Annotated in this window: 45 protein-coding genes and 1 pseudogene (1 of these 46 only partly in view); 20 read left to right on the top strand and 26 right to left on the bottom strand. The window is 72.8% G+C overall.

What is annotated here, in order from left to right; genetic code table 11:
* Window positions 1-146, bottom strand: the beginning of a protein-coding gene (locus ACH35V_RS31830; protein WP_395978071.1) for a TetR/AcrR family transcriptional regulator. The gene continues 490 nt to the left of window position 1, outside the view; the window shows 146 of its 636 coding nt (coding positions 1-146); the start codon lies at window positions 144-146; its stop codon lies beyond the left edge, outside the window.
* 149 nt (window positions 147-295) lie between these two features.
* Here ACH35V_RS31830 and ACH35V_RS31835 point away from each other — a divergent pair.
* Window positions 296-1552, top strand: a pseudogene (locus ACH35V_RS31835) (APC family permease); the annotation flags it as partial.
* An 86-nt stretch (window positions 1553-1638) separates the two neighbouring features.
* On the opposite strand, the gene ACH35V_RS31840 reads toward ACH35V_RS31835, so the two are convergent.
* The 3 genes from ACH35V_RS31840 to ACH35V_RS31850 all read right to left on the bottom strand — a co-directional run bounded on the left by ACH35V_RS31840 (window position 1639) and on the right by ACH35V_RS31850 (window position 3673).
* Complete coding sequence (locus tag ACH35V_RS31840) at window positions 1639-2310, bottom strand: PadR family transcriptional regulator (RefSeq protein ID WP_395978073.1); 672 nt, start codon at window positions 2308-2310, stop codon at window positions 1639-1641.
* A 67-nt stretch (window positions 2311-2377) separates the two neighbouring features.
* Window positions 2378-3250 carry an aldo/keto reductase gene (locus tag ACH35V_RS31845; protein WP_395978075.1) on the bottom strand — a complete coding sequence of 291 codons (873 nt, stop codon included), beginning with the start codon at window positions 3248-3250 and terminating at the stop codon, window positions 2378-2380.
* Window positions 3251-3334: 84 nt separating this feature from the next.
* Complete coding sequence (locus tag ACH35V_RS31850) at window positions 3335-3673, bottom strand: hypothetical protein (RefSeq protein WP_395978077.1); 339 nt, start codon at window positions 3671-3673, stop codon at window positions 3335-3337.
* Between the two features lie 81 nt (window positions 3674-3754).
* On the opposite strand from ACH35V_RS31850, the gene ACH35V_RS31855 reads away from it, so the two are divergent.
* Window positions 3755-4393, top strand: a complete 639-nt coding sequence (locus ACH35V_RS31855) for a TetR family transcriptional regulator (RefSeq protein WP_395978079.1) — start codon at window positions 3755-3757, stop codon at window positions 4391-4393.
* Between the two features lie 6 nt (window positions 4394-4399).
* Entirely contained in the window at window positions 4400-5065 is a 666-nt protein-coding gene (locus ACH35V_RS31860) for a DNA-binding response regulator (RefSeq protein ID WP_395978081.1), read from the top strand.
* Here the strand turns inward: ACH35V_RS31860 and ACH35V_RS31865 are convergent.
* On the bottom strand, window positions 5062-6228 hold the full coding sequence (locus ACH35V_RS31865) for an alpha/beta hydrolase (RefSeq protein ID WP_395978083.1): 1167 nt from the start codon (window positions 6226-6228) through the stop codon (window positions 5062-5064). The two genes, ACH35V_RS31860 and ACH35V_RS31865, sit on opposite strands and share 4 nt — an antisense overlap.
* Before the next feature lie 161 nt (window positions 6229-6389).
* Between ACH35V_RS31865 and ACH35V_RS31870 the strand changes: the two genes are divergently transcribed.
* Window positions 6390-7304 carry a LysR family transcriptional regulator gene (locus ACH35V_RS31870; RefSeq protein WP_395978290.1) on the top strand — a complete coding sequence of 305 codons (915 nt, stop codon included), beginning with the start codon at window positions 6390-6392 and terminating at the stop codon, window positions 7302-7304.
* Here the strand turns inward: ACH35V_RS31870 and ACH35V_RS31875 are convergent.
* The 3 genes from ACH35V_RS31875 to ACH35V_RS31885 are packed head-to-tail and all read right to left on the bottom strand — an operon-like array spanning window position 7276 to window position 12487.
* The gene (locus ACH35V_RS31875) at window positions 7276-7668 is read right to left on the bottom strand and encodes a hypothetical protein (RefSeq protein WP_395978085.1); all 393 of its coding nucleotides are present in this window, start codon (window positions 7666-7668) and stop codon (window positions 7276-7278) included. The two genes, ACH35V_RS31870 and ACH35V_RS31875, sit on opposite strands and share 29 nt — an antisense overlap.
* Entirely contained in the window at window positions 7668-9977 is a 2310-nt protein-coding gene (locus ACH35V_RS31880; protein ID WP_395978087.1) for a DUF4132 domain-containing protein, read from the bottom strand. The genes ACH35V_RS31875 and ACH35V_RS31880 overlap by 1 nt, the downstream gene beginning before the upstream one ends.
* On the bottom strand, window positions 9977-12487 hold the full coding sequence (locus ACH35V_RS31885; protein WP_395978089.1) for a DUF4132 domain-containing protein: 2511 nt from the start codon (window positions 12485-12487) through the stop codon (window positions 9977-9979). The genes ACH35V_RS31880 and ACH35V_RS31885 overlap by 1 nt, the downstream gene beginning before the upstream one ends.
* A gap of 117 nt (window positions 12488-12604) precedes the next feature.
* On the opposite strand from ACH35V_RS31885, the gene ACH35V_RS31890 reads away from it, so the two are divergent.
* From ACH35V_RS31890 to ACH35V_RS31910, 5 genes are all read left to right on the top strand, one after another.
* Entirely contained in the window at window positions 12605-14062 is a 1458-nt protein-coding gene (locus tag ACH35V_RS31890) for a flavin-containing monooxygenase (RefSeq protein ID WP_395978091.1), read from the top strand.
* A 35-nt stretch (window positions 14063-14097) separates the two neighbouring features.
* Window positions 14098-14868 (top strand): SDR family NAD(P)-dependent oxidoreductase, encoded by a 771-nt coding sequence (locus ACH35V_RS31895; protein ID WP_395978093.1) that lies wholly within the window; start codon window positions 14098-14100, stop codon window positions 14866-14868.
* Between the two features lie 42 nt (window positions 14869-14910).
* Window positions 14911-15819 (top strand): NAD-dependent epimerase/dehydratase family protein, encoded by a 909-nt coding sequence (locus tag ACH35V_RS31900; RefSeq protein WP_395978095.1) that lies wholly within the window; start codon window positions 14911-14913, stop codon window positions 15817-15819.
* 10 nt (window positions 15820-15829) lie between these two features.
* Window positions 15830-16150 (top strand): GroES family chaperonin, encoded by a 321-nt coding sequence (locus ACH35V_RS31905; RefSeq protein WP_395978097.1) that lies wholly within the window; start codon window positions 15830-15832, stop codon window positions 16148-16150.
* Between the two features lie 117 nt (window positions 16151-16267).
* Window positions 16268-17074 carry a hypothetical protein gene (locus tag ACH35V_RS31910; protein WP_395978099.1) on the top strand — a complete coding sequence of 269 codons (807 nt, stop codon included), beginning with the start codon at window positions 16268-16270 and terminating at the stop codon, window positions 17072-17074.
* A 77-nt stretch (window positions 17075-17151) separates the two neighbouring features.
* Here the strand turns inward: ACH35V_RS31910 and ACH35V_RS31915 are convergent, their stop codons facing one another.
* On the bottom strand, window positions 17152-18156 hold the full coding sequence (locus tag ACH35V_RS31915) for an SMP-30/gluconolactonase/LRE family protein (protein ID WP_395978101.1): 1005 nt from the start codon (window positions 18154-18156) through the stop codon (window positions 17152-17154).
* A gap of 102 nt (window positions 18157-18258) precedes the next feature.
* Here ACH35V_RS31915 and ACH35V_RS31920 point away from each other — a divergent pair, with 102 nt between their 5' ends.
* Together ACH35V_RS31920 and ACH35V_RS31925 are read left to right on the top strand one after the other, a co-directional pair.
* Window positions 18259-18711, top strand: coding sequence for a MarR family winged helix-turn-helix transcriptional regulator (locus tag ACH35V_RS31920; RefSeq protein WP_395978103.1), 453 nt, complete (start codon window positions 18259-18261; stop codon window positions 18709-18711).
* Between the two features lie 65 nt (window positions 18712-18776).
* A complete protein-coding gene (locus tag ACH35V_RS31925; protein ID WP_395978105.1) occupies window positions 18777-19145 on the top strand; it encodes a PH domain-containing protein in 369 nt (122 codons plus the stop codon).
* Between the two features lie 25 nt (window positions 19146-19170).
* On the opposite strand, the gene ACH35V_RS31930 is transcribed toward ACH35V_RS31925, so the two are convergent.
* Window positions 19171-22194 (bottom strand): AAA family ATPase, encoded by a 3024-nt coding sequence (locus ACH35V_RS31930; protein WP_395978107.1) that lies wholly within the window; start codon window positions 22192-22194, stop codon window positions 19171-19173.
* Window positions 22191-23339, bottom strand: a complete 1149-nt coding sequence (locus tag ACH35V_RS31935; RefSeq protein ID WP_395978109.1) for an exonuclease SbcCD subunit D — start codon at window positions 23337-23339, stop codon at window positions 22191-22193. Before ACH35V_RS31935 ends, ACH35V_RS31930 begins: the two co-directional genes overlap by 4 nt.
* 117 nt (window positions 23340-23456) lie before the next feature.
* Between ACH35V_RS31935 and ACH35V_RS31940 the strand changes: the two genes are divergently transcribed.
* Window positions 23457-24143, top strand: coding sequence for a RibD family protein (locus ACH35V_RS31940; protein WP_395978111.1), 687 nt, complete (start codon window positions 23457-23459; stop codon window positions 24141-24143).
* Entirely contained in the window at window positions 24136-24564 is a 429-nt protein-coding gene (locus tag ACH35V_RS31945; RefSeq protein ID WP_395978113.1) for a deaminase, read from the top strand. Before ACH35V_RS31940 ends, ACH35V_RS31945 begins: the two co-directional genes overlap by 8 nt.
* Window positions 24565-24629: 65 nt before the next feature.
* Here ACH35V_RS31945 and ACH35V_RS31950 read toward each other — a convergent pair whose 3' ends face one another.
* Window positions 24630-25226, bottom strand: coding sequence for a disulfide bond formation protein DsbA (locus ACH35V_RS31950; protein ID WP_395978115.1), 597 nt, complete (start codon window positions 25224-25226; stop codon window positions 24630-24632).
* A 154-nt stretch (window positions 25227-25380) separates the two neighbouring features.
* Between ACH35V_RS31950 and ACH35V_RS31955 the strand changes: the two genes are divergently transcribed.
* Window positions 25381-26814: an aldehyde dehydrogenase gene (locus ACH35V_RS31955; RefSeq protein WP_395978117.1), complete on the top strand. Its 1434-nt coding sequence runs from the start codon at window positions 25381-25383 to the stop codon at window positions 26812-26814.
* Window positions 26815-26850: 36 nt separating this feature from the next.
* Here ACH35V_RS31955 and ACH35V_RS31960 read toward each other — a convergent pair whose 3' ends face one another.
* The 4 genes from ACH35V_RS31960 to ACH35V_RS31975 all read right to left on the bottom strand — a co-directional run bounded on the left by ACH35V_RS31960 (window position 26851) and on the right by ACH35V_RS31975 (window position 33224).
* Entirely contained in the window at window positions 26851-27777 is a 927-nt protein-coding gene (locus tag ACH35V_RS31960) for an AMP-binding protein (protein WP_395978119.1), read from the bottom strand.
* Window positions 27778-27842: 65 nt separating this feature from the next.
* Entirely contained in the window at window positions 27843-29276 is a 1434-nt protein-coding gene (locus tag ACH35V_RS31965; RefSeq protein ID WP_395978121.1) for a class I adenylate-forming enzyme family protein, read from the bottom strand.
* A 741-nt stretch (window positions 29277-30017) separates the two neighbouring features.
* Complete coding sequence (locus ACH35V_RS31970; protein ID WP_395978123.1) at window positions 30018-30542, bottom strand: S1 RNA-binding domain-containing protein; 525 nt, start codon at window positions 30540-30542, stop codon at window positions 30018-30020.
* Between the two features lie 12 nt (window positions 30543-30554).
* The gene (locus tag ACH35V_RS31975; RefSeq protein ID WP_395978125.1) at window positions 30555-33224 is read right to left on the bottom strand and encodes a LuxR C-terminal-related transcriptional regulator; all 2670 of its coding nucleotides are present in this window, start codon (window positions 33222-33224) and stop codon (window positions 30555-30557) included.
* Window positions 33225-33395: 171 nt separating this feature from the next.
* Here ACH35V_RS31975 and ACH35V_RS31980 point away from each other — a divergent pair, with 171 nt between their 5' ends.
* From ACH35V_RS31980 to ACH35V_RS32000, 5 genes are read left to right on the top strand one after another with little or no spacing between them, the layout of a single operon-like run.
* On the top strand, window positions 33396-34607 hold the full coding sequence (locus tag ACH35V_RS31980; protein ID WP_395978127.1) for a hypothetical protein: 1212 nt from the start codon (window positions 33396-33398) through the stop codon (window positions 34605-34607).
* On the top strand, window positions 34604-35329 hold the full coding sequence (locus ACH35V_RS31985; protein WP_395978129.1) for a hypothetical protein: 726 nt from the start codon (window positions 34604-34606) through the stop codon (window positions 35327-35329). Before ACH35V_RS31980 ends, ACH35V_RS31985 begins: the two co-directional genes overlap by 4 nt.
* The gene (locus tag ACH35V_RS31990; protein WP_395978131.1) at window positions 35322-35978 is read left to right on the top strand and encodes a hypothetical protein; all 657 of its coding nucleotides are present in this window, start codon (window positions 35322-35324) and stop codon (window positions 35976-35978) included. Before ACH35V_RS31985 ends, ACH35V_RS31990 begins: the two co-directional genes overlap by 8 nt.
* Window positions 35975-39073: a chromosome partitioning protein ParA gene (locus tag ACH35V_RS31995; protein ID WP_395978133.1), complete on the top strand. Its 3099-nt coding sequence runs from the start codon at window positions 35975-35977 to the stop codon at window positions 39071-39073. Before ACH35V_RS31990 ends, ACH35V_RS31995 begins: the two co-directional genes overlap by 4 nt.
* Window positions 39074-39106: 33 nt before the next feature.
* Entirely contained in the window at window positions 39107-42694 is a 3588-nt protein-coding gene (locus ACH35V_RS32000; RefSeq protein ID WP_395978135.1) for a hypothetical protein, read from the top strand.
* Window positions 42695-42916: 222 nt separating this feature from the next.
* Here ACH35V_RS32000 and ACH35V_RS32005 read toward each other — a convergent pair whose 3' ends face one another.
* From ACH35V_RS32005 to ACH35V_RS32040, 8 genes are all read right to left on the bottom strand, one after another.
* Window positions 42917-43786: an ATP-binding cassette domain-containing protein gene (locus tag ACH35V_RS32005; protein WP_395978137.1), complete on the bottom strand. Its 870-nt coding sequence runs from the start codon at window positions 43784-43786 to the stop codon at window positions 42917-42919.
* On the bottom strand, window positions 43783-44916 hold the full coding sequence (locus ACH35V_RS32010) for an ABC transporter permease (RefSeq protein ID WP_395978139.1): 1134 nt from the start codon (window positions 44914-44916) through the stop codon (window positions 43783-43785). The genes ACH35V_RS32005 and ACH35V_RS32010 overlap by 4 nt, the downstream gene beginning before the upstream one ends.
* Complete coding sequence (locus ACH35V_RS32015; RefSeq protein ID WP_395978141.1) at window positions 44913-45902, bottom strand: sugar ABC transporter substrate-binding protein; 990 nt, start codon at window positions 45900-45902, stop codon at window positions 44913-44915. The genes ACH35V_RS32010 and ACH35V_RS32015 overlap by 4 nt, the downstream gene beginning before the upstream one ends.
* 45 nt (window positions 45903-45947) lie before the next feature.
* Entirely contained in the window at window positions 45948-47798 is a 1851-nt protein-coding gene (gene iolD, locus ACH35V_RS32020) for a 3D-(3,5/4)-trihydroxycyclohexane-1,2-dione acylhydrolase (decyclizing) (protein ID WP_395978143.1), read from the bottom strand.
* Complete coding sequence (gene iolB / locus ACH35V_RS32025) at window positions 47795-48655, bottom strand: 5-deoxy-glucuronate isomerase (protein WP_395978292.1); 861 nt, start codon at window positions 48653-48655, stop codon at window positions 47795-47797. Before iolB ends, iolD begins: the two co-directional genes overlap by 4 nt.
* Window positions 48655-49587 (bottom strand): 5-dehydro-2-deoxygluconokinase, encoded by a 933-nt coding sequence (gene iolC / locus ACH35V_RS32030; RefSeq protein WP_395978145.1) that lies wholly within the window; start codon window positions 49585-49587, stop codon window positions 48655-48657. The genes iolB and iolC overlap by 1 nt, the downstream gene beginning before the upstream one ends.
* Window positions 49584-50366 (bottom strand): TIM barrel protein, encoded by a 783-nt coding sequence (locus tag ACH35V_RS32035; RefSeq protein WP_395978147.1) that lies wholly within the window; start codon window positions 50364-50366, stop codon window positions 49584-49586. The genes iolC and ACH35V_RS32035 overlap by 4 nt, the downstream gene beginning before the upstream one ends.
* Window positions 50367-50440: 74 nt before the next feature.
* Window positions 50441-51460: a Gfo/Idh/MocA family oxidoreductase gene (locus ACH35V_RS32040; protein ID WP_395978149.1), complete on the bottom strand. Its 1020-nt coding sequence runs from the start codon at window positions 51458-51460 to the stop codon at window positions 50441-50443.
* A 176-nt stretch (window positions 51461-51636) separates the two neighbouring features.
* On the opposite strand from ACH35V_RS32040, the gene ACH35V_RS32045 reads away from it, so the two are divergent.
* Complete coding sequence (locus tag ACH35V_RS32045) at window positions 51637-53268, top strand: nitroreductase family deazaflavin-dependent oxidoreductase (RefSeq protein ID WP_395978151.1); 1632 nt, start codon at window positions 51637-51639, stop codon at window positions 53266-53268.
* A gap of 11 nt (window positions 53269-53279) precedes the next feature.
* Here ACH35V_RS32045 and ACH35V_RS32050 read toward each other — a convergent pair whose 3' ends face one another.
* Window positions 53280-53753, bottom strand: a complete 474-nt coding sequence (locus ACH35V_RS32050; protein WP_395978153.1) for a VanZ family protein — start codon at window positions 53751-53753, stop codon at window positions 53280-53282.
* 139 nt (window positions 53754-53892) lie between these two features.
* Complete coding sequence (lon, locus tag ACH35V_RS32055) at window positions 53893-56289, bottom strand: endopeptidase La (RefSeq protein ID WP_395978155.1); 2397 nt, start codon at window positions 56287-56289, stop codon at window positions 53893-53895.
* Window positions 56290-57011: the final 722 nt, after the last annotated feature.

A 57011-nucleotide genomic window follows, 5' to 3' on the forward strand; every position in this document is an offset into this window, starting at 1 on the left:
TAGTACAGGACGGAGCCGGGCGACATCTCCGCCTCCGCGGCCACATCGCGCAGCCGCAGATCGAGCATGCCGCGGCCGATCACCGCGCGGCGGGCGGCGGCCACGAGGTCGGCCCGCCGCTCATGGGCCCTGCTGGGTCGTGCCATGCCGACATTCTCCGAAGATCGTTCAGACAACGCAAGTCAAGCCATCGCCGGAGAAACCCGAGACCAAGTTGTTATGACCTCGGTTATTGACCGGACGGCGGGTGGTTCTTTGATACTCGTTCGACGAATTCTTGTCCAGGAGGTGCCCCATGGCCGCACCCGAGGTCCGTCCACCGGCAGCCGCCGGCCGCCCGCCCGCGCTGCATCGCGGGCTGAAGACGATCGGCGCCCTGCTCATCGTGCTGTCGGCGATCACGCCCGCGTCGTCGGTGTTCATCATCGCGCCGGGGGTGCTCTCGCAGGCGGGCACCGGCGCGTTCCTGAGCTTCGCCGCCGCGGGCGTCGTCGGGATCTTCATGGCGTTCGTGTACGCCGAGCTGGCGTCGGCGTACCCGCTCACCGGCGGCGAGTACGCGATCGTCGGCCGCACCCTCGGCCGCCCGGCCGGCTTCATCGTGCTCGGCCTGATCCTCATCACCCAGCTGCTGATCCTCGCGGTGATCGCGCTCGGCGTCGGCACCTACCTCGGCGTCCTGATCGACGGCCTCAACGGCCCGGTCATCGCGGCGGTCACGGTCGCCGTCGCGACCGTCATCGCGATCTTCGACATCAAGGTCAACGCGGTGGTCACCGGGATCTTCCTGGCGATCGAGATGATCGCGCTGCTGGTGCTGGCCGGGCTGGGCTTCCTGAACGTCGAGCGGCCGTTCACCGACCTGCTCGCCGACCCGGTCGTGGCGGTGGACGGCGGGGGCCTCACCGCCGCGTCCGCGGGTCTGATCGCGGCGGCCACCGCCGTCGCGATCTTCGCCTACAACGGGTACGGCTCGGCGGTCTACTTCGGCGAGGAGACCCACGACGCGCACCGGGCGGTGGCGCGGACCGTGCTGTGGGCCCTCGGCATCACGGTGGCGGCCGAGATCATCCCGGTCACGGCCGTCCTGCTCGGCTCGCCCGACATCGAGCGCCTGCTGGGCTCGGAGAACATGATGGAGTACTTCATCACCGAGCGGGCCGGCGACACCGTCAACACCGTGATCAGCCTGGCCATCGCGCTCGCGATCTTCAACGCGGTGATCGCCATCATGCTGCTCACCGCCCGGCTGATCTTCAGCTCGGGACGGGACCGCACCTGGACGCCGAAGATCGACGGCGCGCTGTCGGCCGTCCACCCGCGCTTCGGCACCCCGTGGATCGCGACGATCGTGGCCGGGGTGCTCAGCGCCGCCGCGTGCTTCCTGGACGAGAAGTTCCTGCTCGTCGTCACCGGGACGTCGCTCGTCGCCGTGTACGCCGCGCTCTGCCTGGCGGTGATCGTCGGCCGCCGGAACGGGACCACCGCGCACGCCGGATACCGGATGCCGTGGTTCCCGGTCGCGCCCGTCGCCGCGCTCGCCGCGCTCGGCTACGTCATCTACCAGAGCGCCAAGGACCCGGAGATCGGGCGGCCGAGCCTGATCGTGACCGTCTCGGTGATCGCGGTGTCGGCCGTCTACTTCGTGCTCGTGCTGCGCCGCCGCGGCGGCTGGAGGCTGACGGGCGCGCCGGACGACCCGGGCGCCGATCCCGTCGGCGACGACCCTGCGGGCGACGACCCGGACGCCGGGGAGCCGCGATCGTCGGCCATGACGTAGGCGCCGGACTCCAGCCGGCCGATCAGCCGCCGCGTCCAGTCGGCGGCGGAGTCGGCGGAGTGCACCCACCAGCCGAGGAGCTCGCGCAGGTGGTCGTCCGGGTCCTGCGCGTCGAGGCGCGGGGCCACGGACGACCGCCGGCCGGCCAGGCCGTCCAGCCGCTCGCGCAGCAGCCGGACGGCCTCGGCGCGCGGCAGCTCGGTGAGGAACCCGAGCCCGGCGGTCAGCATCTCCGGATGCCGGACGTCGACGTTCGCGAGGGCGCAGCGCAGCAGCCGGAGGAACTCGGCGCGGCCCGCGTCGGTGATCTCGTAGTCGGTGTGCGGCGGCCCGGCGTCGCTCTCCTCCACCTCGTGCGCGCGGAGCATGCCCTCCTTCGCGAGCTGCCTGAGCGCGTGGTAGACCGAGCCGGGGTTCACGTGGGCCCATTCGTCCGAGCCCCACGAGATCAGCTCGCGGCGGACCTCGTACCCGTGCGCCCGCCCGAACCGCCGCACGCCGCCGAGCACCAGCAGCCGCGTCGCCGACATCCCGCTCCCCCTGACCGTAAGTCCGTTTCAGAGTAGGCGGTCAGGACGGCAATCGGCGACGAAAGCGCTAGCCGCGCAGCGCGGCGAGGTCGTCCGGCGCGAGGACGACGCCCGCCGCGGCCAGGTTCTCCACCAGATGGGCCGGGGAGCCGGTGCCGGGGATCGCCAGCATCACCGGCGAGAGCGCGAGCAGGCCCGCCAGCAGCACCTGCGGGACGGTGGCGCCGTGCCGCGTGGCGATCACGCTGACGCGCTCGTCGTCGGGGATCCCGAACCCGCCGAGAGGGAAGTACGGCGCGTAGGCGATGTTCTCGCGCTCGCAGACGGCGAGGAGGCCGACGTCCTGCGGCTGCGTGACGTCGAACCGGTTCTGGATCGCCGCGACGGGCGCGATCTCCTGCGCCTCGGCGAGCTGCGCCGCGCTGACGTGGCTGAGCCCGAGGTGCCGGATGACGCCCTCGTCCCGGAGCGCGGCCAGGACCGCGAAACGCTCTCCGATCGGCTCGTCCATGGGGCTCTCCAGCCCGCCGGGACGCAGGTAGACGAGGTCGAGGTGGTCGCGTCCCAGCTCGCGCAGGTTCCGCTCCACTTCGGCGCGCAGCCCGGACGCGGGGATCGTCCCGGTCGGGTGCCGGTCGTCCGGCCCCCGGTACGGCCCGACCTTGGTCGCGATCACGAGCCCGTCCGGATACGGAGCGAGCGCCGCGCGGATCATCTCGTTGGCGGCGGGCCCGCCCTGGGCGTAGTAGAACGCGGCGGTGTCAATATGATCCACGCCCAGCTCGACGGCCTTGCGCAGGATCTTCAGCCCGGTGTCGCGGTCGTTCGCGGGGCCGTCGAGGCGGCTCTGCGGCAGCCGCATCGCGCCGAACCCCATCCGCGCGACCCGCAGGTCGCCGCCGAGATCGAAATGCCCGCCGGTGGTGATCTGTGTCGTCATGCGTCCCACTGTGCTGCGCGCCGACGGCCCGGACGAACGCCTGGCAGCAAGCTGCCAGCCGGGTGGCGGACCGGCTCGGCCGTCCTAGCCGCCCTGCGCGCTTCGGCTCGCCGGCGGGGCCGGGTTGGAGCGGCCCGTGACGGTGTTCAGCCAGAAGGCGCCGCGAAGGCCGTGGAAGGCGGCCATGGCATAGGCGCCGATGACGGCGGAGACGGCGGCGGCCCACGGGTGGCCCGGCAGATCGGCCCAGAGCGCGGCGAGGGCGGCCAGCAGGATCCCGGTCACGCCGGCGAGCGCGTTGCGCACGGGCGAGTTCCCCAGCACGGTCGGGAACTCCTCGCCGGAGAGGCCCTTGATCAGGTGCGGCAGCGCATTGGTGCCCATGAGGCCGGCGAAAAGGCAGAGCGCCATGGTCTGAACCATGATGGCCTCCAGTTCAGTCTACGAGCGTTGACCGAATCTAACACCGGGTCTCATTTGAGTCAACATGTGTAGACTGACGCGGTGGGTTCCGAAGCCGTCTCCAGGGCCGAGCAGCGCCGCCGGACCCAGGAGCGGATCCTGGCGGCGGCGCGGCGGCTGTTCGCCGAGCACGGCTATGACCGGACGACGATCCGTGCGATCGCGACCGAGGCGAGGACCGATCCCGGCCTGGTCATGAGGTACTTCGGGTCGAAGGAGAAGCTGTTCGCCCAGGTCGCCGTGGTCGACCGGCACGAACCCCCCGGCGGAACCCCCGACCAGGTCGCCGAGCTGCTGCTGGCGGCGCTGGGCGCGAAGCTCGCGGCGGAGCCGACCGGCGCGCTGGCGGCGCTCCGGTCGATGTTCACCCACCCCGACACCGCCGCGGCGGTGCGGGAGGCGATGCTCGCCGAACAGCGCCACGCCGCCGAGGCGATACCCGACGAGGACGCGGACCTCCGGACGGGGTTGATCGGCGCGCTGACGCTGGGCACCGTCATCGCGCGGTATCTGGTGGGCCTCGACGGGCTGCGGGACGCGCCGCCGGAGAAGATCGTCGCGCTGCTGCGCGAGCCGTTCCACTCGATCATCCACGGCGACCCCGGGCCCGGCCCCACGAAGCCCGGTCACAAGGACGACGCCCGCGGCCCGGACGGGACGGCCAGGCGGGTGGCAGACTGAAGGACGATGAGCGTTGATCTGGACCGGAACGTCGTGCTGCGCGGCGAGGCCGAACTGGCCGAGCGCGCGGGGCGGCTGTTCCTCGGGTGCTCGGAGTTCGCCTGCGCCGCGACCGATCTGAAGACCTGGGCGATGCCCGGATACCGGGAGCGGATGGTCGCCGACCGGTACAAGGTCAAGCCGCCGCCCGTCACCTACAAGCTGCACAACCCGGCGGCGCTCGCGGACGAGGAGTCCGAGCGGCACCTCGTGGAGATCAACAGGGCGGGCGCCCGCGTCCGGATCTGCACGACGGCCCTCCCCCACGAGACGATCATCGTGGACCGGCGGGTCGCGATACTCGCGGGCCCGCCGGACGGCGGCGTCCGCGAGTACACGATCGTGCGGTCGCCGAGCGTCGTCCGGGGCGTCGTCTCGCTGTTCGAGGCGACCTGGGACAAGGCGACCGACCTGGACGACTACCGCCGCGACCGTCCACCCGCGCTGTCGGACGAGAGCGTCCGCATCCTGCGCCTCCTCGCCGGCGGCCTGAAGGACGAGGCCGCCGCCCGCCGCCTCGACATGTCGCTGCGCACCTACCGCCGCCGCGTAGCGGAGATCCTCGTCCTGCTGGACGCCGACTCCCGCTTCCAAGCGGGCCTCCGCGCCCACGAGTTCGGCCTGATCAGCTAGGGCTGGGGCGTCCGCTCGCGTGATCTCACCCGGGCGGCGAACGCCTCGATCGCGTCGACGACGGCCTCGAAGCGGAGCGAATGGAACAGGTCGAAGGCGTGGTGGCCGCCCTTCAGCTCGGCGTAGACGACGGGCACGGCCGAGGCCCGGCGCAGCCTGTCGGCGAAGTGCCGCGCCTCGGCCACCGGCACCAGCGTGTCCTTGTCGCCGTGCGCGAGGAAGAAGGGCGGCGCGTCCGCCGCGATGTGTGACTCCGGCGAGGACTCGGGACCCTGGCCGTAATAGGGGCCGTAGTAGGTGTTCAGGCAGATGACGGCGGTGACCGAGGTGTCGGCGTCCTCGAAGCCCGGCTGGAAGGCGGGGTCGCCCTGGGTGAGCGCCGTCAGCGCCGCCATGTGCCCGCCCGCCGAGCTGCCCGCGACGAACAGCGTCGCCGGATCGGCGCCGTACTCGCCGGCGTGCTCGCGCACCCAGGCGATGATCTTCTTGAGGTCGATCAGGTGGTCCGGATGCTGGAAGTCGGGCCGCAGCCGGTAGTTGGCGCTGACGCACACCCACCCGCGACTGGCGAGCCGGTAGAGCAGCGGAAGCGACTGGCTGTTCTTGTGTCCCCCGGAGTAGCCGCCCCCGTGCAGGTGGATCATGACGGGCGCGCCCGCGGGCCGCGCGCGGTGGTGGTAGAGGTCGAGCATGTTGCGGCGGCCCGCGTCGCCGTAGGCGCGGTCGGCGACGCGGCGGACGTCCAGGCGGCGCCGGAAGACGGGCAGGAGCAGGATGCGGGCCAGCGGGGGACGGCGCCTCAGCCCTTCGGCGAGGTCGGCGTCGATGGCGGCGCGCCATCCGGCGCCCAGCCCTTCGGTCATGGCGCGCTCGATCCTGTCCCGCTCGCCCAGCGCGCGGTGGGCGACGACGGCGAGCCCGAGCAGGGTCACGGCGGCCAGGGCGACGGCCGCCCAGCCGCCCGCCGAGTCGATGTCGTCCTGCGCGAACGCCAGCGCCGTCGAGGCCCCCAGCCCGTAGACGGCCACGAAGGGCAGCTCGTTCACGGCCAGGCCGAGGTAGTAGCTCAGGACGGCGAGCGGGCGTGGACGCCGCACCGGCGCCAGCGCGAACAGCGTGCCGAGCGCGATGACCGCCACGGTGAACAGGTAGCCGAGGGGCACGGAACCTCCAAGGACGGCAGCCTCCGCTGCCTTCGGACACGCCCCCGACCGGGACGTTCTTCTGCGCGTCCAGCCTCCCCGGCCCGCCCACGCCTCATCAACGACGGATCCGGTAATCTCTTTTAACCCTGAGCTAAACAATCGGAGGGCCGCCCGTGGAGATGCGGGAGATCGAGATCTTTCTGACGGTGGCCGAGGAACTGCACTTCAGCCGTGCGGCCGAACGGCTGAACGTCAGCCCGGCCCGCGTCAGCCAGTCGATCAAGAAGCAGGAGCGGCGCATCGGCGGGGCGCTGTTCGAGCGCACCACGCGGGTCGTCCGGCTCTCCCCGCTCGGCGAGCAGCTGTACCGGACGCTCAAGGACGGCCACCGGCAGATCACGCAAGGGATCGCGGCCGCCCAGGCGACCGCCGGGGGCGCCTCGGGGACGCTGACCCTCGGCACGCTCGGCCCGAACTCCATGCAGATCAAGAGCGTCCTCGACCTGTTCCTGGAGCACCATCCGAACGCCCGCCTCCAGCATCGCGAGATCCAGCCGGCCTCCCCTCTGGACCTGCTGGAGTCGGGCGAGGTGGACGTGGCGCACCTGTGGCTGCCGATCCGCGACCCGGGACTGACCGTCAAGGCGACGCCGCATACCTCCGAGGTGCGGCTGATGGTCTCCGCCGGCCACCCCTTCGCCGGACGGGACTCCATCTGCCTTGAGGATCTCGGCGACTGCGCCGTGGTCGAGGGCCAGTCGATCCCCTCTTACATGGAGGAGGTGTTCAACCCGCGGCGCACACCGTCCGGGCGTCCCGTCCGCCGCGGGCCGAGGGTCACCACGTGGCAGGAGACGCTCAGCGTCGTGTCCTCGGGACAGGCCACCGCCGGGGTCACCGCCGAGGCGATCGACTTCTACCCGTGGCCGAGCCTGGCCTTCGTCCCCATCCGGGACGCGCCTCCCTGCCAGTGGGCCTTCGCGTGGCGCACGTCGAACGAGACGCCGCTCATTCGCGCATTCGCCGAAGCGGTCGACGAGGCCCACCGTCCGGCCGGTCGCTCGGCTAGCCGCCCGCGAGGGGGACGAGTTTGACGAAGACCAGGTCGGGGTCGGTGGTGAGGTCCACCTCTTCGTCGAGGTCCTCCACCTGGCGGTCGCCTGCCAGGACGAAGAAGCCGTTGGCGTGGAAGGCGCGTTCGGCGATGTCGGCCTGGCGCTCCCAGTCGATGCGGCGGGGTTCGCGGAGCCGGTAGCCGTTCAGCTCCGCCTCCGCGCCGTCCGGGCGGACGAGGCCGTGGAACCGGTCGGAGGGGCGGGCGTTGTGCCGCGCGACCTCCTCGCGGACCCGGAGCCTGATCAGCTCCCGGACGGTCATCTTCGCGGGCAGGTCGGCCAGGTGGAGCTCCGCGACGGGTTTGCCGGTCGCGGTCTCGTCCCGGAACGTCACGGCGGGCATCAGGCACCTCGCTTGATCTGCAGGAGGATGGACTCGTCGGTGATCTCGTCGTCGGCGGCGAGCAGGAACGCCTTGCTGAGGATCAGCGACAGCAGCTCCTCCTCGAACGGCAGGAACACCCGGCCGGGGGCGGCCCTGCGGCGCTCGGGGACGATGCAGAGGAACGCGTCGTCCGGCTCCATGACGACGTTGGCCGAGCGCAGATGGATCTTGTAGGTGCGGAGCCGGCCCCTGACCGTCAGGTAGCGGCCGTCGAGCGAGCAGCGGTCGGCGATCTTCGTCCGGGGCAGGACGCGTTCGAGCGCGTCCCTGCGGGTCTGCGTCGACTCGGCGGGGTCGGCGTACCATTCGCGGACCCAGTAGGCGTGCGCCTCGCCGTCCTCCCACATCTCGTCCGTGGCGATCGAGGTGACGCCGACGAACAGGTCCACGTCCCGCATCGCCTCGCTGAACACCAGCGGCGGGACGTCGGCGAGCGGCGCGTCCCGCCAGGCGCCGCCGACGCGGCGGGCGAACCGGACGCGGCCGGTCCCGGCGATCAGCTCCTCCCCCTCCCAGTCGGCCAGGACGTGGAAGAACCGGATCTGCCATTCGCCCGCGGCGAGCGTCCGGGTCGCCTCGTCGGCGTCGCCGTTGTCCCACGGGCCGAGGAGGCGGCTCGTCCAGCCGCGGGCGCGGAACAGCGCGAACATCCGCCGGTAGTGGACGAGATGCGCGGCGAAGCGGGTGGAGTGGTCGCGGGTCTCCTCCTCGGCCGGGGTGAGGAGGTAGATCTCGCGGAACGCCTGCTTGAACGGCTGCCGGATGCGGCGGTCGACGAGCAGATCGCGCCAGGCGCGGACCGTGTCGGGGTCGGATCTGAGCGGGTGCCAGAGGCGGACGGGCGCGTCGTCGGCGGCGTCCGGAAGCTCGTCCGTTGCGGGGAGGACGGACCGCCACTCACCGGGCGCGACCTCGATCTCCCAGATCAGGCGGCGCACGGCCGGGCCTGCGACGGGGTGGTTCACGAGCGTGTCCCGCCACCGGCCGAACGGGTGCGCCGCGTCGACGGTGTAGCCGCCCTCCAGCGCGCGGGCGAGCGTGGCGATCTGGGCGCCGACGCGTTTGACGAGGTCGCGCAGCTCTTTGACCTCGTCCTTGTGGTCGCGGCGGACGGCCGCCGGGACGCTCTTCAGCGCCCGGCAGTCCTTCTCGAACGTCAGCTCGGCCTTGTCGGCGACGGTGACGACGGCCGTGTGGTCGCCGAGCGGGCGGCGGAGCGTGCCGTCCGGGCCGAAGCCGAGGTCGGGAAGGCGGAGCGCGACGTCGGTCCGCTCGGCGAGGGCCGCGTCGATCTTCTTGAGCATCTTGTCGAGCTGCTTCGGCACGCCGACGTGCCGCACCGTCCGGCGGACCGTCCGGAGCGCGGTGACCAGCTCGGGGGTCGGGAAGTCCTGCGCGGCGCGGGCGATCTCGTACAGCAGCGCCTGCGACGGCAGCGTCTTCGCCTGCGACGGCGCGATCGCGATGTCGGGGAGGAGGCCGTCGAAGAGCGCGGGCAGCCAGGGTTCGTCCCGGTGCAGCGCGAGGCGGGCGGCGCGGCCGAGCGCCCCGACCTCGCCGCTGGTGAAGGCGCCGTCCGCGCGGTAGGGGATCTCGCCGGTCTGGATCGCGCGGGCCCTGGCGGCGGCCGTCTCCAGGGCGCGGCGGGCGAACCCGGCGTAGAGGCTCACGCCGGAGAGGCGCTCCCAGACGTCCGGGAGCGGGGTGCGCGACCGGCTGTAGGTCAGCTCGGTGAACAGCATCCGCTCCGCCGTGGTGAGACGGGTGACGATGTCGATCTCGTCCAGCCTTATCGGGCCGGGGTGGTCGGGACGGAGCCGTTCCGCGACGGTGGCCACGAGCTCGTCGCCCACGAGACCGGCGACGGCGAGCAGCGCGAACGCCTGTTCGTCGCGGTCGTGGTCCAGGAGGAACGTGACCAGGGTGCGGGCCTGGACGGAGACGTCGGGCCACGGGCCTGAGCAGCGGGCAAGTGAGCTCGCGCCGAGCGTCAGGTCGGCCCACTTGCGCCTGTCCAGCCCGGTGACGAGCGCGTCGAACATGCGGCGGCAGGCGTCGGGTGTGTAGCGCGGCTGCCGCTCCTTGGCCTCGTCCTCGACATAGAACCTGAGGTGGTGCACGGCGCCGGGGGCGGTGTAGGCGGCGGGCGCGAGGGTGCCGAGGTCCTCGTCGGAGAGCCGGGCGAGGTCGCGGGGCGACGGGCGGAACTCCGCGTCCTCCGGAGAGGGGTCGGTGAGGGCGCGCAGGAGCCGCGCGGCGAGGTCCATCAGGCTCCCCTCCTGATCTGGTGCAGGATCGTCTCGTCCGTGATCTTGTGGTCGGCGGCGAGCAGGAACGCCTTGCTCAGGATGAGGGAGAGGCGCTCGTCCTCGAACGGGAGGTACGGCGTGCCCTTGGTCCCGCCTCTGGCTTGGACGACGCAGAGGTAGGAGTCGTCCGGCTCCATCAGGATGTTGGACGACCCAAGGTGGATCTTGTACGTGCGCAGCTCGCCCCTGACGGCCAGGTAGCGGCCGTCGAGCGAGCAGCGGCCGGCGATCTTCGTGCGGGGCAGGATGCGCTCCAGCGCGGCGCGGCGGACCTCGGCGCTCGCGGTCAGCTCCCCGAACGTCGCCGCGCGCCAGTACGCGGCGAACCGGTCCTCGCCGCGGTCGGCCCAGTCGGCGTCGGCGGCGATCGAGGTCACGCCGACGAACAGGTCGACGTCCCGCATCGCCTCGCTGAACACGAGCGGCGGGACGCCGGCGAGCGGAACGTCCGCCCAGCCCCGGCCCTGCCTGCGCTCGAACCTGACCTGGTCGGTGGACGCGTACTCCGGCGCCCAGTCGGTGTCGTCGTCCACCGGCTCGTGGTAGAAGCACGCGCGCCACTCGCCGCCGCCGAACTCGCGGCGCGCCTCGCCGTTGTAGCCGCCGTCGTAGCGGCCGAGGAAGTTGGCCTGCCAGCCGCGGTCCTTGAACAGCGCGTACAGCCGCCGGTAGCGGACGATGTGCGCGGCGAACCGGTTGGAGTACGTCCCCGTCTCCTCCTCGGCCGGGGTGAGCAGGTAGATCTCGCGGAACGCCTGCTTGAACGGCTGCCGGACCCGCTCGTCGACGATCCGTTCCCGCCAGGCGCGGACGCCGTCGACCGTCGCCCTGATCGGATGCCAGAGCCGCACGTGCGCGGGAGGCTCGCCGGGCGGGGTCATGGCGGCGTGCCAGGTGCCGTCCTCGCGCTGGAACTCCCAGACGAGGCCCCGGACGATCACGCCGGTGATCGGATGGTCGCGGTAGTGCTCACGCCATTCGCCGTAGGGCCAGACGCGGTCGTCCGACATCAGGGCCTCGATGCGCGCCCGCTCGGTCGACAGCGTGCCGCGCACCTCCTTGGCCAGGGCCTTCAGCTCCTTCAGCTCGCCGGCGAAGCCGTCCTTGACGGCGGCCGGGGCCGTCTTGGCCGCCTTCCCGTTCGCGCCGGTGAACGTCAGCCGGACGGTCGCCGCGTCCTCGACCGCCAGCCGCACCGTGTGCTCGCCGAGCGTGCGCTCCAGCGAGCCGTCCGGCCCCAGGCCGTGGGACGGGACGCTGCGCTCGACGAGCTGCGCGGGCGTGATGCCCTGCCGTCCGGCGGCCGTGCGGAGCGCGGCGTCGAGCTGCTTCCGCAGCGCCCGGTCCTTGATCTTCGCCTGGAGCCGCCACAGCGACTCCAGCGCGCCGGGGTCGGCGGCGGCGCCGAGCGCGTTGATCGCCGCGCCCGCGAGCTTGACGTCCTCGTAGAGGTCGCCGTTGCGCGTCCCGGCGCGCAGCGCCAGCCCGTCGAGGAGCAGCACCGTCTCCGGCCCGCCGGTGAGGGCCGCCGCCCACACGACACCGCGCGCGAAATCCCCATGATTCTGATGGACGAGGTAGTGGTAGTGGTACTCGTGCCCGTCGAGCCAGTCGGCGTGCGCGCCGTCGTCCTTGCTGCATTGGGGCTCGCATTCGACCAGCGCGCGGAGGCATTCGGCCACCGTGCCGCGCATGGACGCGGCGTCCGCGAGCGCGACGCACTCGCGGCTCCACTTCTGCGAGGGACGCGGCGACGACAGCCGCCCCAGGTGCCGGATGAACCGCGCGAACTCCGCCGTCGCCCCCGGCTCCGTGCTCACGCGCGACCTCAGCGGCTCCGCCCACGCGCCGCGCTCGGGTATCAGTCCAGACGGCACATGTGCCTCCTCCATGTCGACGAGCAACGCCGAAAGGCGTCTCGTGACCCGCTTGCGTTCCTCGATCGGGACGTCCGCGCCCGCGAACTCGCGGTCGGCGCCGCGCAGCCATGGCGCGAGTTCGCGCCGCTGATCGGGCCCCAGCCGCTCGGCGGCGATCAGCGCGATCTCCAGTGCGGGCGCGGACCGGTACCGGTCCCGGAACGCCGAGGCGCGCACCAGCATCACCGCGACCTCGCCGGGCGTCCAGCCGTGCGACCTCGTGGCCAGCGCCTTCAGCGCATCGGTGAAATGCCAGGCGAAAGCGGAGTCGGACTCCACGACCGGAAGCAGGCAGAGGAGGGCCGCGCGGCCTTCCTCCTCCGCGGACGCGTCGAGGCGTTCATGGACCTCGTCCTCGAGCGCCGTCAGGCGGGCCACGTGCTCCTCGAACTCCCGCTCGCCCTTCCACAGCGTGCCGTCGCCCTGGATCTCGGCCTGTCGGCGGTCGAAGAGGTCGACGAGCGGGCGGGCGCGGTCGAGCGCGGCGAGCCGGACGGGGTCGAGGCCGTCGCCCTGGCGCGCCTCCGCGGCGAGGGTGTCGTAGAGCATGGCGGAAATCGTGGCAGGGGTCGCCGACAAAAACCGCGAATCCGGCGGCCTGTTCGGTGTCTTCATGGTCACCTACGCTCGGGGAGGGACCGCGGCGGAACGAGATTCGGGACGGCCATGGCGCACAGCGTGGTGATCATCGGGAGCGGGTTCGGCGGGATCGGGATGGCGATCCGGCTCCGGGAGGCCGGGATCCGCGACGTGGTGATCCTGGAGAAGGCGGCCGGGCTCGGCGGGACGTGGCGGGACAACACCTATCCGGGCGCGGCGTGCGACGTCCCGTCCCACCTGTACTCGTTCTCGTTCGAGCGGAAGACGGACTGGTCGCGGCGCTTCCCGCCGCAGCCGGAGATCCTTGACTACCTGCGGCACTGCGCCCGCGAGCGCGGCGTCCTGGAGAACATCCGGTTCGGGACGGAGGTCACCGAGGCGCGGTTCGACGAGGACGCGGCGCTCTGGCGGATCTCCACGACGTCCGGCGGGCTGGAGGCGCGGGTGCTGGTGTCGGCGTGCGGGCAGCTCAACCGGCCCGTCCTGCCGCCGATCGAGGGACGCGAGTCGTTCGCCGGGACGAGTTTCCACTCCGCCCGCTGGGACCACGGCGCCGACCTGCGGGGACGCCGGGTCGCGGTGGTCGGGACGGGTGCGAGCGCGGTCCAGATCGTCCCGGAGATCGCGGCGGAGGCGGCGGAGCTGCGGCTGTTCCAGCGGTCCGCGCCGTACGTGATCGACAAGCCGGACCGGCCGTACCGGGGCTGGGAGAAGGCCGTCCTGAAGCATGTGCCCGGGGTGTACGGGCTGAGCCGCGCCCGCGTCTACGCGGCGTACGAGGCGCGGGCGCTGGGGTTCGTGAAGTACCCGAAGCTGATGGCGTTGCTGGAGAAGCGGTTCAAGAGCGCCCTGACGGACGGCGTCGACGACCCGGTGCTGCGGGACGCGCTCATCCCCGGCTACCCGATGGGCTGCAAGCGGATCCTGGTCTCCAGCGACTACTATCCGGCGCTGGCCAGGCCGAACGTGGACCTCGTCACCGACCCGATCACGGGCGTCACGCCGTCCGGCGTCAGGACAGCGGAGCGCGACTACGACGTCGACGTCATCGTGTACGCGACCGGGTTCCACGCCACCGGGTTCCTCTCCCCCATGAAGATCGTCGGACGGGGCGGGCGGGAGCTGAACGAGGCGTGGCGGGACGGCGCGCAGGCCCATCTCGGCATCACCGTCAGCGGCTTCCCGAACCTGTTCCTGCTGTACGGCCCGTACACCAACCTGGGCCACAATTCGATCATCTACATGCTGGAGTCGCAGTTCAGGTACGTCCTCGGCTGCGTCGAGGCGCTGCGCGGCGCCGGGCTCGCCTGGATCGACGTCCGCCCGGACGTGCAGGACGCGTTCACCCGCGAGATGCGGCAGCGACTCCGCTCGACGGTGTGGGAGGCGGGCTGCCAGAGCTGGTACATGACGGGGGACGGGAAGGTCGTCAACAACTGGCCCGGGTTCACGTTCGCGTACCGCCGCGCGACCCGCCGCCCCGACCCGCGGCACTTCCACGCCAGACGCGCCGCAGCCCGGTAGCCCCGCCGGCGGCGGGGCCGCCTAGGCTCGGTGTCATGCCGACCGCCTTCATCACCGGCGCGACCGCGGGCATCGGCGCCGCCTTCGCCCGCCGCCTCGCCTCCGACGGATTCGACCTGGTCCTGCTGGCCCGCGACGCCGAGCGGCTGGAGCGATCAGCCGCCGGGCTCCGCGAGGAGTACGCCGTCCGCGCCGAGGCGCTGCCCGCCGACCTGTCCGCGGAGGACGGCCTGGCGGCGGCGGAGGAACGCGTCCGCGGCGACGTCGACCTGCTGATCAACAACGCCGGGTTCGGCCACAACGGCGTGTTCCTTGACGTCCCGGTGTCGGCCGAGCTGACCATGCTGAAGGTGCACTGCGAGGCCGTCCTGCGGCTCACCCACGCCGTGCTGCCGGGCATGCTGGACCGCGGCCGGGGCGGCATCGTCAACGTGGCGTCCGCGGCGGCGTTCGCGACGCGCGGCACGTACGGGGCGTCCAAGGCGTGGGTGGTGAACTTCAGCCAGGCCGTGGCCGAGGACATCAGGCGGCGCTCGGACGGCGGCGTCCGCGTGATGGCGCTCTGCCCCGGCTACGTGCGCACCGAGTTCCACGACCGCGCCCAGATGGACATGTCGGACCTGCCGGAGTTCATGTGGCTGGACAAGGACGACGTCGTCGCCGCCGGGCTCCGCGACCTGCGGCGGGGCGTCCAGGTCAGCATCCCGAGCCCGCAGTACAAGGCGCTCATCGGCGCGACCCGCTTCCTGCCGCGCGCGGTCGTCGCGCGGCTGTCGTCCAGCACCGGGCGCACCTACAAGACGTGATCGAGGGTTCCCCGGCGCCGTCGCCTGGGGTAGACACGGCTCATGCGGGTGCTGGTGACGGGGGCGGCGGGCTACATCGGGTACGCGGTCGGGCGGCGGCTGGTCGCGGCCGGGCATGACGTCGACGGCCTCGTCCGCCGGAGCGCGGACGTGCCGGACGGAGTCCGTCCCGTCCACGGCGACCTCCTCGAACCGGAGAGCCTGCCGGACGGCCCGTACGACGGGGTGTGCCATCTCGCCGCGCTGACCCGCGTCCGCGAGTCGTTCGACGCCCCGCTGCGGTACTTCACCGCCAACGTGCAGGGCACCGTGAACCTGCTGGAGTCCGTGCCCGCGGAGCGGGTGGTGTTCGGCTCGACGGCCGCCGTGTACGGGACGCCGGAGCGGCAGCCGATCCCGGAGAGCGAGAGCACCGCGCCGTCCAGCCCGTACGGGGCGTCGAAGCTGGCCGCCGAGCAGGCCGTCCGGTTCCACGCCCGGACGGGCGCGATCGGCGCCGCCGTCCTGCGGACGTTCAACGTCGCCGGTTCGGTGGACGGCCGGAAGGACCCGGACGAGACCCGGCTGATCCCGAAGGCCCTCGCCGTCGCGGCCGGGCACGCTCCGCACCTGGAGATCAACGGCGACGGGCACGCCGTCCGCGAGTACCTGCATGTGGACGATCTCGCCGCCGCGTACGTCCGGGCGGTGGAGGCCGTCCGGCCGGGCGAGGAGCGGATCTACAACGTCGGCAGCGGAATCGGGACGGCCGTCCACGAGGTCGTCGCCGCCGTCGAGGAGGTGACGGGACGTCCCGTGCCCACGCTGCGTCGCCCGCCGCGAACCGAGGCGCCCGTGCTGATCTGCGACGCCACGGCCGTCCGGGCCGGCCTCGGCTGGCGCCCGGAACGCTCCGCGCTACCGGAGATCATCACGACCTCATGGAACGCTCTCACTCAAACCGGCGACTAAACTCCCCAGCGTGTCCGATCCGAAGTTCGAAGTCCAGATGCTCCACGACCGGGTCATGATCAAGGTCGAGAAGGACAGCGGGGAGCGCCGCAGCACCGGCGGGATCGTCATTCCCGCGACCGTGGAGCAGGGGAACCGCCTGGTCTGGGGCGAGGTCTGCGGGGTCGGCCACCACGTCCGCGTCGTCAAGCCCGGCGACCGCGTCCTGTTCCACCCGGGCGACCAGTTCGAGGTCGAGATCCAGGGCGAGAACTACCTCGTGATGCGCGAGCGCGACCTGCACGCGATCGCCAGCGAGCGCCCCGAACACGGCACGGGCCTCTACCTTTGACGACCACCGCGCCGAGATCGCCGACGCCGGGGCGAGGCCGGTAGCGGACAGGTCCCTCCCCCTGCCGACGGACGAATTCCAGGTCAGGAACGTCCACACACAGGGGGCAATATCGTGATGCGAGAGACCACTGGCGCGGCCCGGACGAAGGAGACCTCGGACGGATCGCCGCCCGTCGCGGGGCCGTTCGACCAGACGCTGCGGTACCTCCGGTCGCACGCCGAGCAGGCGGCGCTGGCCCTGCGGGAGATGGAGTCGCAGCTGACGTCGCTCGCCCGCGCCGAGGGCACGCGGGCGGCGGCGGGCTCCGCCGGGTTCGAGCCGCTGGAGGGGACCGACCGGATCGACCGGCGGATCGCGGAGGCCGCCGGCCGGTGCCGCAAGGAGCTGCTCACCGCCCGGCCGGGCGTGCCGCGCGACGGCGGGACGCTTCGCGCGGCGCTGGAGCGCGACCGGCACGCCCTGCGGCGCGGCGCGTCGATCCGGACGCTGTACCGGCACTCCGCCCGCCACGACGCGGCGACGGTCGCCTACGCCGACGAGATCACGGCGGCGGGCGCGGAGGTCCGCACGCACGACGAGGTCTTCGACCGGCTGATCATCGTGGACCGGCGGATCTGCTTCCTGCCCGGCTCGCCCGACGGCGGGACGGCGGTCGCGGTGACCGCGCCGGCCGTGGTGCGCTACCTGGCCGACCTCTTCGACCGGGTGTGGCGGCGGTCCGACCCGTTCGCCGCCGGCACCGCCACTCCGGCGGAGGGCCGGATCGTCCGGATGCTCATCGCCGGGGAGACGGGCACGGTGATCGCCAAGCGTCTCGGGGTCAGCGACCGGACCTTGGCCAAGCGGATCGCGCGCATGAAGGCCGACTACGGGGTGCTCACCCACTTCCAGCTCGGCTACGAGCTCGGCCGCCGTTCGTGAGCACGGGCGCAGGGCCGGGCGGCGTCCGCGTTCCACCGCACGGTGGGACCGCGGGCGCCGCCCGGCCTTGAGGACGGTCAGATGCCGCGGACGGCGGCGACGGTGAACGGGATCTCAGGCGTCCCGTCGCCGACCGGGCCGCCCTTGTCGAACTGCGAGCGCACGACGTACAGGGTTCCCCGGGTGCGGACGAGCGTCGTCGGGAACTGGAGCGAGGCGTCCGACAGCATGCGCTCGCGGCGGGCCCCCGTGCCGTCGCGCGCGACACGCCAGCGGGTGATGGCGTTGTCGATGTTGTGGACGGTCCACAGCCGTCCGTGCTGGAGTTCGAGGCCGTCGGCGTTGCGCAGGTCGCCTCCGTCCAGGACGGCCTTGCGGACGGCGCCGGACGCGACGTCCAGCCGGTACAGGTCGCCGCCGTGCATGTCGGCGGTCAGCAGGAAGCGTCCGGCGGGGTCGGCGACGATGCCGTTCAGCGTGAACGCGCCGGGCCCGTGCGGTTCGAGGACGCCGCCAAGGTCGAAGCGCGGCACGAGCGCGGCACGTCCGCCGCGAGCCGCCGCCAGCTCCTGGGACGTGACGCGGTAGACGACGGACCGGACGCTGTCGGTGATGTAGGCGCCGCCGTCCGGGGCGATTGCCAGGTCGTTGACGAACCGGGCCTCGTTCCCGCGGACGTCGAACCGGGCCAGCAGGCGGCGGCTTCGCGTGTCGTACACCGAGACCCCGGCCGTGGAGTCGGTCACCCACAGCCGTCCGGCCCGGTCGACCTTCAGGCCGTTGGCGGTGCGGCGCCCGTCGGCGCCCGCCGGAAGGAACACCTCGGCCACCCGCCGGCCCGGAGTCATCCGGTAGACGGTGCCGTCCTGATACGACCCCGCGTACAGGGCACCGGTGCGGGGATCAACGGCGATGCCCTCCGGGTACACGCGATCGCCCGGCAGCACGTAGGCGGCGGATATCCGTGCCTGGGACGCCGCCGCATGGACGGCCGCGTCCGCCCCCGGAACCGCGGACACGGGTGCGAGCATCACGGCCGCGCCGAGCGCGGCGACAGAGGTGAAGCGGTGAAGACGGACCATGACTCTCCATTCGAGGCGACTCATTCAGATGCGTACATACATTAATTAGAGCTCTAATATCCGTCAACAGTCTTTCCTTCGAGGGCTGGGTACCATGCGGAAATGACCTCGATGCCCACGTCGGAGCGGATCGGCTCCTCCCTCAAGCGCGCCGAGCAGGCGCTCAACGGGGCCAAGCAGGCGGCGCTCAGACCGAGCGGGCTCACGGTGCCGCAGTACGCCGCGCTGCTCCTCCTCGACGAGAACCCCGGCATGTCCGCCGCCGCGCTCGCCCGGGCCTGCGCGGTCACGCCGCCGACGATGAACACCGTCCTGAAGAACCTTCAGGAGCGCGGGCTGATCGAGCGCACCCCGCACGAGTGGCACCGCAACATCCTGGAGACCCGGCTCACCGCCGACGGCGAGGCGGTGCTGGCGGACGCCGACGTCCGGGCGGTGCGGGTCGAGCGGGGCCTCGCCGCCGAGTTCACCGACGAGGAGCGCGCGGCGCTGGTCGAGCTGCTGGGCCGCTGCGTCGACTTCCTCGAAGGCGCCCGGACCACCGGCGCCGACTGAGACACTCCTCTACGAACCGGAACGAACGCACGAACCGGAATGAACGCGACGACTCGGGAGGACGCATGGGCGACGAGGTCCAGCACGACAGGTCGGGCCAGCTCAAGCAGATCGAGAGCGGCCTGCTGCCCGGCGAGCAGATCATCGCCGTCTACGACGCGGTGGGCGCGGGCACCGGCTTCATCGGCCTCACCGACCGCCGGGTGATCGTCCAGGACAAGAGCTTCGCCGGCAAGAAGTACGCCATCACCAGCGTCCCCTACTCCAAGATCACCTCGGTGAGCGTGGTCAGCAACAAGTCGTGGGCCGGGTCGTACTTCTCCACCGGCACGATCGCGATCAACGTCGGCACGCACACCTACGAGGTCGAGTTCCGCGGCAGCGACAAGAGCCACCACGTCCACAACGTGATCCTCCAGCACATCTCCCCCTGACCTCACCCGGCACGGGGCCGGAGGGTCAGACGGTGATCTCGGCGGTGGAGCCGGTGCGGTTCTTGGTGACGCGGAGCTGGGCGGGGATGCGGGCGCGGAGCTCGGCGACGTGGCTGACGACGCCGACCGCCCGGCCGCCGTCGCGCAGGGCGTCCAGGACGTCCATGACCTCGTCCAAGGTCTCCTCGTCGAGGGTGCCGAAGCCCTCGTCGACGAACAGCGTGCCGATCTCGGCGCCGCCCGCCTCGGCGGTGACCACGTCGGCGAGGCCGAGGGCCAGGGACAGCGAGGTGATGAACGACTCGCCGCCCGACAGCGTCACGGGGTCGCGGTCGAGGCCCGTCCAGGCGTCGGTGACGCGCAGGCCGAGGCCGCCTGCGCCCTTCGTGCGGTCGCCCGCCGCCTTCTCCGTGGTGTGGACGAGGGCGTACCGGCCCCCGGACATGCGCGACAGCCGCTCGTTCGCGGCATCGACGACCTGTTCGAGGCGGGCCGCCAGCACGTAGGCCGACAGCGACATGGCGTGCCGGTTCGCCGGGTGCTTCCCCGACGTCAGGCCCGCGAGGCGTTCGGCGACCTCGTGCCGTTCGGCGGCGGGACGCCACGCGCGGACGGACGCGTCCAGCCGTTCGCGCAGTTCGGCGAGGCGCTCGCAGCGGTACCGGGCGCGGTCGGCGGCGGACGCGACCCCGGCGTGCACGGCGTCGGCGGCGTGGAGCGCCGCTTCGAGCGCGGGCAGGTCGGGGGCGGGTTCGGCGGCGGCCGCCGTGAGCGCGGGGTCGGCGAGCAGGTCGCGGACGGCGGCCTCCTCGTCGTCCAGGCTGCGGATCCGGTCGCGCAGGACGCCCTGGTCCTCGTCGGTCAGCGCGGCCTCGACGACCTCGTCGGGCGTGCGGAACCCCTCCGCCTCGGCGGTCGCCCTGGCATTGGCGCGGGCGGCGGCCAGCTCCTCAGCGGCGCGGACGGACGCGCGCAGGGCCTCGACGGCCTCGGCGAGCGCTTCTGCCTCGCCGCCGAGCCGGGCGATGCGGGTTTCGAGCGTGGGGTCGCCGCCGAGCGCCTCGTCCAGTTCGGCCGACAGCCGGGCCTGCTCGTCCGTCAGCTCCTTTTCCCGGGTGCGGTTCTCGGTGAGCGCCCGGACGATCTCGTCCCGCCTGTCGCGGACGCGGTCGAGCTCCTGTTCATGCTGGTGGAGGGCCAGCTCCAGCCGTTCAGCCTCGGCCGCGCACGCCACCGCCGCCTGGAGCGCCTGCTCGGCGTCCGCGACCTCTTCGGCGAGGGTCTCGGCGACCGCCTCACCGGCGGTGTCGAGGAGGTGGTCGCGTTCGGTGCGGAGCGCCTCGACGGCCTTGCCGGTCTGCTCCCGGACGTCCAGCGCCCGGTCGGACTCGCCCTGCGCCCGGTCGATCTGCTCCCCGGTCGGGATCTGCGCGAGCGACGTGGCGGGCGCCGGGTGCTCCGTGGAGCCGCAGACCCGGCACGCCTCGCCGTCCGCGAGGTCTTCGGCGAGGACGGCGGCCATGCCGTCCAGCCGCGCCTGGCGCAGGTCGAGGACGAGCTGCCTGGCGTCCTGCGCGGCGTCGACCGCGTCGCGGTGCGCCGCCTCCGCTTCGGCGAGCCGGTGTTCGACCTGGTCGCGGCGCCGCGCGGCGTCGAAGCGGTGGCGGGCGGCGGTGACGGCGGCCTCGGCTCCGGAACGTCCGGCGGCTGCGATACGGGCGTCGTCCAGCTGGGCGCGGCGGGCCTCCACGACGCCGGGCAGCTCGGCGAGGGTCGCGGCGGTCTCCGCCTCCTCCGGTTCCAGCCGGGCCAGGTCACGGGCCAGGACGGCGCGCTCGGAGCCGATCTGCCGGAGCCTTGCGGCGGTGGCGCGCCTGCCCTCCAGCGCGGCGATCTCGTCCCGGCGGGCGCGTTCGGCCTTGGCCAGGACGTCCTCGGACGCGTTCGGCGGCAGGAGCGCGCCGACCCCGGCGCGGGTCTCGTCGGCCCAGCGGCGCGCCCGCCTCGCCTCGTGGTGCCGGATCTCGACCGCCTTCACCAGCGGGACGACCCGGTCGGCGCGGGCGGCGGCGTCGAGCCGCGACGCCATCCGGGACTTGTCCCCGGCGCGCTCGCGCAGCGCGTCCCGGCGGGCGACGGCCTCGGCGTGGCGGCGCCGCCGTTCGGCGAGCGCCTTCGCGTCGTCCAGGGCGGTGCGGGCGGTCCGCAGCGTCGCCGCGGCCTCCCGGCGCAGCCTCTCGGCGCTCGCGCGGACGTCCTCGTGCCCGCCGGCCAGCTCGGCGGCCCACGCGGGCAGCGCCTCCACCTCGGCGAACGGCTCCCCCGCCGGTTCCGGACGGCGCGGCGCGGGGACGACCTGCCGTTCTCCGCGCGGCGGCTCGGCGCCCGTCGTCTCGGCGATGCGGTCGGCGATCGAGGACGCCGCCGCCGCCAGTTCGGCGGCCTCGCGTCCGGTGGCGGCGCGGCGGTCGGCCAGCCACTTCTCGACCTGCGTGAACACCTCCGCCGCGAAGAGCCGCTCCAGCACCTTGCGGCGCTCGTCCGCGCCCGCGCGCAGGAAACCCGCGAACTCGCCCTGCGGCAGCAGCGCGACCTGGCAGAACTGGACGGCGGTCATCCCGAGCATCCGCGACACCAGGTCGCCCGCCTCGTCCAGCCGCGTCGTGAGCCCGACCCACGCGCCGTGCTCGAAGTCCTCCAGGACGACCTTCGCGTGCTCGGTCGTCGTCCCGGAGCCGCGCAGCTTCGGCCGCTCCCAGGCGGGCGAACGCGAGATGCGCAGGCGGCGGCCGCGGATCGTCGTCTCCAGCACCACGCGCGGCCCGGCGCCGGGCGCCGCGTGGTCGCTGCGCAGCCCCTTCACCGCGTTCCTGACGCCCGGCACCTGCCCGTACAGCGCGAAGCACACGGCGTCGAGGACGCTGGTCTTGCCGGCGCCCGTCCGGCCCTGGATGAGGAACAGCCCGGCGCCGGACAGCGCGTCGAAGTCGATCTCCTCGGTGCCGGAGAAGGGCCCGAACGCGCTGATCTCTAACCGGTGGAGCCTCACGCCATCGCCTCCTTGCGGCGGCAGGACTCGAACGCCTCGTCCAGGAGGGCGCGCTCGGCGGAGGTCGCCGGGCCGTCGGTGACCTCGGCCACGAAGTCGCCCGCGACGTCGGGGGCGGACCGCTCGCGGACGCGGTCGGACCAGGTGCGGGCGGCGTCCGTCCCGCCGCCTTCGGGCTCGAAGCCGAGGACGAGCGTGTGCGGGAACCGGCGGCGCAGCCGTTCCATCGCGGCGGACGGACGGCGCTCGTCGGTCAGCGTCACCTGGAGCCAGCGGTCTTCGAGCCGGTCGTGGGACGGGTCGGTGAGCAGGTCGTCGATGCGGCCCCGCACCCGGGCGAGGCGGCGCGGGACGGGCGCCTCCGCGAACTCCGCCGCGATGCCGCCGTCGCCGCCGACGCCGCCGTCGCTCCGCAGGTCGATCAGCCAGGACCCCTTGACGTGCCGCTCCTCCGAGAACGAGTACGCGAGCGGCGAGCCGGAGTACCGGACGCGGTCGGTGATGCGCCAGGACCCGTGCAGGTGGCCGAGCGCCGCGTAGTCGACGCCGTCGAACACCGACGCCGGAACGTGCGAGGAGCCGCCGACCGAGATGTCGCGTTCGCTCTCGCTGGCCGCGCCTCCGGTGACGAACGCGTGCGCCAGCACGACCGAGCGCAGGTCGCGGCGGGCGGCGTCGTCCCGGACGCGGCGCATGGCCTCGGTCAGCGCCGCGGCGTGGCTGCGTTCGTCGAGGTCCCAGGGGTGGCGGACGAGTTCGGGCTCCAGATAGGGGATGCCGTAGATCGCGGCGTCCCCTATGACGACGGGCTCGCCCACGGTCGCGAAGTCGGTGCGGAGGTGCACGCCCGCGGCGTCCATCAGCGCCGACCCGAACCCGAGGCGGCGCGCCGAGTCGTGGTTCCCGGCGATGAGCACGACCTTGGTGAGAGCGGCGAGCCGCTTCAGCGCCTCGTCGCACAGCCGGACGGCGTCCACGGCGGGCAGCGCCCGGTCGTAGACGTCCCCGGAGACGAGCACGCAGTCGACCCGCTCCGCCGTGACGGTCTCGACCAGATGGTCGACGAACGCCGCCTGCGCGGCCAGCAGGTCCTCGCGGTGAAAAGATCTGCCGAGGTGCCAGTCGGAGGTGTGCAGGAGTCGCATGTCGCAGCAACCATAGGCATCCCACCCGACACTTCCCGCGCAGAAACGCCGGACCGCCTCGAAACAATCTTCGAATGGCCCGGCGGCGTGGTTTCGGCGCTGCCGTAGGGTGACGACGTGAGCGAGCGTCCCTATGTGCTGCTTAGCTGCGCGATGTCCGCCGACGGGTACATCGACGACGCGAGCCCCGAGCGGCTCCGGCTGTCCAGCGCCGCGGACTGGGACCGCGTCGACGCCGTCCGCGCCGGCTGCGACGCGATCCTGGTCGGCGCCGGGACGATCCGCGCCGACGACCCCCGCCTGCTGGTCAGGTCCGAGCGGCGGCGCGCGAAGCGGGCCGAGCGCGGACTGCCGCCCGACCTCACCAAGGTGACGCTGACCTGGAGCGGCGACCTGGACCCCGGCGCGCGGTTCTTCACCACGGGCGAGTCGCCGAAGCTGGTGTACGCGCCGTCCCGCACGGCCGGCGACCTCGCCGCACGGCTGGACGGCCTGGCCGAGGTCGTCGACGCGGGCGACCCGCTCACGCTCGCGACGATGCTCGGCGACCTCGCGGGGCGGGGCGTCCGGCGGCTGATGGTCGAGGGCGGCGGGGGCGTCCACACGCTGTTCCTGACGGCCGGCGCCGTGGACGAGCTGCAGCTCGTCGTCGCGCCGTTCTTCATCGGCGACCCGTCCGCGCCGCGCTTCGTCCAGTCCGGGGTGTTCCCGCAGTCGCCGGACCGCCCGATGCGGCTGGAGGAGGTCACGCGCATCGGCGACCTCGCGCTGCTGCGCTATCTCACCGGGGCCGCGCGTGGATGATCTCGGCTGGCTGGACCTGGCCTGCGACCTGGCGGCGCTGTGCCCGCCGTCCCGCACCGCGTTCTCGGTCGGCGCGGTCGTCGTCGGCGCGGACGGACGCGAGATCGCGCGCGGCCACTCCCGGGAGGACGACCCGCACGACCACGCCGAGGAGGCCGCACTCGCCAAGACCGGCGGCGGCGTCCCCGGCGCGACCGTCTACAGCTCGCTGGAGCCGTGCGGCAGCCGGGCGTCGCGCCCCCGCCCATGCGCGGAGCTGATCATCGCGTCCGGCGCCCGGCGAGTGGTGTTCGCGTGGCGGGAACCCGCCCTGTTCGCCGAGGGAACGGGCGCGGAACTCCTCGCAGCGGCGGGCATCGAGGTGGTCGAACTCCCGGAGTTGGCCGCCCGCGCCCGCACCCCGAACGCCCACCTCCTCTAGAACGTCCAGCCACCCCCTCCCCCGGCCCTGCACTCGGACGAAACGACTCTGGGAGGAGTCCGGGGCTAGGAGAAGTCGGGTTCGGCGTGGGGGCGGCCCTTGAGCTCGTGGAAGCTGGGGATGCCAGCGACCAGGAGCGTCCCGTCCCAGAGGCGGCCGGCGTCCTCCCCGCGCGGGATCCGCGACATGACCGGGCCGAAGAACGCCGTCTCCCCCACCGCGATCACCGGCGTGCCGATGTGCGGGCCGACCTTGCCGATGCCCTCGGCGGTCGAGGCCCGAATGGCGTCGTCGTGGTCCGCCGACTCCGCCGCGGCGACGAGTCCTTCGGGCAGGCCGGCGTCGGCGAGGGCGTCGGTGAACGTCCGCTCCTCCATCTCGCCCCGCTCGTGGAAGCGGGTGCCGAGCGCGGTGTAGAAGCGTCCGAGCGCCTCCTGCCCGGCCTTCGCGGCGACGGCGGCGCAGACGCGGGCGGGAATCCAGAGGTATCCCTCGGGATCGCCTTCCGGGTCGTCGTCGCGGCCCTCGTTCAGCGCCGCCAGGCTCAGCACGTGCCAGCGCGGCTCGATGGGCCTGACCTTCGCCGCCTCCAGCAGCCATCGCGACGTGATCCAGGTGTAGGGGCAGGACGCGTCGAACCAGATGTCGGCGATCTCGGCCATGCCCCGGTTATACACGCCGCGCCATGAGACGCGAGTCTCATTCCTCTTGCCAACGCCCCGGGACCGCATGCGATGCTGTGACCAAGCAAGCATTCGGTTACCTGGATCGGCCCGGTGGATTCGGGGTCCGCCGGGGGCAGGGAGGCACGGCAGCATGCGCGAGCACGATCGGCTGTTCATCGGCGGCGAGTGGGCCGCCCCGTCCGGCACCGGCACGATCGACGTCATCTCCCCGCACACCGAGGAGGTGATCGGGCGGGTGCCCGAGGGCACGGCGGCCGACATGGACGCCGCCGTCGCCGCCGCGCGCCGCGCGTTCGACGACGGCCCCTGGCCCCGGATGACGCCGGCCGAGCGCGCCGAGATCGTCGGGCGGCTCTCCGCGATCTACGCAGAGCGGCAGGGCGGGATGGCCGAGCTGGTCACCGCCGAGATGGGCTCGCCGATCCTGTTCTCGGTGTTCGGGCAGGCCGCCATCCCGCAGATGGTCCTGCAGTACTACGTGGACCTCGCCGCCGCCTACACGTGGGAGGACGAGCGGCCGGGCATGCTCGGCCCGGTCACCGTGACGCGGGAGCCCGTCGGGGTCGTCGCCGCGATCGTCCCGTGGAACGTGCCGCAGTTCACGCTCATGCTCAAGCTCGCCCCCGCGCTCATCGCCGGCTGCACCGTGGTGGCCAAGCCGTCCCCGGAGACGCCGCTCGACAGCTACCTCCTCGCCGAGTGGATCGAGGAGGCCGGGATCCCGGCCGGCGTCGTCAACATCGTCCCGGCCGGGCGCGAGGTCGGCGCGCACCTGGTCGCGCATCCCGACGTCGACAAGGTGTCCTTCACCGGCTCCACCGCCGCCGGACGCAAGATCGGCGAGGTCTGCGGACGGCAGCTCAAGCGCGTCACGCTGGAACTCGGCGGCAAGTCCGCCGCGATCATCCTGGACGACGCCGACCTCGCGTCCACCGTCGAGGGCTTCAAGATGGCGTCGCTGATGAACAACGGGGAGGCCTGCGCCGCGCAGACCCGCATCCTCGCGTCCCGCCGCCGCTACGACGAGGTCGCCGACGCGCTCGCGACCATGGTCGGCGGACTGGCGGTCGGCGACCCCGCCGACTACGGCACCGAGATCGGCCCTCTCGTCGCGCGGCGGCAGCAGGAACGCGTCGAGAACTACATCCGCGTCGGGCAGGACGAGGGCGCCAAGCTCATCACCGGCGGCCTGAACCGCCCGCACGAACGCGGCTGGTACGTCGCGCCGACCGTCTTCGGCGACGTCGGCAACGACATGCGCGTCGCCCGCGAGGAGATCTTCGGGCCGGTGCTCGTCCTCATCCCGTACGACGACGAGGACGACGCCGTCAGGATCGCCAACGACAGCGACTACGGGCTCGGCGGCTCCGTCTGGACGTCCGACGCCGACCACGGCGTCGACGTCGCCCGCCGCATCCGCACCGGAAGCTGCGGCGTCAACATGTACACCCTCGACCCGAACACCCCGTTCGGCGGCTACAAGAGCAGCGGCCTCGGCCGCGAACTAGGCCCCGAGGGCCTCCACGCCTACCTGGAACACAAGTCGATCCCCAGACCCTCCTGACCAACCCCCACCGCCCGGCACGAGCCGCGTCGCGGGTCAGGAGAGGGGGGAGACCGTCCAGCCGTGGCGGTTGCGGCAGGTTCGGACGGCTTCGGCGGACGGCGCGTCCGTCACCAGCAGGCGGACGCCCGTGACAGGGATGCGGCCGTGGTCGAACGCGATCGCCCGGAGCTTCGCGGGGGTGACGACCGCGGCGGTGGCCCCTCGGTCGAGGATCGCTTCGAGGAGTTCGCGCGTTCCGGGGCCTGGCACGCCGACGGCGGTGGCGCCCTGGGTGAGGCACAGGTCGGTCAGGCCGATCCAGGTCGGGGCGGGGACGTCGCGGCCGGAGAGCGCGAGCACGTCGCCGCGGCCGAGGCCCAGCGCGCCGCCGAGACGGTAGAGGTCGGCGAGCCGGTCGGCGTGCGTGATCTCCTCGGACGACGCGCACAGCCGCAGCGCCGGGTCGCGGAGCGGGTCGGGGGACGGCGGGACGCCGACGTCGGGGCCCGGCTCCAGAAGGCGTCCGAACGGCGTCGTGCCCGGGACGTCCCCGAACGCGAAGATCTGCCTGACATAGGAGCGTTCCGCCGCCGCGAGAGAGCGGGCCGCGATGTCCTCGCCGGCCAGCAGGAAGCGGGCGCCGCACTGGTTCAGCAGGGCCGCGGCCTCGGCGGCCTTCACGTCCGGCGGAAGAAGCGCCGGGACGGCACCGGACGCGGAGACCGCATGGACGGCGAGGGCCAGCTCGCAGACGCCCGTGACGTGAACCGCGCCGACGTCGCCGGGGCGCACGCCGTGCCGGCGCAGCCCGTCCGCGGCCGCCGTCACCTCGTCGGCGAACGCCGCGTAGCCGAGTTCCCGCGTCGGGTCGACGAGGGCGGCGCCGCCGCAGCGGGCGGCGTTGACCCTGACCGCGTCCAGGACGGCCTCAGTGATCGTGGTGCCGGCGGCCATGGGCGTTGCGGGGCTTGCCTGGCGCATGCGCCGAACGTACGCCGCGCGCGCCCATCTCCACATCCGAAGAAATGTGTAGGCGGATGTGTACATCAGGGGCTGAGGCCGACGCGTTCCAGCAGCTCCCGCCGCCGGACCTGCCCGTCCGAGGTGCGGGGAATCTCGTCCACGACGTGCACGGCGGACACCGCGCGGGTCCGCGGAACGTGGCCGTTGACGTGCCGGAAGAGGTCGATCTCGGACACCGGTTCCGCCAGGACGACGAACGCGTGCGGCGCGAGACCGAGATCGCCGTCCGGCGCGGGTACGACGGCGGCGTCGCGCACCGACGGATGCGCCGCCAAGACCGACTCCGGCTCGCCGGGCGGGTCGGGACGCACGCCCGTCACCCGGCCGAGGACGAAGACGCGGCCGTGGTCGTCGGCGAAGGCGGAGTCCCCGGTGGGCAGCCACCGGACGGGCACGTCCGCCGTCCGTGCGACGGGAAGGCGGACGCACAGCTCGCCCGGCTGGTACGACGCCTGTGAGACGCCGCTGCGGGGATTGACGATGTGCCAGGTCACGCCGGGCAGGCCCCGTCCGACCGAGTCCAGCGTGCCCTCCTCGGCGGCCCGCAGGTTGAGATGCGTGAACCCGGCCGCCTCGGCCAGCCCGTACGCCTGCCGGACGGGACAGCCGAGCCGGGCCGCCGCGGCGCGGGCGTCCTCGGCGGCCAGCGGCCCGCCCGCCGCGACGACGGCGCGCAGCGAGTGCAGGTCGTACCGGGCCACGGCGCGGTCGTATGCGAGGGCCTCCACGAGCCGCGGCGGCAACACCGCCACGGTCACCCGGTGATCCCGCATCGCCCGCAGCAGGTCATGACCGCCCAGCCCGACGACCGTGGCACCGAGCCGGAGTGCCGGGTTGAGCACGCCGTTCAACCCGAGCACATCGCTGAACGGCAACGCGCTCAGCACGGTGTCGCCGCCCCCGATCATCCCGGCGTCGGCGACCCGGACCAGCCCGGCCACGACCTCGGCATGCGTGAGCCGGACGGTCCGTCCGGGCCCGCGCGTGCAGGCGAGCAGAGCCGCATCCCGGTCGAGATCGGCCTCCGGCACGGGCACGCAGCCCGGCTCCCCCGCGCGCAGAACATCGAACTCCAATCTCCGTGCCGCGCCGTCGAACTCTCCGGAAGACGTGATGACGGCGCAGGCCCCGACGGCATCCACGGCATCCACGAGACCTGCCGCGTCGACCGGGAACGGCACCGCCCCGGCCGCGATGACGGCGTGCAGCGCGACGGCGAACTCCGGCCCGTCCGGCAGGTGCAGCCCGACCACGTCCCCCGGCCCGATCCCCTCCGAAACAAGCCCGGACGCGACGTCCCCGACCATGGCGCCCAACTCCGCATACGACACCGAACGCCCGGACGCGGCGTCCACCACGGCAACCCGCCCCGGATCCGCGCCCGACACCCCCAGCACCGCCCGCGTCACCGTGACCGCCGGATACGCGGCGGCCGGGTCCACCCCTCTGGTAAGCATGCCGCGAACCTAGATCAACGCCGAAACCCCGCACATGCTCCGAACTGCGCAACCACCGTCGTATTCAACACACCCCAATCGCCGCCCCTATGTACACACCCACCCTCCACCGACCAGGAGCCAGCACCCACACGTCGCGCGTCCCGAAGCGGGTTTGCCGTCGCCAAGACCGCACTCGGAAACCAGCAGAAGGGTCCGATCGGCCAAGACGCAGGAGGGTCCGATCGGCCAAGACGATGGTGGGTGATGTCGCCGGTGAACTCCTTCCCCCGCCGGACGAGCAGCTCCGTCCGGTACCGCTCGTCGTCGGCCTCCGTCCGCGGTCGCGGTCGCGGCACGCGGCGGCCGGGACGGTAAGGGTCTCGGGGGCGACGGCGGGCCCAGCGGCCGGGGACCGCGAGGGGTCTCGGGGCGACCGCGGGCCCAGCGGCCGGGGACCGCGAGGGTCTCGGGGGCCACGGCAGGTCCAGCGGCCGGGGACCGTGAGGGCCTCGGGGGGCGACAGCGGGCCCAGCGGCCGGGGACCGTGAGGGTCTCGGGGGCCACGGCAGGTCCAGCGGCCGGGGACCCTGAGGGCCTCGGGGGGCGACAGCGGGCCCAGCGGCCGGGGACCGTGAGGGTCTCGGGGGCCACGGCCGGTCCAGCGGCCGGGGACCGTGAGGGCCTCGGGGGGGCGACAGCGGGCCCAGCGGGCGGGACGGTCAGTGGGGTTGTGGCGGTGTGCAGCGCGGTTGGCGTTTTTCAGGGGTCGGCTCGTTGGTCCTGGACCGGGGCTAGGTCTATTCGGCGCCGGGCGACGTCCACACCGACGAGTCTGACGTCGAGGACGTCCCCGACGTGAATCGAGCGGCCGGCGAGTGCGGCTTTGTGGATCAGACCCTCAAGGCCGTCGGGGCGGTCTTCGACGCGGAGGAAGGCGCCGAACGGGACGAGTTTGGTGACGGGGCCGGCGACGACGCTGCCGATCTGTCGCCGGAGGTCGATCAGCGGGTCGGGTTGGGGCGCTTTGAGGGACAGCGAGACCCGCCCACGCCCGAGGTCGATGTCGAGGATCTGCGCGGTGATCGCCTCTCCGACGGCGACGACGTCGCCGGGATGCCTGATGGGCCGCCAGGACAGCTCCGGAATGTTGATCATCGCGGTGAAGCCGCCGATGTCCACGAAGGTCACTCCGAAGGCGGCGATCTCGGTGACGATGCCGGTGATGGTCTGGCCCCGCTGCAGTCCCCGCAGGAAGGTGATGTCGTGCTCGTTCAGGCCGGGCATGAGGCGATCGTCCTACGGGGGCGGGGGGTCGGTGTGGATGTTGTCCACGGCCCAGGCGGCTATCTGGGCTCGGGACGAGAAGCCCAGTTTGGTCAGGATGTTGGTGACGTGGCGGGCGACGGTGGCGGGGCTGATGACGAGTTCGTCGGCCACGCCGCGGTTGCTGAGGCCGCGCGCGACGAGGAGGGCGATCTCGCGTTCCCGGGGGGTGAGGGTGCTCGGCGGGGTCACGGGCTCGGCGGCGTGGGCGGGCAATCCCAGTTCGGCGGCGGTCGGAGGAGGGCGTCCGGGGGCGAGGCGTCCGGAATCGGCGGCTGGGTCCGGCGGGGCGGGCTCGGAGGTGGGGGCGGTTCGTTCCGGGTCGGTCGTGTGGGTCGGACGTCCCGGATCGGTGGGGGAAGGGCTTTCGCGGGTGGATGCGAGGGTCGGGTCTGTGGGGGTCGGGTGTTCGGAGTCCGCGGGACGAGGGTGTGGGATCAGGGGGTTGGCGGGGTCGCGGAGGGCGTGGGCGATGGCGTCGTCAACGGGCATGGCCCGGCCCTCGCCCCAGAATTGGGCGACGAGGGGGGCGCCTAGTCTGCGGCGGATCGGTTCCAGGGTGCGTTCGCGGCGGGCGCCGGTGCCGGGGGCGCGGCCGGTGGCCTCGTGGAGCGCGGACGCGGCGGCGGCGAGTATGACGGCGCCGCGGCCGTCGCCCTCCCGGGCGACCAGGTCGGCGAAGGCGTCCAGGGCGCGGGACATGTCCAGGCGGATGCCGGACGAGCGGCTCAGCGTGAGGCTCTGCGAGAGCGACTCGCGGGCCGTGTGGAGGTCGTCCTGTTCGAGGGCGACGCGGCCCAGGCCGGCGAGGGCCCGCGCCATCTCGGGGCGGGCGCCGATCTCGGCGAGGATCGGCAGGACCTCGGCGTAGTGTCCGCGCGCGGACGCGTGGTCGCCGCGCAGCTCGGCGAGGCGGCCGAGGCCGATCATGGCGTGCGAGGCGCCCCACAGCTGGCCGATGCCGCGCATGACGGTCGCGGCGGCGTCCAGGTGCTCGCGGGCCTCCCTGAGGCGGGAGCCGCGGATCAGCAGGTAGCCGCGGACGGCGGCGGCGTAGGCGCGGTTCCATTCCTGGCGGGGCGCGGCGGCGATGGCGTCGGCCTCGTCGAGGCGTCCGGCGGCGTCCGCGAGCCGTCCGGCGCGGACGAGGCATTCGGCGCCGGCGATCAGGGCGGACGCGGTCATGAAGTCGTCGCCGCAGTCGCGGCAGGACGCGAGGCCGTCGTCGGCGTACCGGGCGGCCTGCGCGTAGTCGCGGCCGCCGAGGGCGAGCTGGGCGCGGGCGACGAGCGCCGGGCCGAGGACGCTCGGGCCGAGCCCGTGGGACGCGGCGAGGAAGCGGTCGGTCCAGCCGGCCCCTTCGGTGACGCGGCCGCGGACGATCCAGAACGTGCGCAGGGCGGTGCAGATCCGCAGGCCCTCGCGGACGTCGCCGCGGTCGAGGGACCAGGTGAGCGCGGAGCGGACGTTGCCGAATTCGACGTCGTACCAGTTGAACAGCGCCACGCGTTCGGCCCAGGCCGCGTCGTCGCGCGCGACGGCGATCCGGCCGTGCCGTTCGGCCGCGTGCAGGACGGCGTCGCGGTGCCGGCCGCGGAACGTCTCGTCCTCCCCGGCGTCGGCGAGCCGCTCCGCCGCGTACTCGCGGATGCTGTCGAGCTGCCGGAACCGGACCTCCCCGGCGAGTTCGCCTGACACGGCCACGAGGGACTTGTCGACCAGCGCGGTGAGCAGGTCGAGGACATCGTCGGCGGGGAGCTCGGCGTCGGCGCAGACGTGCTCGGCCTGCTCCAGCGTCCAGCCGGAGAAGACGGACAGGCGGCGCAGCAGGACGCGTTCGGGGTCGTCCAGCAGCTCGTGGCTCCAGTCGATGGCGGCGCGGAGGGTGCGCTGCCGGGCGGGGGCGGTGCGGTCCCCGGCGCTGAGCAGCCGGAACCGGTCGGTGAGGCGCCGCGCGATCTGCTCCACCGACAGGACGCGGACGCGGGCCGCGGCGAGCTCCAGCGCGAGCGGCATCCCGTCGAGGGCCCGGGTGACCTCGTGGACGGCGTCCGCGCCGTCGAACCCGGGGCGCGCCGCCTTCGCGCGGTCGATGAACAGGCGCCGCGCCTCGTCGGGCTCCAGGGGCGGGACCCGCCACACGTTCTCGCCCGCCATGCGGAGCGGTTCGCGGCTGGTGGCGAGCACCCGCAGCCGCGGGCAGCGGGCCAGCAGCATGCCGGTCAGCTTGGCGCATTCCTCGATGACGTGCTCGCAGTTGTCGAGGACGATCAGGGCGGCGGGCGCGCGCAGCGCGTCGGCGAGCGTCTCGGTGAGCGGGCGGCCGTCCTCCTCCGCGACGGAGAGGACGGTGGCGACGCGACGCGCGACGGGCTCCGTCGTCCCGTCCGGGCGGACGTCAGCCAGTTCCACGAACCAGACGCCGTCGGGGCCGGCATCGACGCCGTCGGGGCCGGCGCCGAGCATCGTGTGCGCGACGTGCAGCGCGAGCCTGGTCTTGCCGATGCCGCCGGCGCCGCACAGCGTCACGGCGCGCATGCTCTCCAACAGCCGCCCGAGGTCGCCGACGTCGCGTTCACGGCCCACGAAGGCGTTGGGTTCGGCGGGGAGGTTCGTCTTCACGGGAGTGGTCGTCGCGGTCATGCTCCCCCGCCGTTCCGAGCCCGGCGCGGCTCGCGGACCGGGGCATCCGTCATGGCATTGTGAGTGTGTCATCGCTCTGCGTGCACCGCCACGGTTTCGTGTACTTGATTGTTCACGTGTTCGCGGCGCCGATTCCACCTTGGCGGCGTGGTGGCCGTACCGTAGTGCGCCGTGTCCGCCACCTCCGAGAACGCAGCCGCCAGCCTCGACGACGTCCTGGTCGGCGAGGCGGTGCTGGGCGTCTACCGGCAGATGTTCGCGGCGCTGGCCCGCGACGGCGGCGCCGTCGTGGACGATCCGGAACTCGTGGACGTGGCCGAGACGCTGCTCGCCGCGTTCGCCGACGCGGGCGAGGACGGGCTGAGCCGCGAGCAGATGCGCTACGTGTGCCGCCGCTACCCGCCGGAGGTGTTCGAGAACCGGCTGCGGGTGCTGAAGGGGCTCGGCGCCATTCGCGAGGTGTTCCCGAAGCCGAACCAGCTCCGGTACCGGGCGTCGTTCACCAGCGTGGTCGGGCTCATGTTCGTCCGGCGGATGATGCTGGACGGCGGGCAGAGCGAGATGCACCGGCTCCTCGCCCTTGAGCAGCTCAACGTGGCCGACCCCCGCATGACGCCCGAGCAGGCGCGCGACGGCGCGGACGGGCTCGCGCGCGCGTTCCGGCTGTGGAGCGTCGAGCTGGTCACGCTCACGAACGGGACGATCGAGGAGCTCCGCGAGCAGGCGCCGAAGTTGTGGGGCACCGAGGAGATCCTGCTGCGCGCGGAGCGCCTGCACGGTGCGATCCTGCGCCGCTGGCCGCAGCTCGATCGGACGTGCACCGACCTGCGCGCGGCCATCTACGCCTACGGCGACGCGTCCCGCCGCGCCGCGGCCCGCCTGTCCGACTCGGCGGGGACGACGCGGAACCTGACCCTCCTGCCGCCGGAGACGTGGCGGACGTTCACCCGCACCGCGTCCCGTGAGGACCTCGCCGCCGTCCTGGACGGTTTCGTCTTCGACGCCGCGGCGCCGTGGCACGAGCCGTCCGCCGTGGTGACGGCCGTGGAGGACGGCCCGCGCGCCACGCCCCCGCGCCCGGCGCCGCCCCGCCCATCGGTGCCAGACCCCGGGCTCTCGGGCGACGCGGGCTCGGACACGACGGCCATGGAGCGGCTCCGCGGCATCGCCGAGCAGGTCCTCCGCGGCCGCGACCGGATCGCGGTCGAGGACGTCCTCGCCCAGGACTGGACCACCGCCCGCCGCGTCCTCGCCGACCTGTCGTCCGCTCATCTGCATCCCGAACTCCCCTACCGGCTCGTCTGGTCGGACGGCCTGACCGTCCGGCCGCACGGCTCCCCCACCTGGGTGTCTCCCGGCTGGTTCGAGAGGACGAACCAGTGACCGCCCCCGCGACCGGCGACCGCCCGCCGGCGAGCCGCCCGGATCCGCATGTGCTGGGCCGGGCCCGTGCGCGCGTGCTGGGGGCGCCGTCCATCGCCGTGTCCGAACCCGTTCCGCCCGGCGCGGTCGGGGCGACGGACGGCGCCCGCGTCTGGCTGCTCCCGGAGTGGCCGGACGGTGCGACGCCCGCGCTGCTGGAGGAGTACGAGACCCCGCCGATGCCGCTGGACCGCTCGGGGCAGGCGCGCCGCGTCCTCGCCGCCGCGCTCCGCTGCTGCTGGCCTCGCCTCGACGACGCACCGTGGCCAGGCACTCCGGCCACGGTCGCGGACGTCCTGGACGTGTACGCGAACATGACCCGGGGCGACACCGACCTGGCCCGCCGCTGGGCCACCGGCGAAATGCGCCGCCTGTCGGACACGGGCTGGCTGCTCCTCGACGAACCTGCGGGCGCCGTCCGCCCGGGCCCCCGGGTCGCGCTGTGGTCGGAGGGGTCGCTCGCGTCACTGCGGGACCTCCTCCGCCGCCTCCCCGAACCGCCACGCCCGGACCTCGAACCGCCACACCCGGACGCCGAACCGGATCCCGAGTCGGAGCCTCAACCGGCTGAATCATCAGCACCTCCTGCTAGCCCTCGCCTGCCCTCCGACCCTGCCGCAGCCCCGGCCTCGGCCGCCGAAAAATCCGAAGCTGTGGATAACTCGGGAGTCGGCGATGAGTGAGCCGTTCGAGGGGATCTTGCGCTCGTACGACGAGCGGCGCCGGGCCGACCTGGTCGCGGCCTACATGGCGGTGGAGCACGCGGCCGAGCCGGTGCCGGAGGTGCGGTTCGCGGCGCTGCGGGAACCGTCCCTCCGCCGGACGGTCGAGCAGATGCTCGCGCTGAGCGGACGGACGCTGGTCCGCTCCGAGCAGACACGGTGGATTTCCGGATACCGGGACGATGTCGCTGCCGAACTGGCACAAGACCCCGAATGCGTCCTGCCGGTGCAGGAACGGGCCGTCCTGACACTGGTCCTCATCCACTCGGTGGCCATTCCCCGGGCGGCGGGTTCGCTGGCGGACGATTCGTGGCTGTCGCCCTACCCGACACCCATGGACGAACTGCGCCGCCGCACGCAACTGCCCCTTGGGGAGCTGGAAACGTCGCTGCGCAAGCTCCGCCTAGCGGGCCTGGTGTCGCAAGTGAAGGCGGGCGCAGACGACGCGGGCGGATTCGTCCCGGGTCCGCAGTTCCACCGGCTGACGGACGCGGCGCGACGCCGCCTGCAGGAGGAGCTGATCCTGGCCGCCGGTCCCGATTCGCCGCTCGCGGCGGCGATCCGGGCGCGCCGCAGGGGACGGGAACGCGATCAGGGGGAGAACACATGACGGCCGTACTCGAACCTGGCCGCGCAGAATCGCTGGTGCCGGAGCCCGCACGCGGCAACGCCGAGAACGTCGTCGGCGACCGGACGCTGGTGGCCGTGCAGGCGGTGAACATCTCGCGGCTGTCCACGCATCCGGTCCCGACCGTCCCCGGGACGCTGATCGTGGTCGCCGGGCAAGGGCCCAAGGACTCCAATGGCGCGGGCAAGTCGTCGTTCATCGCCGCCATCACGGCGCTCCTGGGCGACGAGCAGTGGCGGTTCGCATCAGGTGCGCGCGCGGTAGCGGAACTGCTTTTCAACGCCGAACTGGCAGCACAGGGCGACAGCCAGTGGGCGAGTGCAGACCACGGATACATCGTCGGTGTCTTCGACTACACCGAGCCCACGGAAATGGAGGGCGAAACTGCGCTCACCGTGTGGCTGCGAGTGAACGTGGACGCGCCGCACCTGGAAATCCGCTGGCGGCAGGGCGTCCACCTGGCGGCGGCTCCGTCCGAGGCCGATCGTGTGTCGCTCGCCGACCGGCTCTGGGCGGGCCTGCCGCGCAGCGCCGGACGCCGCGATCTGGTCGCGAAAGACCTGTCACGCGTCCTCTACGGCGGGCAAGTGCGGTGCGTGTCGTTCCTGTCGACGTCCGTACGGTCGAAAGTCGCGACGAACCTGCTGTCCCAGCCGCTGAACGAGATCACCCCCGAGCGCATCTTCAGCGCGATCGCGGCGCTGACCGGGCTGGACCGGGAGCTGGAGGCCGAGCGCAAGTCCCGCGCTGAGGAGCACCGCGAGCGCGCCAAGGCGGCGGAGGCCGCGGAGCGGCTCACGGAGTGGGAGCGGGAGGCGGCGGCGCTGCTGAAGACGTTCGACCGGCGCGACCAGGCCCGCGACGAGGTGGCGGCGGCGCTGCGGCACTGGCGGACGCGTCACGCCCGCCTCCTGGTGGACGCGGCGGAGGCCGACGCCGCGCACGCCGCCGAGCAGGAACGGCTGCGCGGCGAGAGCGACGAGCTGGCCGCCGCCGCCAAGGCCGCCGAGCGGGAGATGGAGCAGCTCACCGGCGGAGCCCTGGACGCGCAGCTGACCGAGGCGGGCACGGCCCTGGCCGAGCTGAAGGGCCAGGTAGACGAGCTGGGCGCGGACAAGGCCGTCGCCCGGAATAGCCTCGACGAGCTACGGCGACGCGTCTCCGCGCTGGAGGAACGGCAGCGGGAGGCCGACGGACGCGACGGCGAAACAGCACGCGCCGAACTGGCCGGCGCAGAGGCACGACGCGACGAAGCCCAGCAGCAGCTGGGAATGGCCAAGGGCACTGTCGCGCGCGCGGAGCGATCCCTGGCCGAAGCTGAGGCAGGTGAGGGCAGCGCACCCGCGCAGATCCGCGCGCTCACCGCGAAGGGCATCGCCGCGGTCGGGCTTCTGGACGCGGTGGAACTGGCCGAAGGCGTCCGGGAACGCTGGGAAGCCGCCCTGTGGCCGTACCGGGAGGCCGTCGTCGTCGGGACGGACGACCTCGACGCCGCCGTCGCCGCGCTCAAGGACATGCCCGGCTCGACGATCGTCCCCGCAGGCGGCGACGGCAGCCTCCCCGAAGGGATCAGCTGCGAGCAGTCGCTAGGACGCTTCTTCGCCTTCCTCAACGACGACCCCGAGGCGCCACCGCAACAACGGCCCGTCGTCATCGTGGGCGGGTTCCCCGAACCGGTGACCGGACGCGTAGCACGCGTGCAGGCGGCACGGGCCGCGCTGGAGGCAGCGCAGGTATCCCTAGAGCAAGCGCAACAGGCAACGTCCGACGCCGCCGCCGACGTGGCGCTCGCCGGGCGGCGCCTCGCGGGCGCGCGCGCAGCCGACGAGTTGGACGGCGTCCGAGAGACGATGACCGGCCTGCGCGGACGGCTGGAGGAGCTAGCGGCCGGTGAGTCCCGGCTAGGCCCGCGCCTAGGGTCAGCGGAGCAGACGCTGCGGCGCCTCCAGGCGAAAGCCGACACGCGCGCGCTGGAAATCGACCGGCTGCGCGGACGCCGTGAAGCGCACGAACGCGAACGCGACAAGCTCCGGCGCGCATCGTCCGAACTGGCCGACAAGCGCGCCGCGCTCGGCCTGGACGCCCTAGAGAGAGACTGGGGCGGCACCCGCGAGGGCGCTGCGGAATGGCTGTCCGGCCTGGACGACGACGAATCCACATGGACGCCCGCCGAATGGTGGCACAACGCTGAGAAGCACCTGTCCGAGGCACTCCGCCGTGTGTTCCCGGACGGTCCGTCCGACGACGACATGCCGGAGGAGATCCGGTTCCTACTGCGCGAACGCGCCGAGGGCGAGGGCCGCCGTACCGACCGCGAACAGGCGACGTTCCCGCGCCTGGTGAAGGCCGTGGAGGCCTACCTGCGCCAGCAGGAGGACTACGAAAAACACCAGCGGCGGCAGATCGAGGTGCAAATCTCGGCGCGCCGCGCCGATCTGGAGAAAGCGCAGAAGGGCGCGACGGAGGCGGCGGGCGCAGCGGAAGCGCACCGCACGGCGCTGACCGCCGCGATCCGCGCCCGCCTGCAGCGCGTGTCGGACGAATTCGAGAAACTCGACGTCGCCTATGGCGGCTACGGCGCGACGCTGGAATTTCCCACCCCGGAGCAACCCGCCGACCCCGAGCAGGAGTGGCGCTGGCGGGTCACGCCGAAATGGCGGCGCTCGGACGGGCAGCGCTACGTCCCGTACAACCGTCGTGCGAACACCGCCCTCATGGACGAGAAGGCCGTCAAACTGGTGTGCGCGGCTGCGCTCGCAAGCTCCGGCGGAGGCCGCCTCTGCCTCGTCCTAGACGAGCTGGGCCGCAACCTAGGCAAGGAGCACCGCAAAGAGGCCGTCGCGCTGTTCCGCAAAATCGGTGAGACGCACGGCATCACCGTGATCGGCGCCCTGCAGGACGACATGGAACCGTACGCGATCGACGCGTGCGGCCAGTACGTGAAACTGCGCCGCTCGTCCGACACGATGCCGTACAACGAGCCGCCGGTCGTCGTCGGCTACGACGAGCACGAGGCCCGCGTCCGCAAACTCGCGGAACAGATCATCGCAGCCCGTCCGCTAGAGGAAACCGGATGAAAGTGGCGGATTGATCGGGCAGGATTGCGCGCCATGCGCGTCGACGAGCTCCTGACCGAGATCGAGCCGCTGCCGTTCAAGGAGCGGTGCCTGCGCCTGGCCGAACTGCGCCGCTCCGCAGGGCGGCCGGAGGTCGCCGCCGTGCTGGACGGGCTGTCCCAGGGCGGGAACTACGAGCGGTCGCTCGCGCTGTTCGTCGCTGCCTCCGTGCGGGACGAGGCGTCGTTGGCGCATCTGGCCGCGGCGACGCGGAACCCTGACGCCGAACTGGCGTGCGAGGCGATCCGGCTGGGCGTCCGGTTCGGTGTCGACGCGGCGCCGTTCCTGGACGGCGTCGCCGACGCGCCCGCTGCCGCGCGCGGGGCGCTGTACGACGCCGTCCGCAAGTACCGTCGCGCCGACCTGGCGGACGCGCTCGTCGGCGAGGTCGCCGCCCGGTGGGGTGACGGCGAGGCCGCGGCGCTGCTGGCCGCCTGCAGCCCGGAGGTCGCGGCGGCCAGGATCGACGGGCTCGCGCATGCCGTCCCGAACTGGCGGTCTGTGGGTCACGCGCATCCCGGCATCATGCTCGACCATGCGGAGCGGCGGCTCGCCGAACTGCCCGAGGGCGTCCGGGCGCCGTGGTGGTTCGTGCACGCGCCCGGCGTCGCGGCGGCGCTGCACCACGATCCCGGACGCGTCGTCGCGCTACTCGAACGGTACATTCCCGCCGGGCCGTTCCCGGACGGTCTGCGGGCCATGATGGGCATGCTGATCGACGCCGAACCGTCCCGCATGATCCGGCTGCTGCTGTCCGACGGGCATCGCGGCCATCTGCGGCTGCTGCTGCACCGCCGGTCGGTGCGGGACCGGCTGACCCGGCTCGCCGGCGCCGACATCGCGGCGGTCGCCCGCGCCGTCCGGGAGGACGAGTCGGCGCTGACCCTCCTGCTCAAGGCGTTCGCGCCGGGCCGCCGCGCCGCCGTGTTCGACGCCGCGATGGACGGCGTCGACCTGACCGCGCGCGAGTTCGGCGCGTCGCTGCTGAACGTCCTGCCGCACGCCGTCCGGGTGAGGGAGGCCCGCCGGATGCTCGGCCTGCGCAGGGTCGCCGAGTCGCCGTCGTCGGGCCGGGAGCTGACCGCGTTCCTGCCCTACGACGAGGCGCTGCCGGTCCTGTCGGAGCTGACCCGCCGGCCGGTCGCCGACGAGCGCGCGGCCGGGTACGCGCTGCTCGTGGCGTGCGCGGGCCGCGACGGCGATCCCGCGACGCTGACCCGGGCGATGGAGTCGCTCGGGCGGCTCCGCAACGACCAGGACCCCGTCCGGTACGGCGCGCTGAACGCGCTGGCGCACGTCCCGGAGGGCATGCTCCGCACGGAGCACGCCGCGGAGGTCGGGCGGCTCGCGGACGACGCGCTCAACGCCCGCGACTGCTCGTACATGACGCGGCGCGCGCTCGGCCGGATCGCCGCCGCCTTCGCGCGGCAGGGCGCCGTCCGCGACGACCCCGACCTGCTGCTGTTCGCGCTGGACCTGGCGGAGCGGCTGGTCGGCCACACCGGAACCGGGCACCTGGGACGCCTCGACCAGGTGCTGCGGCGCGGTGACGAGCACCGGCTCGGCGCCGCCCTCGCGCCGCATCTGGAGGCCGCCGCGCGCCGCGACGACCACCGGCTGGCGCTGCTGACGGCAGGGGCGCTCGGGCGCCGCGCACACCACGTCAGGCCGGTTCAGGACGCGCTCGAAGCCGCCCTGGAGGCCCGCGACGACGGCGTCCTCCGCAGGGCGATCACGTTCTGGCTCGCGGCGCCCGGGACACGCGCGGAACGGGTCGGGACGGTCGTCGCGAGGGACCCGTCGGCGGTCGCCATCCCCGCGGTGCTCGCCGCGATCGCCCGTGAGCGCACCGACCTGCTGCACCTCGTCCTGGCGGAGAACACCCCGGAGGGCAGGTTCAGGCGCGCCGACGTCGTCTACGTGCCTCAGGCGACGCGGCCGTGGACGCGCCGCTGGACGGCCCGGCAGCGCGAGACCTACCTGGCGCTCCTCGAACGCGCCGCGAGCGGGACGCTGCCCGACGCCGACCGCGCGGGCGCGGTGGCGCAGATGGCGCGGGTGCCCGGCGTGGACCCGGCCCGGATCGGCGCGTTCCTCGACGGCGACCCGTACGTCCGCCGCGCGGCGCTGACCGCGCTGGCCTGGACGCCGTCTCCGCAGGAGACGCTGCCCCGGCTGCTGGCGTACGCGTCGTCCGACGACGCGCACGTGGCGGTGTACGCCGCCACCCGCGCGGCCCGGTTCGCGCCGCCGTCGGCGCTGGCGGCGGCACTGGGCCCCGCGCTGGCGGACGGGAAGATCACCGCGCGCAAGGAGGCGCTGCGGATCCTGCTGCGCAACCGCGTGCCGGACGCGCTCCGCCTCGTCGCCGCCGCCTGGGACGACCCGGACCAGCACCGGGACGTCCGCGTGGCGATCGTCTCGGCCGTCCGCCCCCACCTGGGCGACCCGATCGCGCAGCGGATCCTGCGGGAGGCCGCCGAGGGACCGCGTGACCTCGCCCGCCAGGTGATCAGCAGTGGGCCGCTCCACGTCGAGGAGCGGAACCGGGCGGCCTACGCCGAGCTGATCCTGCGGGTGGCCCGTTCCGCCGAGGCCGAGACGCGCGTCTCGGCGCTGCTCGCGGCCGCCCTGTGGGCGCCGTGGGCCCCGGACGCTCCCGTGCTCCTGGCCGACGTCGTCACCGACCTCGGCGACACCCGCGCCTGGCGGAGGGCGCTGACCGCGCTCGTCGGCTGCGTGACGCGGCAGGCCCTCGGCGCCGCCGAGCTGAGCAGGGCGGCCGCCGAACTGACCGCCGCCGCGTCGAACCCCGCCCCGGGCGCGCCGGACGCCGAGCCCGAACGCGACCTCCCCGCCGCACGGCGGCTGGACGCCCTCGTCTCCGACATCCGCGGCGTGGCCGTACGCCATCGCGATGCGGCCGAGCACGCCATCAGCGCCGTCGCGGGCCGCCTACCGGACCAGCTCGCCCGCGAACTGGCCGCGGCCACCCTCCGCTGGGACACCCTCGACACGGCCGCCACCCTGGACGCCCTCGCCGAAAGCTGCGCCCACAACACCGCCCCAGTCCGACCACCCACCCCCACCGCGCCCACCGCGACGGGCCGCAGTCCAAGCGGCGGTCCAAGCGGTGCCCCAGGCGACGGTCCAAGCGACGGTCCAAGCGACGGGCCGGGCAGCGGTCCAAGCGACGGCCCAAGCGACGGTCCGGGCGACGGTCCAAGCGACGGTCCGGGCGGCGGTCCGGGCAGCGGTCCAAGCGGCGGGCCGGGCAGCGGGCCGGGCAGCGTGCTTGCGGTGGTGCGCGTTGGCGAGGCGCTCGCTGGGGAGGAGCAGGGCCCGCACCGCCGGGCCTACCCTCCCGATCGGCCCGACCCGGCGCAGGTGCTGCCGCACGCCGTCCGGCTCGCGGCGCGAGGCGACCTGCCGGGCGGGCTGCTCGCCTGCGCGCTCATCGGACGTCACGGCCCCCGCGCGGGCTGGTCCGAAGACTGGCGGACTCTCCTGCGCACCCTCCGCGCCCACCCCGATCCAGACACGGCTTTCACCGCCCGCACCATCCACACCGCCCCAGAGTGACCGCGCGCCCCCTGGTCAGCGCAAACGTCTATGCACCATCCCCTTCACCTCGTCCGATACGGCCTTCACCGCCGACAACGGTTACGACGTCCCGGGTGGCCGGCCAGCGCCACTCATCAGCGGCATCTCCCACGGACCCTCGATACCCACCCCAATCCGACACGGCCTTCGCCGCCCACGAAGTTCGTGCCGCCTCTGAGTCACCGGGTCGCTGCCCCCTGGTCAGTCGTCGGTTAGGCCCAGGTGTTCTGCCTCCTTTGTCAGTTGTTTCGCGGTTGTGGACGAGCCTGCGGTGTCGAGTTCGTGGGCTAGTTCCTCCAGTTCTTTGCCTCCGGCCATGAGGGCGGTCAGTTCGTCGCGGGTGATCTCGGACTTGGCGTGGTAGCCGATGCTCTGGCCGCGGTTGAGGATCAGGAAGCGGTCGCCGACCGGATAGGCGTGGTGCGGGTTGTGGGTGATGAAGATGACCGCGAGGCCGCGTTCGCGGGCCTGGACGATGTAGCGGAGCACGACCCCGGCCTGTTTGACGCCGAGGGCGGCGGTGGGCTCGTCCAGGACGAGGGCCTTGGCGCCGAAGTGGACGGCGCGGGCGATCGCCACGCACTGCCGCTCGCCGCCGGAGAGGGTGCCGATGGGCTGGTCGACGTCGCGCAGGTCGATGCCCATCGCCGCCATCTCGCCGTGCGCGGTCTTGCGCATGAACTCGATGTCCAGGAGGCCGAAGCCCTTGCGCTTCTCGGAGCCGAGGAAGAAGTTCCGCCAGACCGGCATCAGCGGGACGACGGCGAGGTCCTGGTAGACGGTCGCGATGCCGCGGTCGAGGGCCTCGCGGGGCGAGCCGAACGCGACCTTCTCGCCCTGCACCTCGTAGGCGCCGGTGTCGTGGCGGTGCAGCCCGGCGACGATCTTGATGAGCGTGGACTTGCCCGCGCCGTTGTCGCCGAGCACGCAGGTGACCTCGCCGGCGGACGCCTCCAGGCTCACGTCGCGGAGCGCGATGACGTTGCCGTAGTTCTTGCCGACGCCGGTCAGCCTGATCAGCGGCGCCTCCGGCTCCGGCGTCGTGTCCGCCGTGTGCGTCGTGTCCGTCATGACGACCGCTCCACTCTGCGCCGGACGATCAGGTTCACCACGGTGGCGATGAGCAGCATCGCGCCGAGGAAGAACCGGAACCAGTCCGGGTTCCACTCCGCGTACACGATGCCCTTGTTCGTCATGCCGAAGATGAACGCGCCGATCGCCGCGCCGATCGCCGACCCGTAGCCGCCGGTCAGCAGGCACCCGCCGATGACCGCGCAGATGATGTACAGGAACTCGTTGCCGACGCCCTCCCCCGACTGGACCGTCGCGAACGCGAACACCAGGTGCATCCCGGAGAACCAGGCGCAGAACGCGACGCCCATGAACAGGCCGATCTTGACGCGGGCGACCGGGACGCCGACGGCGCGGGCGCTGGCCGCGGAGCCGCCCGCCGCGAAGATCCAGTTGCCGGTCCGGGTGCGCAGCAGGATCCAGGTCGCGATCGCGACGAACAGCAGCCACCAGAGCACCGTGATCTTGATCTTGAGGTCGAGGGCGCCGTCGAGGCCGAGGGCCTCGACGACGCCCAGCACGTAGAGGGTGTCGAGGAGGTCCAGCACGCCGATGTCGGACGCGAAGATCCAGCGGGCGCTGTCGAAGCCGTCCATCTCGCGGACGGAGTCGCTGGCGACGTTGCCGGTGAGCGCCTTCGTCACGCCGAGGTTCAGTCCGGCGAGCATGAAGAACGTGGCGAGGGTGATGATGAAGCTCGGCAGCTTCGTCCGGACGTAGAGCAGGCCGTTCACCATGCCGAGCGCCAGCGTCAGCACGAGGGAGATCACCACGCCGGCCCACACGTTCAGCGTGAGCTGGTAGGCGGTCAGCGCGGCGATCAGGGCCGCGGACGTCACCATCACCCCGGCGGACAGGTCGAACTCGCCGCCGATCATGAGCAGCGACACGCCGACCGCCATGATCCCGTACGTGGAGGCGGCGTACAGGACGGTGGAGAACGACCCGGCCTCCAGGAACGCGTCCGCGACGATCGAGAAGAACGCGAACAGCGCGACGGCGCCGAGCAGCGCGCCGAGCTCGGGACGGCCCAGCAGCCGCCGCGGGAGCGACTGCCGGGACAGGCGCTCGTCCGGGCCCGGCTTCGCCACCGGCGGCTCCGCCAGGCCCGATGACGCCGCGTGGGTCATCGCGTCCCCCGGTTCGCGAACGCCTCCAGCTGACCGGCGTTCTGCTTGGTGACGATCGCCGGGCCGGTCAGCACGGGTCGCCCGCCGCCGAGGACGTTGCCGTTGTTCCGCAGCAGCCACAGCTGGTCGACGGCGCCGTATCCCTGCAGGTAGGGCTGCTGGTCGACGGCGAACAGGATGGCGCCCGAGGTGATCGAGGCGATGAGGTCCTTGTTCAGGTCGAACGTTCCGATCTTGGCCTTGGAGCCGGTCTCCTTCACCGAGTCGACGGCGGTGGCGGCGAACGGCGCGCCGAGCGTGAGGATCCCGTCGACACCGTCGTCGGCCTGGAGCTTGGCAGTGATGGACGACTTGACCTCAGGCATGTTCGCGCCCTGGACGAACAGGTTCTCCATCTGGCCGCCGAACGTCTTCTTCGCGCCCGCGCAGCGGTCTTCCAGGCCGACGTTGCCCTGCTCGTGGATGACGCACAGCGCCTTCTTCGAGCCGATCCGGGCCATCTCCGTCCCGGCGGCCTCGCCGGCGATCGACTCGTCCTGCCCGAAGTGCGCGATCGCGCCCAGCTTGGCCGACTCGCCCTGCCCGGAGTTGATCGAGACCACCGGGATCTTCGCGGCGGTGGCGCGGGCCAGGACGTCCTTCATCGCGTCGGGTTTGGCGAGCGTGACGATGATGCCGTCGACCTTCTTGTCGATGGCGGCCTGGACGAGCTGGGCCTGCTTGCCGCCGTCCGGGTCGGCGGAGTAGAGGAACTCGACGTTGTCCTTGGCGGCGGCCGCCTTGGCGCCCTTCTGCACGATGTCCCAGAAGGTGTCGCCGGGGGCGGAGTGGGTGACCATCGCGATCTTCAGCCGCGGGCCGGCGCCCTCCGGGGCCTCCTCGGACTTCTTGCCGCCCTCACTGCTGCAGGCGCTCAGCGCCAGCAGCGCCGCGGCGGCCAGGACAGCGAGTCTCCTGGACGTCCCACACGCGAAAACGCCTCTCATCGGATGCTCTCCGTTTCTCCCCGAGTGGTCGGTCAGAGGAGTTGATCACAGATGGTGGCGGCGCGCGCGCCGATCCGCCTCATATCGGGCGCGGGCCTCCCTGGTGGAGTCCAGCGCCGCCACTTCCGCGACCGGGACGTCCCACCATGCCGCACTGGCCGGGGGGCCTGCCAAGGGGTTCGTCTCAATGTGGATAACCGTGGTCCGGTCGGCCTTCCGCGCCTGCCGGAGCGCTTCCCGCAGGTCGTCGAGGGCGGCGGCGCGGACGACGTCCGCGCCGAGGCTGACGGCGTTCGCGGCGAGGTCGACCGGGAGCGGGTCGCCGTCGAGCCCGGTGGCGGTGCGGGCGCGGTAGCGGGTGCCGAACCGCTGCGCGCCGACCGATTCCGACAGGTTCCCGATCGAGGCGAACCCGTGGTTCTGGACGAGGACGACGATCAGCTTGATCCCCTCGGCGGCGGCCGTGGCCAGCTCTTGCGCCATCATCAGGTACGAACCGTCCCCGACCAGGACGAACACCTCGCGGTCCGGCGCGGCCAGCTTCACGCCGAGCCCGCCCGCGATCTCGTAGCCCATGCAGGAGTAGCCGTACTCGACGTGGTAGCCCTTCGGGTCGCGGGTCCGCCACAGCTTGTGCAGGTCGCCGGGCATGGATCCGGCCGCGCAGACCACCACGTCCCGTGGCCCGGACTCCTCGTTGACGGCCCCGATCACCTCGGACTGGGTGAGCAGCCTCCCGCCCTGGGGGGCGAACGCACCGTCCACTTGGGCGTTCCAGTCGGCCGTCAGGGTTCTGGCCTCGCCGCGGTAGACCTCGGACACGGTGTAGCCGTCGACGGCGGCGTGGAGCCCTCTGAGCCCTTCCCTGGCGTCGGCGACGACGGACACGCCGCCGAGCTTGACCGCGTCCGGACGGGCGACGTTGATGTTCACGAACCGCACGTCTGGGTTGGCGAACAGGCTGCGGGACGCGGTCGTGAAGTCGCTGTAGCGGGTTCCTATGCCGAGAACCACGTCCGCTGTGCGGGCGAGTGCGTTCGCGGCCGTCGTGCCAGTCGCTCCTATGGCGCCGACAGAGCGTTCGTGGTCCCAGGGCAGGGAGCCTTTGCCCGCTTGGGTCTCGGCCACTGGGATGCCGGTGCGTTCGGCGAACGCGCGCAGTTCGTCGGTCGCGTGGGAGTAGATGACACCGCCGCCCGCCACGATCAGCGGACGCTCAGCAGCTTCCAACACAGCGGACGCTTCGTCCAACGCGGCAGGTTCCGGCAGCGGACGCGGAATGCGCCACACCCTGCGAGCGAACAGTTCGTCCGGCCAGTCGTACGCTTCAGCCTGGACGTCCTGGGGCAGTGCGAGGGTGACCGCACCGGTCTCGGCAGGGTCGGTGAGCACTCTCATCGCCGCCAGCAATGCGCTCGGCAGCTGTTCGGGCCGATTGATGCGGTCCCAGTACTTCGACACGGGCTTGAAGCAGTCGTTGACCGACACGTCGTAGGAGCGCGCGTCCTCCAACTCCTGCAAGACCGGGTTGGCCACGCGGGTTGCGAAGATGTCGCCTGGCAGCAGCAGGACGGGGAGCCGGTTGATCGTGGCCAGCGCCGCACCGGTCACCATGTTGGTCGCGCCGGGTCCGATGGACGTGGTGCAGGCGAAGGTGGCCATCCGGTCGTTCATCCGGGCGTATCCCGAGGCGGTGTGCACCATCGCTTGTTCGTTGCGCGCCATGTAGTAGGGCAAGTCGTCGGCGTGCTCCAGCAGGGCTTGCCCGATGCCTGCGACGTTGCCGTGCCCGAAGATGCCGAAACAGCCCGCGAAGAAGCGTCGCTCCGTCCCGTCTCGCTCGCTGTACTGCGCCGCCAGGAAGCGGACCACTGCCTGCCCCACCGTGAGCCTCATGACCGTCCCTCCGCCGAGGTGAGCGGCAGGCGCGGATCGACCGGCTGCCCAGCCCAGGTGCCGCGGATCCAGGCGTGCGCCGGGTCGTCGCAGATCCGCCAGGCGCGCTCGTCCGCCGGACCCGCCATCACGTTGAGGTAGTACAGGTCGTGCCCAGGCACGGCCATGGACGGGCCATGCCAGCCATGCGGAATCAGTACCGCGTCACCACTGCGCACCTCCGCGAGCACGTCGATCGGACGCCCAAACGACCCGTACACCCGCTGATAGGCCATCCCGGACTCGCCCGCCACCTCGAAGTAGTAGATCTCCTCCAGGACGGCCTCGTCCGGCGTCTCCTCGTCGTGCTTGTGCGGCGGGAACGACGACCAGCACCCGCCCGGCGTCAGCACCTCGCACGCGATCAGCTTCTCGGCGAAGGGGAAACCCTCGGGCGTGCCGAAATTGTTCACCTGGCGGCTTGCGGCACCCGCACCCCGCAATTCCACAGGGACGTCCTCTGCCGGGCCGTAGCGCGGTGTCAGTCGCGCCTCACATCGAGCCCCCGCCAGCGCGAATCGTCCACTGCCCCGCACTCGTACGCGCGCGTCGCGCGGCGCATAGGCGAAATCGCTGACGCGGCTGAAGACGTCGTCTCGCCCGGCCAGCTCGAACCGCTCCCCGTCGCACTCGACCGTGCACGACCCTGCCAGCGGCAGCACGATCGTCTCGAACTCACCGGTCGCGAACTCGTGCGAGCCACCGGCAGGAAGCTCCAGCACGCGCAACGCCGAGTACGCCCATCCGGCCGACTCCGGTGTCACGGCCAGCGCGTACGGTCCTTCAGCGGCGGTTCCGGCGGGCAGGTGGTGCTTCATCACGCACGCTCCAGGAGTTCCTCGACCTCGTCCTGCGCGGGCATCGCGTCGGAACAGGCGATGCGGGACGCGACGAGGGCCCCGGCGGCGCCCGCGAACTCGATGAGCCGCCGCAGGCCCCACCCGGACAGGAGGCCGTGGCAGATCGCGCCGCCGAACGCGTCCCCCGCGCCGAGCCCGTTGACGACGTCGACCTTGACCGGGGGAACCTCCACCATCTCCGTGGACGTCGCGGCGAGCACGCCGTCCGGGCCCATTTTCACGATGGCGAGTTCTGGGCCGCGTTGAAGGATCGCGCGGGCGGCGGCGCGCGGCTCCCGCTCCCCCACGGCGACCTCGCACTCCTCCAGGTTTCCGACGGCGACGGAGGCGCGTTCCAAGGCGAGCCCTGCCCAGTGCGGTGCTTCGCTTGGGTCATCCCAGAGCATCGGACGGTAATCCAGGTCGAGGACGGTCTGCCCAGGGTGTTCGGACAGCGCGGACAGGGTGGCCGAACGGCTCGGCTCCTGCGAAAGGCCCGTGACGGTTCCCCACATGATGCGGGCCTCGCGGATCGCCTCAAGGTCCAGCTCTTGGGTGTAGATCTCCAGGTCGGGGGCCTTGGGATAGCGGTAGAAGTACAGCGGGAAATCGTCCGGCGGGAAGATCTCGCAGAAGGCCAGCGGCGTGGGCAGCCCGGGAACGGCCGTGACGTACCTGTCGTCTACGCCGTAACCCTGGAGCGCCTTGTGGACGAACCGTCCGAACGGGTCCTCGCCAGTACGGGTGATGACGGCGGTGCGACGCCCGTACCGTGCCGCCGCAACGGCGACGTTGGTGGGACTGCCGCCCAGGTACTTACCGAAAGACTCGACGTCCTCCAGCGGCACGCCCACCTGGTCCGGATAGACGTCGACGCTCACCCGTCCCATGGTGATGAGGTCGAACGTCATCGGGCCGCTCCGGCGTGGAAGGCGAGGAACTCGAGGCTCCTGCGGACGTCGTCGTACGGTCCGCCGCCGTCTGCGGGCTCTTCGGTCAGGACGGTGTCCTGCTCCATCACGTACCAGCCTTCGTAACCGGCGTCCTCCAGGGTGCGGATGATGCCGGGGATGTCGATGTCGCCGTCCCCGAGCGGTCGGTACAGACCGTCGCGCACCGCGTCCGTGTAGGCGACCTCGCCGTTGAGCACGCGCCGGGCAAGACTCACGTCCACGTCCTTCAGATGGACGTGCGCTATGCGCCGCGCTGCGAAACGCGCCAGCCACACCGGATCCGTGCCGCCGACCAACAGATGCCCAGTGTCCAGGCAGAGCGGAACGTTGCTGCCGTCCAGTACACGCTCGACCTCGGCGCGCCCTTCCACGACCGTCCCTACGTGCGGATGCAGGGTGACCAGACGGCCGCGCGCGGCGGCCCTCAGCGTGATCGCATCCAGGGTGGCGAGCAGCGTCGCCCACGCCTCCGCGTCCAGTTCCGGCCGCCCGTCGTAGCCGTCGAGCCCAGTGGCGGCGGCGAGCACTAGGACGCCGTCAGTGGCGTCCAGCACCCGGTCTAGCGACGGCAGCGGGTCGGACGCTGGATCGTGCAAAACAACCGGAATGAACGCGCCCACGAGCCCCAGCCCGTAGGAGGCCAGCATTTCCTCCCTGGCATGCGCGCCGCCCGGCAGGAAACCGTCCGGACCCAGTTCGGTGGCGGCGAGGCCAAGGTCGCGCATCTCGGCGAGCACCCGTGCGGGCTCCATCTGGTGGCCCCACCCAGGCACCTCGCACACGCCCCAGGAAATCGGCGCGCCCGCGACCCTCATCGCCGCACCTCCCCTGTCCTGACGACGCGTCCCTCACGCAGGGACAGCTCGCACGCCTCGGCCAGGTAGAACGCCTCCAGGGCTTCCTCAGGCGGGCATGGGTTGCCGCGCCGTCCGGCCACCACGTCCACGAAGGCGCGGAGCTCGGCGTCGTAGGCGTCGGCGAAACGCTCCATGAACCCGCTGTAGGCGGCCCTAGGCTCCTCGCCCCGTTCGGGCAGCGCGGTCGCGGGCGTACGGTCGTCCAGGCCCGCGACGATGCTGTCCTTGGACCCGAACAGTTCCAGACGCGAGTCGTACCCGGCGGCGTTGTAGCGGGTGGCCGACACGACGCCGAGCGACCCGTCGTCTAGGACGAGCAGCGCCGATCCGGTGTCCACGTCGCCGCACTCGCGGAAGAAGTCGTCGCCCCGGTTGGCGCCCGCGGCCATCACGCGGACTACCTCGCGTCCCGTCACGAAGCGGATGAGGTCCAGGTCGTGGATGACGCAGTCGCGGAACAGCCCGCCCGACGTCGGGACGTACTCGGCGGGCGGCGGCGCTGGGTCGAAGCTGCACGAGCGGACGGTGTGCAGCCAGCCGAGCCGCCCGGACGCCAGCGCCTCGCGCGCCGCCGCGTTCCCGGCGTCGAACCGGCGCTGGAAGCCGACCTGCACGGGCACCCCGGCGGCGGCCGCCGCCGCTACTGTTTGGAACGTTCCATCAGTGTCCGACGCGAGCGGCTTCTCGCAGAACACCGGAATCCGCGCGGACACCGCCCGCTCCACCAGGCAGGCGTGCGCGTCCGTGGCCGCCGCGACGATCAGCCCGTCCAGGCCGGACGAGAACAGGTCCTCGACCTCGTCCGCCGCCGTGACGCGGCAGGCCGGGGCCCCGGGGACCAGGCGGGCGGCGAGATCGCGGGCGCGGCGCGGCTCAGCGTCGGCGATGACCAGGGCGTCCACCTCGGGCAATGCGCACATGGCCGCGGCGTGGCGCGCCCCGATGCGCCCCGCGCCGGCCAGACCGATCCTCATTGATCCCCTCCCGGACGGCGGTAGGTGAGACACGAGTGTGCTGGAGCGTTCCAGCCTCGTCAACGAGCGAGGGAAGCCTTATCGGCAATGGAGGTGTCCGAAAACTCGGCGGTTACTCGCGGACGGCGCAGCGCGCCGGGTACCGCCCGTTCAGACCAAGCGCTAGTTTGTCCGACATGCGGGTCTTCGTCACCGGCGCCTCCGGCTTCGTCGGGTCTCACACGGTCAGCGCGCTCCTGGCCGCCGGGCACCGGCCGCGCGCCCTGGTCCGCGACCCGGGGAGGACCGCGAAGGTGCTGCAGGCGATCGGCGTCGCCGCCGAGGACGTGGAACTCGTCCCTGGCGACATGCTGGACGCGGACGCGGTCTCCGAGGCGCTCGAAGGCTGCGACGCCGCGATCCATGCAGCCGCCGCGATCGGCGTGACCGGCCCACGTGGGGTGGCAGGCGGCCCGCTCGACCTCGTGGACGTCAACGTGCGCGGCACCCGGAACGTGGTCGGCGGGGCCGTCGCCCAGGGGCTGAGCCCTGTGGTGCATGTGTCGACGGTCGCGGTGTTCGTCCCGCCGTCCGCGCAGGTCATCACCGCCGGCGGAGCCCTCGCGAGCCCGCGCACCGGCTACGGCAGGTCCAAGCTGGCCGCCGAGCGGTACGCGCGCGGCCTCCAGGACGACGGCGCGCCGGTCACGATCGTCTACCCCGGCGGCGTGTGCGGCCCCTGCCAGCCCACGCTCGACGCCCTCATGGAGGGGCTCGCCGCCGCGCTCGGCAAGGTGTGGCCACTTCCGGGCGGCGGCGTTTCGGTCATCGACGTCCGCGACCTCGCCGAGGCGCTGGCACGTTCCGTCGGGGCCCGGCGGCCGCCCAGCCGCTGGGTGCTCGGCGGCCACTACCTGACGTGGCCGCAGTACGCGGACCTCTGCGACCGCCTCACGGGCGTGCGGTGCCGCCGCGTCCGCGTCCCGAACCGCCTGATGCTCGGGCTCGGCTCGGCGCTGGACGCCGCCAAGCGCGTCCGCGACTTCGACTACCCGCTCACCCGCGACGCCGCCGAGTTCATGGTCACGCTGGTGCCGACCGATGACCGTCCCGTCCTGGACGCGCTGGACCTCACCCTGCGTCCCGTCGAGGAGACGGTCGCCGACGCGCTGCGCTGGCTGGCGGAGAGCGGCCACCTCGCTCCCCACCGGGCCGGACGTCTCGCCAACCCGGGGCCGGGACCGCGCCCGGCCCTTCCCCTGCGCCCCGCCCCGCCCACGCCCCGCATCGAGGAGCAGCCGATGCCGACCCTCGTCCAGCGCGTGTTCGGCCCGGTCTTCCAGCGGATCTCGGGCGCCGAGTGGTTCTCCAGGGTGGGGCCCAAGGTCGTCCCGCCCATCGACCGGACGCTGCACAGGCTCACCGGCGGCCGTTTCCTGCTCGGCCAGCTCCTCGTCCCGAGCCTGGTCCTGACGACGACCGGCGCCGTCAGCGGCCTCCCCCGCCACACCCCGCTCGCATGCCTCCCCGACCCTGCCCCGGCCCCGGCCCCGGCCCCAAGAACGGGCACGGGAACGGACGGCGGCTGGTACGTCGTCGGCTCCAACTTCGGCCGCGAAAAGCACCCCGCCTGGACGGGCAACCTCCTCAAACATCCCGAAGCCGAGATCAGTTTCCAGGGACGCGCCATTCCCGTCACGGCCCATCTGCTGGACGACGAAGAACGCGCCGCGATCTGGCCCCGCCTCATCGCCGTCTGGCCCGTCTACGACCGCTACGTGGAACGCACGACACGCCAATTGAGGATTTTCCGCCTCACCCCGCGCTGACCTCAGTTCACTCAGGGGCCGCGAAGCGTTTTCGAGAGGCGGCGGCCAAGGAGGAGATATCCGATCAGGACGCCGATGACGTTGAGGATGACGTCGTCGACGTCGAAGGCCCGTCCGATGACGAAGGCGCCCTGGACCGTCTCGATGGCCAGCGACAGAACGGCGGTCAGGAGGACCAGCCGGACGGGGCCGCGGAGGGTCGTCCAGACGAGCGGGAGCAGCACGCCCAATGGCATGAGCAGCATCAGGTTGCCGCCCATCTGGAAGGCGGCGTCCTTGGTCGGACGGTCCAGATAGAAGCGGAGAGAACGGCCGGGGTCGGTGTTTCCGCCCGCTTGGCCGCGGTCGCGGACGGGCGTCAATGTCAGTTTGAACGCGAAATAGAAGAAGACGCCGAGGCCGCCCAGCGCCGCCGCCACGACGACGACGCGGAGGGCCACGACGTACCAGGGGACTTTCTGATCGGGCGTTGCGCGTTGCCACATTTCTGCGAACACCCGGCGCTTGCTCCCCGCCGCGTGACCGGCCATTCACGCTCGCGGATTACGGAATGCCCGAATCGGAGGTTAATGTCGAACGCCCGCGCCGGAACGGAAGCCCGGCGCGGGCGTCAGACGAAGGCGATCAGGCGGCGATCGCCGTGGTGGCCGGCTCCAGGGCCAGGTCCAGCACCTCGCGGACGTCGCTGACGGTGAAGACCGTCAGCTTCTCCAGGACCTCGTCCGGGACGTCCTCGAGGTCCGGCTCGTTGCGCTTCGGCACGATCGCCGTGGTGATCCCGAGCCTGGACGCGGCCAGCAGCTTCTGCTTCAGGCCGCCGATCGGCAGGACCCGCCCGGTCAGCGACACCTCGCCGGTCATCGCCACGTCCGAGCGGACCGGGCGGCCCGACAGCAGCGACGCCAGCGCGGCCGTCATCGTGATGCCCGCGCTCGGGCCGTCCTTCGGGATCGCGCCGGCCGGGACGTGGACGTGCACGCCGCGGTCCTTCAGGTCGCCGACCGGCAGCTCCAGCTCGGCGCCCCGCGACCGCAGGTAGCTGAGCGCGATCCGCGCCGACTCCTTCATGACGTCGCCGAGCTGCCCGGTGAGCGTCACGCCGGTGTCGCCGGTCTCCTTGTCGGCCAGCGACGCCTCGATGTAGAGGACGTCGCCGCCCGCGCCCGTCACCGCCAGGCCCGTCGCGACGCCGGGGACGCCCGTCCGCCGCTCGTTCCTGCTCAGCTCGACCTCCGGCGTGTACCTCGGACGGCCCAGGTAGTCCTTCAGGTCGCCCGCGCCGATCGAGACCGGCAGCTCCGCCTTCTCCAGCGCCACGTTCGCGGCGACCTTCCGCAGCACCCGCGCGATCGACCGGTCGAGGGACCGGACGCCCGCCTCCCGCGTGTACTCGGCCGCCAGCAGCCGCAGCGCGTCGTCGCCGAAGCCCACCTCGGCCGCCTCCAGCCCCGCCTTGTCGAGCTGGCGCGGCAGCAGGTGGTCGCGGGCGATCGTGACCTTCTCGTGCTCGGTGTAGCCGTCCAGCTCCACCAGCTCCATCCGGTCGAGCAGCGGGCCGGGGATGGCCTCCACCACGTTCGCGGTGGCGAGGAACAGCACGTCGCTCAGGTCGAGCTCGACCTCCAGGTAGTGGTCCCGGAACGTGTGGTTCTGCTCGGGGTCGAGGACCTCGAGCAGCGCCGCGGTCGGGTCGCCGCGGTAGTCGGCGCCGACCTTGTCGACCTCGTCCAGCAGGACGACCGGGTTCATCGAGCCGGCCTCGCGGATCGCCCGGACGATCCGTCCCGGCAGCGCGCCCACGTACGTGCGGCGGTGGCCGCGGATCTCGGCCTCGTCCCGGACGCCGCCCAGCGCGACCCGGACGAACTTGCGTCCCATGGCCCGCGCGACCGACTCGCCAAGCGACGTCTTGCCGACGCCGGGAGGCCCGGTCAGCGCCAGGACCGCACCGCTCCTGCGTCCGCCCACGACGCCCAGGCCGCGCTCCTCGCGCCGCTTGCGCACGGCCAGGTACTCGACGATGCGCTCCTTGACGTCGTCGAGCCCGGCGTGGTCGGCGTCCAGGATCTCGCGGGCGCCGCCGATGTCGTAGGCGTCCTCGGTCCGGTCGTTCCAGGGGATGTCGAGGACGGTGTCCAGCCACGTCCGGATCCAGCCGCCCTCCGGCGAGGCGTCGGACGACCGCTCCAGCTTGTCGACCTCCTTCAGCGCCGCCTCGCGCACCTTCTCGGGCAGGTTCGCGGCCTCGATCCGGGCCCGGTAGTCGTCCTCCTCGTCGGCGGGGTCGCCGTTCAGCTCGGCCAGCTCCTTGCGGATGGCCTCCTGCTGCTGCCGCAGCAGGAACTCCCGCTGCGTCTTCTCCATGCCCTCCTGGACGTCCTTGCGGATCGTCTCCGCGACGTCCAGTTCGGCGAGGTGGTCGCGCGCCCAGCCGATCACCAGCGTGAGCCGCTCCACCACGTCCGGGGTCTCCAGGACCTCGATCTTCTGCTCGTCCGACAGGTAGGGCGCGTACCCGGCGTTGTCGGCCAGGGTGGACGGGTCGTCGATCTGCTGGACGATGTCCACGACCTGCCAGGCGCCGCGCTTCTGCAGGATCGCGCTGACCAGGCTCTTGTACTCCTTGGCCAGCTCCTGCGCCCGCCCGGACTCCGGCGGCGTCTCGATCAGCGTGCCCTCGACCCACAGCGCGGCGCCCGGCCCGGTCGTCCCGGTGCCGATCCGCACCCGCTGCACGCCGCGGACGACCGCGCCCGGCTCGCCGCCGGGCAGCCGCCCCTCCTGCTCGATCACGCCGAGGGTGCCGACAGCGGCGTACTGCCCGTTCAACCGGGGCACCAGCAGCACCCGCGGCTTGCCGGCCGACCGGATTCCCGGCCCCTTGGACTGCGCCGCCGCCCGCGCGGCCTCGATGGCGGCGCGCACCTCGCCGCTCTCGGACAGGTCCAGCGGCACCACCATGCCGGGCAGAACGGCCCCGTCGTCCAGGGGCAGCACCGGCAGCGTCAGGGTCTCGCTCATGCTCAGCTCCAAATCCGTCCAGTGGACCCAACCGTAAGTTGAGTCACCTCCACTCAAGAAAACGGAGCAGGATTTTGTTTCCGCAGCAACGTTCGCTCTGAGCGATCAACCTCGCGGCGGTGTGGCGGCGGAGGCGCGAGAGGCGGCCGAAAACATCGCGGGCAATGCCGAGGCAAAGTCCCGTTCTTGATCACGATTCTTTGCGGCGGGCGCGGTTTACGTCCGCATGACGCGAGGGTACTTACCGCAACGAGATCGTGACTATGAGTGAATGAAAGATCATCGGGGCGGCAAAGGCCCAGGTGACGATGCGGGAGGGGGCCCGGATGCACCGTACTGAGCGTGAGACCGGCACGGCCCCCTCCGTGCATGGCCCGGTCCGTACGGCCGAGGGCGTCCACGGCTCGTCCCACCGCGGCAGGCGCCGTCCCCCAACGGGCGCCGCGACGGGGGCGCCCGGCGGCACACCTCGGGTTCTCGGCCGTATCGGACCGGCCGGGCCGACGCCCGCGAACTCCCCCCTGATCTCCGGCCACCCCCGGACCCCGGCGCCGCACACCCCCGCGGCCCCGGCGTCCCCCATGGCCGGGCCAGCGGCATCCTCCAGCTGTGCCGCCGGCCCGGCCCCAGACATCCGGGCGCCTCGACGGCGTCTCCCCCGTTCGCCGGGCGGGTCCCCCGCCCGGCTCTCTGTGGAGGGGAGGTGGTAATCGGTCCTCAGC

Origin of the sequence: Actinomadura sp. 1N219 (assembly GCF_044326405.1) — a bacterium.
In the GTDB taxonomy this organism is placed as follows: Bacteria; Actinomycetota; Actinomycetes; order Streptosporangiales; family Streptosporangiaceae; genus Spirillospora.

Excerpts from the sequence above, each read along its gene's own strand:
- ACH35V_RS31840 (WP_395978073.1), bottom strand. The coding sequence starts at position 2,310 with ATGTCGGCGACGCGGCTGCTGGTGCTCGGCGGCGTGCGGCGGTTCGGG.
- ACH35V_RS31845 (WP_395978075.1), bottom strand. The coding sequence starts at position 3,250 with ATGACGACACAGATCACCACCGGCGGGCATTTCGATCTCGGCGGCGAC.
- ACH35V_RS31850 (WP_395978077.1), bottom strand. The coding sequence starts at position 3,673 with ATGGTTCAGACCATGGCGCTCTGCCTTTTCGCCGGCCTCATGGGCACC.
- ACH35V_RS31860 (WP_395978081.1), top strand. The coding sequence starts at position 4,400 with ATGAGCGTTGATCTGGACCGGAACGTCGTGCTGCGCGGCGAGGCCGAA.
- ACH35V_RS31870 (WP_395978290.1), top strand. The coding sequence starts at position 6,390 with ATGCGGGAGATCGAGATCTTTCTGACGGTGGCCGAGGAACTGCACTTC.
- ACH35V_RS31875 (WP_395978085.1), bottom strand. The coding sequence starts at position 7,668 with ATGCCCGCCGTGACGTTCCGGGACGAGACCGCGACCGGCAAACCCGTC.
- ACH35V_RS31880 (WP_395978087.1), bottom strand. The coding sequence starts at position 9,977 with ATGGACCTCGCCGCGCGGCTCCTGCGCGCCCTCACCGACCCCTCTCCG.
- ACH35V_RS31885 (WP_395978089.1), bottom strand. The coding sequence starts at position 12,487 with ATGCTCTACGACACCCTCGCCGCGGAGGCGCGCCAGGGCGACGGCCTC.
- ACH35V_RS31890 (WP_395978091.1), top strand. The coding sequence starts at position 12,605 with ATGGCGCACAGCGTGGTGATCATCGGGAGCGGGTTCGGCGGGATCGGG.
- ACH35V_RS31895 (WP_395978093.1), top strand. The coding sequence starts at position 14,098 with ATGCCGACCGCCTTCATCACCGGCGCGACCGCGGGCATCGGCGCCGCC.
- ACH35V_RS31900 (WP_395978095.1), top strand. The coding sequence starts at position 14,911 with ATGCGGGTGCTGGTGACGGGGGCGGCGGGCTACATCGGGTACGCGGTC.
- ACH35V_RS31910 (WP_395978099.1), top strand. The coding sequence starts at position 16,268 with ATGCGAGAGACCACTGGCGCGGCCCGGACGAAGGAGACCTCGGACGGA.
- ACH35V_RS31915 (WP_395978101.1), bottom strand. The coding sequence starts at position 18,156 with ATGGTCCGTCTTCACCGCTTCACCTCTGTCGCCGCGCTCGGCGCGGCC.
- ACH35V_RS31920 (WP_395978103.1), top strand. The coding sequence starts at position 18,259 with ATGACCTCGATGCCCACGTCGGAGCGGATCGGCTCCTCCCTCAAGCGC.
- ACH35V_RS31925 (WP_395978105.1), top strand. The coding sequence starts at position 18,777 with ATGGGCGACGAGGTCCAGCACGACAGGTCGGGCCAGCTCAAGCAGATC.
- ACH35V_RS31935 (WP_395978109.1), bottom strand. The coding sequence starts at position 23,339 with ATGCGACTCCTGCACACCTCCGACTGGCACCTCGGCAGATCTTTTCAC.
- ACH35V_RS31950 (WP_395978115.1), bottom strand. The coding sequence starts at position 25,226 with ATGGCCGAGATCGCCGACATCTGGTTCGACGCGTCCTGCCCCTACACC.
- ACH35V_RS31955 (WP_395978117.1), top strand. The coding sequence starts at position 25,381 with ATGCGCGAGCACGATCGGCTGTTCATCGGCGGCGAGTGGGCCGCCCCG.
- ACH35V_RS31960 (WP_395978119.1), bottom strand. The coding sequence starts at position 27,777 with ATGCGCCAGGCAAGCCCCGCAACGCCCATGGCCGCCGGCACCACGATC.
- ACH35V_RS31965 (WP_395978121.1), bottom strand. The coding sequence starts at position 29,276 with ATGCTTACCAGAGGGGTGGACCCGGCCGCCGCGTATCCGGCGGTCACG.
- ACH35V_RS31970 (WP_395978123.1), bottom strand. The coding sequence starts at position 30,542 with ATGCCCGGCCTGAACGAGCACGACATCACCTTCCTGCGGGGACTGCAG.
- ACH35V_RS31975 (WP_395978125.1), bottom strand. The coding sequence starts at position 33,224 with ATGACCGCGACGACCACTCCCGTGAAGACGAACCTCCCCGCCGAACCC.
- ACH35V_RS31990 (WP_395978131.1), top strand. The coding sequence starts at position 35,322 with ATGAGTGAGCCGTTCGAGGGGATCTTGCGCTCGTACGACGAGCGGCGC.
- ACH35V_RS31995 (WP_395978133.1), top strand. The coding sequence starts at position 35,975 with ATGACGGCCGTACTCGAACCTGGCCGCGCAGAATCGCTGGTGCCGGAG.
- ACH35V_RS32000 (WP_395978135.1), top strand. The coding sequence starts at position 39,107 with ATGCGCGTCGACGAGCTCCTGACCGAGATCGAGCCGCTGCCGTTCAAG.
- ACH35V_RS32005 (WP_395978137.1), bottom strand. The coding sequence starts at position 43,786 with ATGACGGACACGACGCACACGGCGGACACGACGCCGGAGCCGGAGGCG.
- ACH35V_RS32010 (WP_395978139.1), bottom strand. The coding sequence starts at position 44,916 with ATGACCCACGCGGCGTCATCGGGCCTGGCGGAGCCGCCGGTGGCGAAG.
- ACH35V_RS32015 (WP_395978141.1), bottom strand. The coding sequence starts at position 45,902 with ATGAGAGGCGTTTTCGCGTGTGGGACGTCCAGGAGACTCGCTGTCCTG.
- iolD (WP_395978143.1), bottom strand. The coding sequence starts at position 47,798 with ATGAGGCTCACGGTGGGGCAGGCAGTGGTCCGCTTCCTGGCGGCGCAG.
- iolB (WP_395978292.1), bottom strand. The coding sequence starts at position 48,655 with ATGAAGCACCACCTGCCCGCCGGAACCGCCGCTGAAGGACCGTACGCG.
- iolC (WP_395978145.1), bottom strand. The coding sequence starts at position 49,587 with ATGACGTTCGACCTCATCACCATGGGACGGGTGAGCGTCGACGTCTAT.
- ACH35V_RS32040 (WP_395978149.1), bottom strand. The coding sequence starts at position 51,460 with ATGAGGATCGGTCTGGCCGGCGCGGGGCGCATCGGGGCGCGCCACGCC.
- ACH35V_RS32045 (WP_395978151.1), top strand. The coding sequence starts at position 51,637 with ATGCGGGTCTTCGTCACCGGCGCCTCCGGCTTCGTCGGGTCTCACACG.
- ACH35V_RS32050 (WP_395978153.1), bottom strand. The coding sequence starts at position 53,753 with ATGTGGCAACGCGCAACGCCCGATCAGAAAGTCCCCTGGTACGTCGTG.
- lon (WP_395978155.1), bottom strand. The coding sequence starts at position 56,289 with ATGAGCGAGACCCTGACGCTGCCGGTGCTGCCCCTGGACGACGGGGCC.